Origin of the sequence: Sphingomonas sanxanigenens DSM 19645 = NX02 (assembly GCF_000512205.2) — a bacterium.
Classification (GTDB): domain Bacteria; phylum Pseudomonadota; class Alphaproteobacteria; order Sphingomonadales; family Sphingomonadaceae; genus Sphingomonas_D; species Sphingomonas_D sanxanigenens.
On the sequence record NZ_CP006644.1, the window covers coordinates 3,794,342 to 3,852,012 of the forward strand.

48 protein-coding genes (2 of these 48 running past the window's edge) are annotated in these 57,671 nt (G+C 66.7%); 22 read left to right on the forward strand and 26 right to left on the reverse strand.

The features are described from left to right. From NX02_RS17290 to NX02_RS17300, 3 genes are all read right to left on the reverse strand, one after another. Positions 1-1,095: the 5' portion of a CehA/McbA family metallohydrolase gene (locus tag NX02_RS17290; protein ID WP_025293460.1), read on the reverse strand. It extends 369 nt beyond the left edge of the window; 1,095 of the gene's 1,464 nt are visible here — the first part of the coding sequence; its start codon is at positions 1,093-1,095; its stop codon lies off the left edge, out of view. Between the two features lie 5 nt (positions 1,096-1,100). After that, positions 1,101-3,596 (reverse strand): TonB-dependent receptor, encoded by a 2,496-nt coding sequence (locus tag NX02_RS17295; RefSeq protein WP_084717867.1) that lies wholly within the window; start codon positions 3,594-3,596, stop codon positions 1,101-1,103. Positions 3,597-3,712: 116 nt separating this feature from the next. Continuing rightward, positions 3,713-4,885: a TetR family transcriptional regulator gene (locus NX02_RS17300; RefSeq protein WP_047099808.1), complete on the reverse strand. Its 1,173-nt coding sequence runs from the start codon at positions 4,883-4,885 to the stop codon at positions 3,713-3,715. A 556-nt stretch (positions 4,886-5,441) separates the two neighbouring features. Here NX02_RS17300 and NX02_RS17305 point away from each other — a divergent pair. Beyond that, the gene (locus NX02_RS17305) at positions 5,442-7,562 is read left to right on the forward strand and encodes a beta-galactosidase (protein WP_084718299.1); all 2,121 of its coding nucleotides are present in this window, start codon (positions 5,442-5,444) and stop codon (positions 7,560-7,562) included. 246 nt (positions 7,563-7,808) lie between these two features. On the opposite strand, the gene NX02_RS17310 is transcribed toward NX02_RS17305, so the two are convergent. After that, positions 7,809-8,567 (reverse strand): SDR family NAD(P)-dependent oxidoreductase, encoded by a 759-nt coding sequence (locus NX02_RS17310; protein ID WP_025293464.1) that lies wholly within the window; start codon positions 8,565-8,567, stop codon positions 7,809-7,811. A 97-nt stretch (positions 8,568-8,664) separates the two neighbouring features. On the opposite strand from NX02_RS17310, the gene NX02_RS17315 reads away from it, so the two are divergent. The 3 genes from NX02_RS17315 to NX02_RS17325 all read left to right on the forward strand — a co-directional run bounded on the left by NX02_RS17315 (position 8,665) and on the right by NX02_RS17325 (position 11,059). Then, positions 8,665-9,612 carry a helix-turn-helix transcriptional regulator gene (locus NX02_RS17315; protein WP_025293465.1) on the forward strand — a complete coding sequence of 316 codons (948 nt, stop codon included), beginning with the start codon at positions 8,665-8,667 and terminating at the stop codon, positions 9,610-9,612. A gap of 146 nt (positions 9,613-9,758) precedes the next feature. Next, entirely contained in the window at positions 9,759-10,169 is a 411-nt protein-coding gene (locus NX02_RS17320) for a helix-turn-helix domain-containing protein (RefSeq protein ID WP_025291248.1), read from the forward strand. Then, on the forward strand, positions 10,166-11,059 hold the full coding sequence (locus tag NX02_RS17325) for an IS3 family transposase (protein WP_025293466.1): 894 nt from the start codon (positions 10,166-10,168) through the stop codon (positions 11,057-11,059). Before NX02_RS17320 ends, NX02_RS17325 begins: the two co-directional genes overlap by 4 nt. Positions 11,060-11,171: 112 nt before the next feature. On the opposite strand, the gene NX02_RS17330 is transcribed toward NX02_RS17325, so the two are convergent. Then, positions 11,172-12,290 carry a 2OG-Fe(II) oxygenase family protein gene (locus tag NX02_RS17330; RefSeq protein WP_025293467.1) on the reverse strand — a complete coding sequence of 373 codons (1,119 nt, stop codon included), beginning with the start codon at positions 12,288-12,290 and terminating at the stop codon, positions 11,172-11,174. 87 nt (positions 12,291-12,377) lie between these two features. Between NX02_RS17330 and NX02_RS17335 the strand changes: the two genes are divergently transcribed. Further along, the gene (locus NX02_RS17335; protein ID WP_025293468.1) at positions 12,378-14,255 is read left to right on the forward strand and encodes an ABC-F family ATP-binding cassette domain-containing protein; all 1,878 of its coding nucleotides are present in this window, start codon (positions 12,378-12,380) and stop codon (positions 14,253-14,255) included. A gap of 336 nt (positions 14,256-14,591) precedes the next feature. On the opposite strand, the gene glnA is transcribed toward NX02_RS17335, so the two are convergent. The 3 genes from glnA to map form a co-directional block, all read right to left on the reverse strand. After that, the gene (gene glnA, locus NX02_RS17340) at positions 14,592-16,004 is read right to left on the reverse strand and encodes a type I glutamate--ammonia ligase (RefSeq protein ID WP_025293469.1); all 1,413 of its coding nucleotides are present in this window, start codon (positions 16,002-16,004) and stop codon (positions 14,592-14,594) included. A gap of 75 nt (positions 16,005-16,079) precedes the next feature. Then, entirely contained in the window at positions 16,080-16,418 is a 339-nt protein-coding gene (locus tag NX02_RS17345; RefSeq protein ID WP_025293470.1) for a P-II family nitrogen regulator, read from the reverse strand. Between the two features lie 292 nt (positions 16,419-16,710). Next, positions 16,711-17,538, reverse strand: a complete 828-nt coding sequence (gene map / locus NX02_RS17350) for a type I methionyl aminopeptidase (RefSeq protein ID WP_025293471.1) — start codon at positions 17,536-17,538, stop codon at positions 16,711-16,713. Positions 17,539-17,673: 135 nt separating this feature from the next. On the opposite strand from map, the gene NX02_RS17355 reads away from it, so the two are divergent. Both NX02_RS17355 and NX02_RS17360 read left to right on the forward strand, forming a co-directional pair. Next, positions 17,674-18,435, forward strand: a complete 762-nt coding sequence (locus tag NX02_RS17355) for a competence/damage-inducible protein A (protein WP_425424046.1) — start codon at positions 17,674-17,676, stop codon at positions 18,433-18,435. A 9-nt stretch (positions 18,436-18,444) separates the two neighbouring features. Beyond that, on the forward strand, positions 18,445-19,623 hold the full coding sequence (locus tag NX02_RS17360; RefSeq protein WP_025293473.1) for a hypothetical protein: 1,179 nt from the start codon (positions 18,445-18,447) through the stop codon (positions 19,621-19,623). Between the two features lie 33 nt (positions 19,624-19,656). On the opposite strand, the gene NX02_RS17365 is transcribed toward NX02_RS17360, so the two are convergent. Then, positions 19,657-20,856: an MBL fold metallo-hydrolase gene (locus tag NX02_RS17365; protein WP_047100091.1), complete on the reverse strand. Its 1,200-nt coding sequence runs from the start codon at positions 20,854-20,856 to the stop codon at positions 19,657-19,659. A 93-nt stretch (positions 20,857-20,949) separates the two neighbouring features. Here NX02_RS17365 and NX02_RS17370 point away from each other — a divergent pair, with 93 nt between their 5' ends. From NX02_RS17370 to NX02_RS17385, 4 genes are all read left to right on the forward strand, one after another. Continuing rightward, positions 20,950-22,281, forward strand: coding sequence for a PQQ-dependent sugar dehydrogenase (locus NX02_RS17370; protein ID WP_211258225.1), 1,332 nt, complete (start codon positions 20,950-20,952; stop codon positions 22,279-22,281). Between the two features lie 96 nt (positions 22,282-22,377). Continuing rightward, positions 22,378-22,704 (forward strand): STAS domain-containing protein, encoded by a 327-nt coding sequence (locus NX02_RS17375; RefSeq protein WP_025293476.1) that lies wholly within the window; start codon positions 22,378-22,380, stop codon positions 22,702-22,704. 10 nt (positions 22,705-22,714) lie between these two features. Next, positions 22,715-23,677 (forward strand): MBL fold metallo-hydrolase, encoded by a 963-nt coding sequence (locus NX02_RS17380; protein ID WP_025293477.1) that lies wholly within the window; start codon positions 22,715-22,717, stop codon positions 23,675-23,677. Beyond that, entirely contained in the window at positions 23,652-25,748 is a 2,097-nt protein-coding gene (locus NX02_RS17385) for a CHASE2 domain-containing protein (protein ID WP_025293478.1), read from the forward strand. The genes NX02_RS17380 and NX02_RS17385 overlap by 26 nt, the downstream gene beginning before the upstream one ends. Before the next feature lie 17 nt (positions 25,749-25,765). Here NX02_RS17385 and NX02_RS17390 read toward each other — a convergent pair whose 3' ends face one another. Both NX02_RS17390 and NX02_RS17395 read right to left on the reverse strand, forming a co-directional pair. Then, positions 25,766-26,368: an OmpA family protein gene (locus NX02_RS17390; RefSeq protein ID WP_025293479.1), complete on the reverse strand. Its 603-nt coding sequence runs from the start codon at positions 26,366-26,368 to the stop codon at positions 25,766-25,768. Further along, positions 26,365-26,799 (reverse strand): FecR family protein, encoded by a 435-nt coding sequence (locus tag NX02_RS17395; protein WP_025293480.1) that lies wholly within the window; start codon positions 26,797-26,799, stop codon positions 26,365-26,367. Before NX02_RS17395 ends, NX02_RS17390 begins: the two co-directional genes overlap by 4 nt. Positions 26,800-26,942: 143 nt before the next feature. Between NX02_RS17395 and NX02_RS17400 the strand changes: the two genes are divergently transcribed. Further along, complete coding sequence (locus NX02_RS17400) at positions 26,943-27,395, forward strand: ATP-binding protein (RefSeq protein ID WP_025293481.1); 453 nt, start codon at positions 26,943-26,945, stop codon at positions 27,393-27,395. Here the strand turns inward: NX02_RS17400 and NX02_RS17405 are convergent. After that, positions 27,373-28,725, reverse strand: a complete 1,353-nt coding sequence (locus NX02_RS17405; protein WP_047100093.1) for an alginate export family protein — start codon at positions 28,723-28,725, stop codon at positions 27,373-27,375. The two genes, NX02_RS17400 and NX02_RS17405, sit on opposite strands and share 23 nt — an antisense overlap. A 47-nt stretch (positions 28,726-28,772) precedes the next feature. Here NX02_RS17405 and NX02_RS17410 point away from each other — a divergent pair, with 47 nt between their 5' ends. The 7 genes from NX02_RS17410 to NX02_RS17440 all read left to right on the forward strand — a co-directional run bounded on the left by NX02_RS17410 (position 28,773) and on the right by NX02_RS17440 (position 39,491). After that, the gene (locus NX02_RS17410) at positions 28,773-29,726 is read left to right on the forward strand and encodes a chromate resistance protein ChrB domain-containing protein (protein ID WP_025293483.1); all 954 of its coding nucleotides are present in this window, start codon (positions 28,773-28,775) and stop codon (positions 29,724-29,726) included. Beyond that, positions 29,723-31,099, forward strand: coding sequence for a chromate efflux transporter (gene chrA / locus NX02_RS17415; protein ID WP_025293484.1), 1,377 nt, complete (start codon positions 29,723-29,725; stop codon positions 31,097-31,099). Before NX02_RS17410 ends, chrA begins: the two co-directional genes overlap by 4 nt. Positions 31,100-31,200: 101 nt before the next feature. Then, the gene (locus NX02_RS17420) at positions 31,201-31,773 is read left to right on the forward strand and encodes an RNA polymerase sigma factor (RefSeq protein WP_025293485.1); all 573 of its coding nucleotides are present in this window, start codon (positions 31,201-31,203) and stop codon (positions 31,771-31,773) included. Then, entirely contained in the window at positions 31,764-32,687 is a 924-nt protein-coding gene (locus NX02_RS17425) for a FecR family protein (protein WP_025293486.1), read from the forward strand. The genes NX02_RS17420 and NX02_RS17425 overlap by 10 nt, the downstream gene beginning before the upstream one ends. Positions 32,688-33,304: 617 nt before the next feature. Continuing rightward, positions 33,305-35,671 (forward strand): TonB-dependent receptor, encoded by a 2,367-nt coding sequence (locus tag NX02_RS17430; RefSeq protein ID WP_025293487.1) that lies wholly within the window; start codon positions 33,305-33,307, stop codon positions 35,669-35,671. Between the two features lie 108 nt (positions 35,672-35,779). After that, positions 35,780-37,096 (forward strand): MBL fold metallo-hydrolase, encoded by a 1,317-nt coding sequence (locus NX02_RS17435; RefSeq protein WP_084717876.1) that lies wholly within the window; start codon positions 35,780-35,782, stop codon positions 37,094-37,096. A 115-nt stretch (positions 37,097-37,211) separates the two neighbouring features. Then, positions 37,212-39,491, forward strand: a complete 2,280-nt coding sequence (locus NX02_RS17440) for a TonB-dependent receptor (RefSeq protein WP_025293488.1) — start codon at positions 37,212-37,214, stop codon at positions 39,489-39,491. Positions 39,492-39,714: 223 nt separating this feature from the next. Here the strand turns inward: NX02_RS17440 and NX02_RS17445 are convergent, their stop codons facing one another. The 12 genes from NX02_RS17445 to NX02_RS17500 form a co-directional block, all read right to left on the reverse strand. Continuing rightward, positions 39,715-40,119 (reverse strand): RidA family protein, encoded by a 405-nt coding sequence (locus NX02_RS17445; protein ID WP_025293489.1) that lies wholly within the window; start codon positions 40,117-40,119, stop codon positions 39,715-39,717. A gap of 34 nt (positions 40,120-40,153) precedes the next feature. Further along, entirely contained in the window at positions 40,154-40,645 is a 492-nt protein-coding gene (locus tag NX02_RS17450; RefSeq protein WP_025293490.1) for a VOC family protein, read from the reverse strand. Between the two features lie 126 nt (positions 40,646-40,771). Next, positions 40,772-42,181 (reverse strand): FAD/NAD(P)-dependent oxidoreductase, encoded by a 1,410-nt coding sequence (locus NX02_RS17455; protein ID WP_025293491.1) that lies wholly within the window; start codon positions 42,179-42,181, stop codon positions 40,772-40,774. Continuing rightward, positions 42,178-42,477, reverse strand: a complete 300-nt coding sequence (locus NX02_RS17460) for a (2Fe-2S)-binding protein (RefSeq protein ID WP_025293492.1) — start codon at positions 42,475-42,477, stop codon at positions 42,178-42,180. Before NX02_RS17460 ends, NX02_RS17455 begins: the two co-directional genes overlap by 4 nt. Continuing rightward, on the reverse strand, positions 42,474-43,688 hold the full coding sequence (locus tag NX02_RS17465) for an NAD(P)/FAD-dependent oxidoreductase (protein ID WP_025293493.1): 1,215 nt from the start codon (positions 43,686-43,688) through the stop codon (positions 42,474-42,476). The genes NX02_RS17460 and NX02_RS17465 overlap by 4 nt, the downstream gene beginning before the upstream one ends. Next, a complete protein-coding gene (locus tag NX02_RS17470; RefSeq protein ID WP_039996655.1) occupies positions 43,688-44,614 on the reverse strand; it encodes a dihydrodipicolinate synthase family protein in 927 nt (308 codons plus the stop codon). The genes NX02_RS17465 and NX02_RS17470 overlap by 1 nt, the downstream gene beginning before the upstream one ends. A gap of 336 nt (positions 44,615-44,950) precedes the next feature. Then, positions 44,951-46,396, reverse strand: a complete 1,446-nt coding sequence (locus NX02_RS17475; RefSeq protein ID WP_245648627.1) for a sodium:solute symporter family protein — start codon at positions 46,394-46,396, stop codon at positions 44,951-44,953. 8 nt (positions 46,397-46,404) lie between these two features. After that, on the reverse strand, positions 46,405-46,635 hold the full coding sequence (locus NX02_RS17480; RefSeq protein ID WP_025293496.1) for a DUF3311 domain-containing protein: 231 nt from the start codon (positions 46,633-46,635) through the stop codon (positions 46,405-46,407). Between the two features lie 156 nt (positions 46,636-46,791). Beyond that, entirely contained in the window at positions 46,792-47,688 is an 897-nt protein-coding gene (locus NX02_RS17485; RefSeq protein WP_039996656.1) for a LysR family transcriptional regulator, read from the reverse strand. A 63-nt stretch (positions 47,689-47,751) separates the two neighbouring features. Continuing rightward, positions 47,752-50,331 (reverse strand): beta-glucosidase family protein, encoded by a 2,580-nt coding sequence (locus NX02_RS17490; protein ID WP_162232697.1) that lies wholly within the window; start codon positions 50,329-50,331, stop codon positions 47,752-47,754. Between the two features lie 44 nt (positions 50,332-50,375). After that, positions 50,376-52,604 (reverse strand): TonB-dependent receptor, encoded by a 2,229-nt coding sequence (locus NX02_RS17495; protein WP_025293499.1) that lies wholly within the window; start codon positions 52,602-52,604, stop codon positions 50,376-50,378. 943 nt (positions 52,605-53,547) lie between these two features. Beyond that, on the reverse strand, positions 53,548-53,850 hold the full coding sequence (locus NX02_RS17500; RefSeq protein WP_025293500.1) for a hypothetical protein: 303 nt from the start codon (positions 53,848-53,850) through the stop codon (positions 53,548-53,550). 100 nt (positions 53,851-53,950) lie between these two features. Here NX02_RS17500 and NX02_RS33010 point away from each other — a divergent pair, with 100 nt between their 5' ends. Continuing rightward, the gene (locus NX02_RS33010) at positions 53,951-54,226 is read left to right on the forward strand and encodes a hypothetical protein (RefSeq protein WP_162232698.1); all 276 of its coding nucleotides are present in this window, start codon (positions 53,951-53,953) and stop codon (positions 54,224-54,226) included. A gap of 30 nt (positions 54,227-54,256) precedes the next feature. After that, on the forward strand, positions 54,257-55,576 hold the full coding sequence (locus tag NX02_RS17505) for a cation:proton antiporter (protein WP_025293501.1): 1,320 nt from the start codon (positions 54,257-54,259) through the stop codon (positions 55,574-55,576). A gap of 76 nt (positions 55,577-55,652) precedes the next feature. Here the strand turns inward: NX02_RS17505 and NX02_RS17510 are convergent, their stop codons facing one another. Then, positions 55,653-56,309, reverse strand: a complete 657-nt coding sequence (locus NX02_RS17510) for a TetR/AcrR family transcriptional regulator (protein WP_025293502.1) — start codon at positions 56,307-56,309, stop codon at positions 55,653-55,655. Positions 56,310-56,395: 86 nt separating this feature from the next. Between NX02_RS17510 and NX02_RS17515 the strand changes: the two genes are divergently transcribed. Then, a complete protein-coding gene (locus tag NX02_RS17515; RefSeq protein ID WP_025293503.1) occupies positions 56,396-57,061 on the forward strand; it encodes an O-methyltransferase in 666 nt (221 codons plus the stop codon). Between the two features lie 237 nt (positions 57,062-57,298). Here NX02_RS17515 and NX02_RS30805 read toward each other — a convergent pair whose 3' ends face one another. After that, positions 57,299-57,671: the end of a BLUF domain-containing protein gene (locus NX02_RS30805; protein ID WP_158014060.1), read on the reverse strand. The gene runs 677 nt beyond the window's last position; 373 of the gene's 1,050 nt are visible here — the last part of the coding sequence; the start codon falls outside the window, past its right edge; it ends in the stop codon at positions 57,299-57,301.

The following is a 57,671-nucleotide window of genomic DNA, read 5'->3' on the forward strand; positions in this document are numbered from 1 at the left end:
GGCATGGACCACCGTCACCGGATAGCCCAGCGCCAGCGGCGTGCCCGGCGCGGCGGTGCCGTCATGGCTGTCGCTGCCGCCCACCGCGACCAGCGCGTCGCCGGCGGCGAGACGATCGAGCCAGAAGGGCAGGTTGCTCAGCTTGCCCTCGGGGTCGCCGCCATCCACCGTGGCGATGATGCCGCCGTTGATCGCCTCCACCGCATCGACGCGCGCATAATCGACATCGGGCATCGACCAGCCACAGCCCAGGCAGGTCACCCCGGTCGGGGCGGCGGGATGGTTGATCGATAGCAGCCCGCCGAGCGCATGGACGCGATCGGCGATCTCGTTGAACGTCCGCAGCCCCGGCGCGATGCGATAGTCGATCGGCTCCTCCACCCCCCACACATTGATGTGGCCGTGCAAGGTGGTCACCTCCTGCCCCGCGATCAGCAATGTGCGGTCGAAGAAGGGCTGCAGTTCGCGCATCACCTGCAACTGGCTGACGGTGTTGTGTTCGGTCAGCATCAGGAAATCGAGCGCGCGCGCCGCCGCGCCGGCGATCGTCGCATAGAGCGGACAGGGCACCGTCACCCCCGCAGGGTTGGCGCAGGATCCGTCGCTGTGCCCGCTATGGACGTGAAGGTCGCCGCGATACCAGCCCGGCCCGCGCGAGGGCACCCGCGCCGACAGCCGCTCGCCCGGCTTCATGAACCAGAGTTTCACCGTCCAGCCGAGCGGCTTGCCCGCCGGCAGGAAGCCGACCGAGAAGCGCAGTTGCCACGCGCCCGCGCCGATACGGCCGGGCAGATAGCCCGGCGTCGCATCGGCCGGCGCGAGGGTCACTTCGCTGCGCCGGCTGCTGGCGCCGCGAAAGCCTTGCGCGTCGGCGAGCCCCAGTTCGATCAGGCTTGCCTTCGGATCGCCGTCATGCGCGAGCGCGATGACCAGCCGGCCCGTTCCTTCCGGCACGGTGAAATCGAGGTTGCGATAGGTGGCGCCGTCCGCGGCGGTGAGTTGCCCCTCCAGCACCCGGTCCGCCGCGCGGTCGGGCAGTTGCGCCATCGCCGGCACGGCGAGCGCCAGCAGCATGGCGCCCAGCACGCGCCGCATCAGCCTCACCATGAGCGCGTCACGACGAACCGCACGTTGCGGCCGAAGATCGGGCGGCCATAGACCGCCTCCGCGGTGCCCTGGCCGTTGAGCAGATCGCCGCGGATATTGCCCTCGGTCACGCCATGCGCGTTGGTGATGTTGTCGCCCACCACCTGGAACGCCCAGTCGCGCCACGAAACGGTCACGCCGGCGCCCAGCGTGTCATAGGCGGCGAGCGCGGTCTGGTTGAACAGGTCGACATATTGGCGGCCGCGATAATTCCAGCGCAGGTAGGTCGCGACCTTCGCCTCGCCGAGATCGAAGCGCACCGTCGGGCGGATATTGCCGTAGACCTTGGGCTGGCGGCTGATCTGGTTGCCCTCCACCGCCGCCGCATCCGCGCCGAACTCGTTGACGAGGTTGGAGATGGTGGGATCGCTGATCGTGAAGCTGCCCGCCAGCGAGAACCAGTCGAACGGCCGCACGGTGGCGTCGATCTCCACGCCCTTGGTCTCGGCGGAGCCGATGAAGGTCAAGGTCTGGTCGTTGCGGCCGGTCGCGGGATTATAGGCGATGAACGACGCGTTGTAGGGATCGAACTTGGTGTAGAAGCCGGTGAGGTAGAGCGAGAAGCGCGGCAGATCCACCTTCACCCCCGCCTCATACTGGTTGGCCCGGTTCACCACCGGCTTGCTGCCGAGGATCACCGTCAGCTCGCTCGGCATCTGCGACGCGCGCGAGACGCGGCCATAGAAGCCCAGCCGGCGGGTGAGGTCGAAATTGGCGCCCACCGTCCAGTTGGTGGCGTCGAGATCGAAGTCGACGCGGGTGGCATTGGCGGCGAAGGTGCGCGTCGCATCGTCCGCAAGTGTCTTCGCATTGCCGAGATTGACCGCCACCGAACCGCGGCTGAACCCGCCGAAGCTGTAGCGTTCGTGCCGGATGCCGGCATCGATGCGCAGCCGGTCGCTCAGTTGCCAATTGTCATTGGCATAGAGCGCGTACATCGTGATCTCCGACTTGCCGCCGATCGCGGTGGTGCCATAGCGCAGCACGCCATTGTCGGTGACCGAGCCGAGCGCGGTGCCGGCGGCGGAATAGGCGATCAGATCGAGGGTGCGCGGCTGGCCCGCCACCTCGAGCAGATAATCCTGGTAGCGGGTGGCGAAATCGGTGCCGTAGGCGGAGCCATAGAGGCCGACCGCCACGTCGTGCGTACCGAAGCCGGTGCGGATGCTGCGGGTGACGCGCAGATCGCCCTGGGTGGAGGCGAAATCGCCCGTCGCCGCGCGATACTGGCCGGTGATGACGAGGCCCGATGCCGCATCGGGATCATAGGGCGTGGCACCGTTGGTGCCGCCCACCGCATAGCGCAGCGACGCGACCGGCCCGAACGCCGCCTGCGCGGCGGTGAGATAGCCTGCGGCGAACACATCCGCATCCGCCGGGTTGGTGGTGGAATAGAGCGCGTCGAGATCGACCTTGCCCTTGGTGTGGCTGAGTTTGGCCGCGATCAGCCAGTCGCCGAATTCGCCTTCATAATCGAGGCCGATGTTGAAGAAGCGGGTGCGGCGCTGGTCGCCGAGATCGCGATCGTCGACGCCCACCCCGCCGGCGCCGTCCCCGAACAGCATCCGCGCGTTGCGCAGGCTGGGGGTGTTCAGCGTGCCCTTGAAATAATCGATGAAGGGATCGAGCGAGACCGAGGGGTTGCGCGGATCGGCGAGCGGGATCGGCAGGTAGAAGACGTTCTGGTCGTTGAGATAGGTGCCGTGCAGGCGGATCTCGCCATTGTCGAATTCATGGACGATGTTGGCGCGGAACTGGCCGCCCTTGTCGCCGGGGAAGCCGTTGTCGCGATAGCCTTCGTGATAGCGGATGAAGCCGCCCGCCGCGAAATAGGTGCGCGCGCCGAGCGGACCGGAGGCATAGGCATCCAGCCGGTAGAGATCGGTATCGCCCACCGTCACCTGCACCGCGCCGTGCGGCGTATCGGTGCCGCGCCTGGTGATCTGGTTGAACACCGCGGCGGCGTTGCTCGCGAAGATCGGCGCCGGGCCGCCGCGCACGACCTCCACCGTCTCGGTCATCAGGTCGAGCCGGTTGAGCACGTCGCCCTTGAAGAAGATGCCGTCATTGTCGTGGTAGAGCGTCAGCCCGTCCTGCTGGAAGGTCGAGAAGCCGCTATCGCTGGGGATGCCGCGCACGCGATAATTGTTCTGCACCTCGCCGCCGGTGGATTCGGCCTGGAGGCCGGGGATCTGGTTGAACAGGTCGGCGAAGCTCAGCGGCGCCAGCGTCTTGATATCGTCCTGCGAGAGGCTGGTGACCGCGTAGGAAACATCGAACTTGCGCTGCGCGCGCGCGGTGCCGGTGACGATGATGTCGCCGCCCTCGTCGGCCGAGGCGGCCGCGTCCTCCGGCGCGGGCGCGGTCTGCGCGAACGCCGGCGTGGCGGCAAGGATCAGCCCCAGCGCCGTCAGGCACGGGACCAGCGAAACTGTCTGCGAACGAAACATGGAATACGGCTCCCCCATCGAGATGAGGGCCACCTACGGCCGGCCTGTTACAGGATTAAGACGATTGTTCGATATCTTCCCCGTTATAAAGGCCGAAATTAGATCACTTGTTCAAATCACCGCTGGCGCAACGCGATGCGCTGCTGGAACGCGGCGGAGCGCGCCCAGCCGTCGCGGCCCAGCGCATCGTCATCGAGCACGACGCCCAGCGCGGCGATCACCGCAGCCTGGATCGCGGCGCGGTCGAGATCGGGGCCGCCCGAGATCGCCCTGCTGATCATCGCGCGGACATTCTCCGAACGCCGCCGGCGCATATCGATGGCATAGGGGATGAAGGTGGGGTCGCGCACCGCCTCCAGCGCGACGATGTGCGTCAGCCACAGCACGACGCGGCCGCTCCGCGCGGCATCGACATCGCGATGATGGTCGGCGGCGGCGGCGAAGGCGCCGGTCATGCGGCGATACTGCGCCTCCAGCCCGGCGCGCAGCAGCTCATCCTTCGGGCCGAAATGATGGACGATGGTGGAGGCGGAAACCTTGCCCACCGCCGCCACCGCGCGGTGGGTGAGCGCCGCGACGCCCTGCGCCTCGATCACGTCCGCCGCCCAGCCGGCGATCGCCGCGCGCTTCTCGGTGGCCAGTTCGGGCGCTGCGGACACGCCCGCCGCCGGCCCCGCCGCCGCTGCGACGAGCCGGTCGAACAGCGCATCGTCGCGAAACGGGCCGGTGGGCGCGAACCCCGCCGCCAGCCGCGCGACCGTGGCGTCGCGCAGCAGCCGATATTCGGGCAGGTGGCGCAGCGCGAGCGTGAAGACGATCTCGTCGCGGCAATAGCCGCCGATCGCCGCCGCCAGCCGCGCACCATCGGGATGATCGCCGAGCGCCGCCGTCCAGAACCGGTCATGCTCGGCGACGACCGGCGCGAACCCGGCCACCCCGCCCGGCTGTTGCCCCGCCCAGACGAGCAGTTCGGCGAGGCTGATGGCGAGGTGCGGCTGCTGCGCGGCGGCATCCTCCAAATAGGCGAGGATGATGCTGGCGAGCACCGCCGGTTCGTCGAGCGCCACGCCCGCCAGCCGCGCCAGCCAGCCATCATGCCAAGCGGCCAGCGTCTCGCACCCATCCGCGATCACCGCCTCGACCAGCGCCGCGCGATCGCCGATCTGATAGTTGAGCGAACCCAGCGAAATCCCCGCCCGCTCCGCCACCGCCCGCAAACTGAGCCCGCGCATCCCCTGCGCGGCGATCACCGCCCCCGCATTGCTGATGAGAGTGGAACGAGACGACATTGGCATCCTGACGAGGGTGGGCAACGGCGCCTGCTTTCGGGCATCGCCGGGCCGGGAGCAAGCGAGCAGGCGGTGCTCCGTCCCCTCGCCTGGGGGATGGCGCGTACGCCCCACTGGCGGACGTCATGATCAAACTTGGTGTTACCGTCAGCGACCCCCGGGTCAAAAAATGCAGCAGGAACTCCGTTAGGAATGGCAGACAGGGGCGGCGCGAACGGCCGAGTGCGAGCAGCCTTCCTGGCATTGCGCAGGATTTCGTCCGTCGCCTTTCATTCCTTAAGCCATTGTTCTCCCCCAGCGTCCGCCGGTCGGCACAGCCCTGGGCAGCGTCATTTTCGGGACTCGATTCCACAGGAGAGATCGAGGTTGCATAAATGAAAACGAGCGGTCACGTTCGCGCTGCACCGTCCCCGGATGCATCGCACGGCAGGTCGCGTGAGCGGAAACAAGCGCCGCCGCGCTTGGCCATCAGCCGGCGGACGCTGCTGGAAGACGGTGCGGGCGCGGTGATCGTGTCGAACGATGTAATGCAAGCCTCGACTAGGGAATGCAGGAAATGCGGAAAAACTGGAATCGGATAACCAAGTTAAAGCTGTCGAGGCTTGTCGCCATCTCCGCTTTCGCTGCGACCTGGTATTGCCCGTCCTTCGTACAAGCCCAAACGCAACATCCCGATCGCACACCGCAGTCGATTCTTTACGGGGTGGCGTATTATGATGAATACACGCCCGCCGATCGCATCGATGAAGACTTCCGGCTGATGAAAGAGGCGAACATCACGGTCGTTCGGATCGCCGAATCGACGTGGGGAACGCTTGAACCGCAGCCGGGCATCTTCAATTTCAGCCATGTCGATCGCATGCTTTCAGCGGCCCAGAGATATGGCATCAAAGTCATCGTCGGCACGCCGACATATGCAATCCCAACTTGGCTCGCCCGTCAGCATCCGGATGTGTTGGTGACGAGACCGGAGGGGCAGGCCAGGTTCGGCGTTCGTCAGAACATGGACATTACGAACCCGCACTATCGCGCAGCGGCTAAGCGGGTCATCGAGAATCTGATCGCCCATGTTGCTCAACATCCGGCGGTGATCGGCTATCAGGTCGATAACGAAACGAAGCCATACGACACGGCGGGATCGAACGTGCAGGCTGCATTCGTGAAGGCGCTGCAGGAAAAATGGGGCAGCCTCGATAAATTGAACAAAGCCTGGGGTCTCGATTACTGGAGCAATCGGGTTAACCGGTGGGAAGATTTTCCTTCGACAACCGGAACAATGAACGCGAGCGTCAAAAACGCCTTCGCCGAATTTCAAAGAGATCTCGTAACGGATTTTCTGGCGTGGCAAACGGAACTCGTTCGCAAGCATGCACGCCAGGATCAGTTCATCACTCAGAACTTTGACCTGGGCTGGCTGAAAACCTCTTACGGTATTCAGCCCGAGGTCAACCATTGGAAAGCAGCCCGACCGCTCGACGTTGCCGGCATGGACATCTACCACCCGACTCAAGATGACCTGACAGGCGTGGAGATTGCCTTCGGCGGCGACCTCGCTCGCTCGCTCAAAGGCGGCGCGAACTACTACGTTATGGAGACCGAGGCGCAAGGATGGGTACAATGGACACCCTATCCCGGCCAACTGCGGCTGCAAGCCTTTAGCCATCTCGCGTCAGGCGCGAACATGGTCGCCTATTGGCACTGGGCTACAACGTCAAACGCGGTCGAGACCTACTGGCGCGGATTGCTGGCCCAAGACTATCAACCGAATGAAGTCTATCATGCCGCGAAGGACATTGGAGCTGACATAAAGCGCCTTGGGCCGAAGCTCGCAGATCTGAAGAAGAGCAATGACGTTGCCATCTATGTCAGCAATCGGGCGCAAAGCGCGTTCGACTCATTCAAGCTACCTGGCAACATCGAATACAACCAGGTGATGCGGCCTTTTTATGATGCGCTATACAGGAGAAATATAGAGGCGGATATCATATCGCCTGATGGAGATTTCGATTTATCGAAATACAAGATGATCGTTGTGCCGGCGCTATATTCCGCAAGCGATGAGGAAATTGCTCGGCTGAATGCTTTTGCCGAATCTGGCGGCCACCTGGTCTATACGTTCAAAAGCGGGTTCTCCAATGAGGACACCAAGGTGCGATACACCAGTCAGCCGGGTGAAATCGCGAAAGCAGCGGGAGTGACCTATCAGCTATTCACCGAACCCAAAGGGGTCAAGATCGGGTCAGAGCCATACGGTCTCAGCGGAAAGGACCTCGAGGCGCGCTGGTGGATGGAATTTCTAACCCCGACGACCGCCAAGGTGATTGCCCGCTTCGAACATCATTCGTGGCCCGACTATGCTGCGATCACCCGCAACTCATACGGCAAAGGGGAGGTAACCTACATTGGCTTCATGCCATCGGACGCGCTGATCGAGGGTGTCCTGACAGACACGGCCAAACGAGCTGGCGTCGTTTGGCCAGATGCAGCCCGGTTCCCTCTTATTGTGCGTAGCGGCACTCTGACGGATGGCAGTCGTGTCCGCTATCTGCTGAACTACTCACGAGAGAAGCAAAATATACCCAGGGAGCTTGCTGACGGAGCAGATCTTCTGACTGGCAAGCAAGCGGCTTCTACAATTGACCCCTGGGGCGTGGTGATCCTAGACGACAGACGTTAAGATGGAGCGAGGGCCTGCTTGTTTGTATCGGTTGGCCTTTGGGGGCCCACCCAGTCCCAGCCGTCCGCAAACAAGCTGAACGAAGGACCGTTTCCGGCATCGGCGTTCAATCGGGCGGACGGTCGCAATCTGGGCGCGTTGCCGGCTGGCTCCTTGCGATCCAGCGGCGCGCCCCCGGGTCGCGAACTCGAAGTCGGGCAGTTCGGCGTCGGTCCGCCGGCGGGGCGCCGGCGGACCTTGGCCCGATCACCAGGGGCAGGTTTCGTTGATCGACGCCGTGAAGGTGCCGGTCGGGCCGTCGCTGCCGAGGAGCGCGACGCGGACGGCTTCGGCGGCACCCTGCTGGACGGTCTCGGTGCCCTCGTAATTGTTGAGCGCAGTCGCCGTAAAGCCGGGCGTCACCGCGTTGACCTTGATGCCTTCGGCTTCAAGATCGATGGCAAAGGCCAGCGTGATGGCGTTGAGCGCGGTCTTGGAGGCGCCATAGCCGGGGTTGAAGGTCGCCCGGTGGGGGTGTGGCGCGGCGTTGACGGTGAGCGAGCCGAGGCCGCTCGAGACGTTGACGATGCGGGCACCCGTCGACCTGCGCAGCAGGGGCACGAAGGCCTGGGTGACGGCGAGAACGCCGAAGACATTGGTTTCCCAGATGGTGCGCACTTCGTCGACGGAGATCAGCGTCGCCCGCGAGCGCTGGACATAGTCCTGCATGGTCTCGCTTTCCTCGCCATTGGCGCGGGAAATGGCGGCATTGTTGACGAGAATGTCGAGGCGGCCGAACTGCCGTTCGACGTGCGCGACAGCGGCCCGGATCGACGCTTCGTCGGTGACGTCGAGTTGGATGGGATGAACGTCGCCGTCGACGGTTTGCGCTGCCGCCTTGCCGCGGTCGAGGTTGCGCGAGGCGAGCAAAACCGTGAGGCCGGCGGCGGCGAGGTCGGTCACGATCTGAAGCCCGATGCCCTGATTGGCGCCGGTGACGAGTGCGATGCGTGGATGTTCAGTCATGGCATGATCCTGTTCCTGATTGGCCGAACAGGAGATGGTTATCGGCGACTGGACGTTCTATATTTAATCGTCCAACTTTATTTCGAATGAGTCCAAAATGGCTGATCCCCTCGCGCAGATCGTCGGCTTGCTGCAGCCGGGCGCGCCATTTTCCAAATGCGTCACCGGCTCCGGACCATGGCGGGTCAGGCGGACGCAATCGCCCAATCCCTATTATGTCGCCGTGCTGAAGGGGAGCGTGCGCTACCGGGATCAGCGGAGCGGCGAGGTCATCGTCAATGCGGGCGATTTCATCCTGATCCCGTCCGCGCAGGACTTCATGATGTGGAGTGACGTGCCCAGCGCCGACAATGACATGATGATCGATCCGGTCATCCTGCCCGGAGGCGCGTATCGGGTCGGCAGCATCGATGGCCCGATCGATATGCGGGCATTGGTCGGCTACTGCATTTTCCAGTCGGACGACGCGACCTTGCTGTCGTCGCTGCTGCCCGAACTGGTCGTGGTGCGGGGCGAGCATCGCCTCGCCATGCTGATGCAGTTGCTCGGCGACGAGGCGGTGGGCAGCAAGCCGGGGCGGGAGATGGTGTTGCAGCATTTGCTGGAGGTCCTCTTGATCGAGGCGTTACGATCGACCGCCGAGCTGGGAGATTCCCCCGGGCTGCTGCGCGGCCTGTCGGACGAGCGGCTGGCCACGGCGATCAGGGGCATGCATGCCAGGCCCGAACATGGCTGGACGGTGGCCGAACTGGCACGCGAGGCGGCGTTGTCGCGATCGGGTTTCCATGAGCGGTTCCAGAGCGCGGTGGGCATGGCGCCGATGGAATATCTGAAGGCCTGGCGATTGGCTCTGGCCAAGGACCTGCTTCGCAAGCGGGAGGCGAGCGTGGGCGAAATCGCCCTGCAAGTGGGCTATCGCTCGGCGAGCGCCTTCAGCGTGGCGTTCATGCGTGACGTCGGCGTGTCGCCCGCCCGCTATGCACGCGAGGCCGCCGGCGCATCGCCCGGCATGGCAGCAGGCGAATTCGAAGGCGCCATCGCCTGATCGGCGAGCGGGGGTCGTGACCATCGGCTTTGGCGGTCTAGTCTAATTTCGGAGACACAATACGAAACTTTGGTCGGGCAAACGCACTGGAGTGCCCCCCTAGATTGAGACAGTGAAATAAGGGACGGCCCTATGGGGAGGGCAGCATGTCCAAGGTTGTTCGACGAAGATTTGGCCGGGCGTTCAAGCTTGAGGTTGTCCGGCGGATGGTGGCCGGCGAGAGCGGGACGGCGTTGTCGCGAGAGTTGGGCGTCAAGCGCACGATATTGTACCGCTGGCGCGACGCGTTTCGCGATGGCGGGGAGGAGGCACTTCGGGACGGCCCCGGCCGGCCGAAGCGGGCAGAGAAAGCGGCGATGGCGCTGGCGCGTGGGCCGGCGGCACGGGCACGCGATCTTGCCGAGGCTCGCCGCCAGATCGCCGAGTTGGAGCGCAAGGTCGGCGAGCAGCAGGTGGCGCTGGATTTTTTCAAGGGTGCCTTGCAGCGCATCGAGGCGTCACCCCCGCCGAGCGACGGCGGTGGCGTGACGGGGTCATCGCCCAGATCCAGGCGATGACCGGTCTGCAGGGCTCGGGATCGAAATTGTCGGTGGAGCAGCTGTGCCGTTTGGCCGAAGTGCCCCGCGCAGCCTTCTATCGACGATGGCAGGATTATGCTCCGAAGCAGGAAGAGACGGCGCTGCGCGACAAGCTTCAGCAGTTGTGTCTGGCGAACCGGCATTATGGCTATCGGCGGATCACGGCACTGATGAAGCGCGACGGCTGGCACATCAACCACAAGCGGGTGCAGCAGCTGATGCGGGAGGATAATCTGCTGTGCGTGAGAAAGCCGATCTTCCGGCCGGCGACGACGGACTCGCGCCATGGCTGGCGGATATGGCCCAATCTGGCGCGCCACCTCGATCCGAGCGAGGTCAACCAGTTGTGGGTTGCGGACATCACCTATGTCCGCCTGGCCGAGGCGTTCGTCTATCTGGCGGTCATCCTCGACGCGTTCAGCCGCAAGGTGGTCGGTTGGGCGATGGCGGATCATCTGCGCGCCGAACTGGCGCTCGATGCGCTGACGATGGCGTTGGAACGGCGCCCCGTTGTGGCGGGTGGCCTCGTCCACCATTCGGATCGCGGCATCCAATATGCCTGCGGCGATTACATCGCCCGGCTGGAGGCGGCCGGCATCCTGCCGAGCATGAGCCGGGTTGGATGCCCCTATGACAATGCCATGGCCGAGAGCTTCATGAAGACGCTCAAGCAGGAGGAGGTGAACGGCGCCGACTATCGCGACCTCGCCGATGCCGCGAAACACATCGGCTCATTCCTCGAGGAGATTTACAATCGCCAGCGGCTCCACTCCGCCTTGGCCTACAGATCTCCCGATGAGTATGAACATATCTCGCCAAGGGCTGCTGCGCAGCAGCCCTTGGCCGTGACGGCAAATCGCTGTCCCTAATTGTCGTGTCTCATCGATCGGGGGCACTCCACGAAACTTAACTCGCTGTCCCCGGAACCCGACCTCAGCCTTTGGTCGGAGGGTGCGGCGCTGGCCCCTCATCGCAGGCGAGCTACTCCGCCGCTTCGCTCTCCTCGCGCGGCTTGTCCGCGTAGGCGGCGACATCCTCGCTCAGATATTTGCTGTTCTCCGCGCGGATCCGCGCCGCGGCATCGTCGTAGAAGAAGGGCAGGAAGGCGTAGCGCCGGCCGGTCCTCACCGGCGTGGCCTCGTGCAGCAGCGAGCAGGAGAAGACGACCGCCCCGCCCGTCTCCGCGCGATAGGATGCGCGGCCGAATTCGGGGAATCGCAGCTCGCCGCCCTCATACTCCTCGGCGTTGAGGTTGATCGTGCAGGCAAAGCGGCGGTGCGCGGTGCCCTTGGTGGTGTTGTCGCGGTGCGGGCGGAAATAGCCGCCGACCGACGAATCATAGCAGGCCACCGTCCAGCGCTCGATGCGGGTGACGTGGAACTGGAAGGCGCGCTGGATCGCCGGCACCAGCGTGCGGATGATGCGGCGGTTGATCGTCTTGCGCAGATCCTCATCCACGATCTCGAAGTCGGACCGCCGCTTGTGGGTATAATCGCGGCGCAGCACGGTCATCCCGTCCTCCTCGCGCATGAAGCCCGATTCGGTGCCGCCGCCAGCGTCGTAAAGCTGGATCAGGTGGCGGCAGAGTTCGGGTTCGAGCACGCGCGGGATCACGAGCACCGGCGCGTGGCCCTGCGGCATCGGCTGCGCCGCCAGCTGCCGGAGCTGCGCGAAGATCTTCTCGCCGTCCGCCACCGGCATCACCGCCAATGTCCGCAGCGCGGGATCGAGCAGCACCCAGTGCGGCAGATAGGCGTCGGGCTTCTCGGGATCGGGCAGCGCGCCATACATCGCGCTGATCTTGCGGTCATAATCGAGGAAATGGCGGATGCCCGGCACTGCGGCGGCAATGCGGCCGTCGGCCTCGTCGCTCCGATCGATGGTGACGCCGAAGAAGCAGGCGCGATCATCGTCGAACAGCGCCCGGTTCGCCTGCACCTGCGCCAGCGCCTGCTGCGCTGCAGGATGCGCGGCGCTGCCATAAAACAGCATCAGCACATAATGCCCGCCCGCGGTGTTGAACGCGAAGTTGGGGTTGCCCGCGAGCGCGGGGGCGTGGAACCAGGGGGCCGGCTGGCCGAAGTTGAGCAGCGTTGCCATGGGCCGAGGTTCTATGGCGGCCAAAACGCCTCGGCAAGCATCCGCGGAGATGCTGACTTCGGGCCAAGTCGCTGCTATCGGCGCGCAATGCTTTCACTCAACGGCATCACCGTGCGCCTTGGCGGCCGCACGATCCTCGACAGCGCCACTGCCGCGCTGCCCCCCCGCTCGCGCGTCGGCCTGATCGGTCGCAACGGCGCGGGCAAGTCCACCCTGATGAAGGTCATCGCCCGGCAGAGCGAGCCCGACGGCGGCAGCTGCGACATGCCCAGGGGCGCGCGCATCGGCTATATCGCGCAGGAGGCACCCTCCGGCGACGCGACCCCGTTCGAAACGGTACTCGCCGCCGATACCGAGCGCGCCGCGCTGCTGGAGGAGGCCGAGCACAGCCATGATCCCGACCGGCTCGGCGAGATCCACGAGCGGCTGAACGCGATCGACGCGCACACCGCGCCGGCGCGCGCGGCGCGCATCCTCGTCGGCCTCGGCTTCGACGAGGAGATGCAGCAGCGCCCGCTCGACAGCTATTCGGGCGGCTGGAAGATGCGCGTCGCGCTCGCCTCGCTGCTGTTCTCCGCGCCGGACCTGCTGTTGCTCGACGAGCCTTCCAACCACCTCGACCTCGAAGCGACATTGTGGCTGGAGAATTTCCTCAAAAGCTATCGCGCGACGATGGTGATCGTCAGCCATGAGCGCGACCTGCTCAACAATGTCGTCGACCACATCCTCCACCTCGAACAGGGCAAGGTGACGCTCTATCCGGGAGGCTACGACGCGTTCGAGACGCAGCGCGCCGAGCGGCTCGCACAGCTCGAATCGGCGCGCGAGAAGCAGGCGACCGAGCGCGCCAAGCTGCAGGATTATATCGCCCGCAACAGCGCGCGCGCGAGCACGGCAAAGCAGGCGCAGTCGCGCGTGAAGGCGCTGGCGAGGATGAAGCCGATCGCCGCGGTCGCCGAGGATCCCAGCCTGTCGTTCGACTTCCCCAGCCCGCAGCAGGCATTGCGCCCGCCATTGGTGACCCTGGACATGGCCGCGGTGGGCTACACCGCGGGCAAGCCGATCCTGCGGCGCCTGAACCTGCGGCTCGACCCGGAGGAGCGAATCGCGCTGCTCGGCCGCAACGGCAATGGCAAGACCACGCTCGCGCGGCTGCTCGCCGCGCAGCTCGCGCCGATGGAAGGGGAGATGAACGCCAGCGGCAAGATGCGCGTCGGCTATTTCACCCAATACCAGGTCGAGGAGCTCGACGGCGCCGATACGCCGCTGGAGCATATGACGCGCCAGATGAAGGGCGCGACGCCGGCCGCGGTACGCGCGCAGCTCGGCCGCTTCGGCTTTTCCGGTGCCAAGGCGACCACCGAGGTGCGCAAGCTTTCGGGCGGCGAGCGCGCGCGGCTGGCGCTGGCGCTGATCACCCGCGAGGCGCCGCACATGCTGATCCTCGACGAGCCGACCAACCACCTCGACGTCGACGCGCGCGAAGCGCTGGTGCAGGCGCTCAACGCCTATGAGGGCGCGGTCGTGGTGGTCAGCCACGATCGCCACATGATCGAGGCTGCGGCGGACCGGCTGGTGCTGGTCGATGACGGCACCGCCACCGATTTCGACGGCAGCATCGAAGATTATACCGACTTCATCCTCGGCAAGGGCCCGGCGGCGGGGGGCAAGCCCAAGGTCTCCGGCAAAGAGGCGCGCAAGGCCGCTGCCGAGGCGCGCGAGCGCAGCAAGGCGCTGCGCGACGCGGTGAAGGCCGCCGAAGCCGAGGTGAAAAAGCTCGGCGACCGCCGCTCGCAGATCGACCGCACGATGTTCGACCGGTCGACCGCCTCCCCCGCGGACGCGAAGCTGACGACGAGCCAGCTCATGCTGGAACGCGGCCGGGTGGAACGCGCGCTGGAGGAAGCCGAGGCCCGCTGGCTGGAGGCGAGCGAAGCGCTGGAGGCAGCCGCCGAGGCGGCTTGAGACCACGGGTTCGTCCGCCAGCAACGCTCGGACCGCGCAATCCTCCGGATAGCGCCCGCCGATCGCGTCGGCGTTCGCCACCACCGCGGCCCAGACCGATGCCGCCGCCGCTTGGCGGATGATGTCGAGTTCGGCCGGCGGCAGCCGCGTGTCGGCGCCACGGCGCCGCCGCGTGCCGCGTGCCGCGAGGGCGCCCTGACCGCCGAAGTCGGCAGGCCAGCAAGCGGTACATCCTGGCGAAGCGCCCTCTCGGGCCCTGTCGCGGGCGCGGGCTCAACAAAAAGGGGCCGGACGGTTTCCCGTCCGGCCCCTTTCCTTTCGTCCTGCCCGGCTGGATCAGCTCGAGAAGTACATGTCGAACTCGACCGGGCTCGGGGTCATCTCCCAGCGGTAGACTTCCGGCCACTTGAGCTCGAGATAGGCCTCGATCTGGTCATCGGTGAACACGCCGCCCTTGGTCAGGAAGCTGTGATCGGCCTTGAGGCTGTCGAGTGCCTCGCGCAGCGAGCCGCAGACGGTCGGGACGGTCGCCAGCTCTTCCGGCGGCAGGTCATAGAGATTCTTGTCCATCGCCTCGCCGGGATGGATCTTGTTCTCGATGCCATCGAGGCCGGCCATCAGCAGCGCGGCGTAGCAGAGATAGGGGTTCGCCATCGCGTCCGGGAAGCGGAACTCGACGCGCTTCGCCTTGGCGCCGGCGCCATAGGGGATGCGGCACGAGGCCGAGCGGTTGCGCGCCGAGTAGGCGAGCAGCACGGGGGCTTCGTAACCCGGCACCAGGCGCTTGTAGCTGTTGGTGGTCGGGTTGGTGAACGCGTTCAGCGCCTTGGCGTGCTTGATGACGCCGCCGATGAAGTACAGGCACATGTCGCTGAGGCCGGCATAGCCGTTGCCGGCGAACAGCGGGTTGCCCTTGTCCCAGATGGACATGTGGGTGTGCATGCCCGAGCCATTATCTTCCTTGATCGGCTTCGGCATGAAGGTCACGGTCTTGCCGTAGGCCTGGGCGACCTGCCAGCAGACATACTTGTAGATCTGCATGCGATCGGCGGTGGTCACCAGCGTGCCGAAGGTCAGGCCCAGCTCATGCTGCGCCGCCGCAACCTCGTGGTGATGCTTGTCGCAGGGCAGCCCCATCTCGAGCATGGTCGAGACCATCTCGGCGCGGATGTCGACGGCGCTGTCGACCGGGGCGACCGGGAAATAGCCGCCCTTGGCGCGCGGACGATGGCCGAGGTTGCCGCCTTCCAGCGCCTTGCCGGTGTTGGTCGGCAGCTCGATATCGTCCAGCTTGTAATAGCTGGTCGAATAGCTGGTCTCGAACTGCACGTCGTCGAACATGAAGAACTCGGCCTCGGGGCCGACATAGACGGTGTCGCCGAAACCGGCCGACTTCACATAGGCCTCGGCGCGCTTCGCGGTCGAGCGCGGATCGCGGCTGTAGAGCTCACCGGTCGAGGGCTCGACGATGTCGCACACCAGGATCAGCATCGGGGTGGCCGAGAACGGATCGACCCACACCGCGTCCAGATCCGGCTTGAGGATCATGTCGGACTCGTTGATCGCCTTCCAGCCCTCGATCGAGGAACCGTCGAACATGAAACCGTCGGTCAGTTCATCCTCGCCGACGACGCCCGCAACCATCGTCAGATGCTGCCACTTGCCCTTCGGGTCGGTGAAACGAAGATCGACCCACTCGATCTCCTTTTCCTTGATCAGCTTCAGAACAGCGCTGGCGTCATTGGCCATGTGTAAAACCTTCCTCGCTCTTTGTTGTATCCAGGGCCGGGCTGGAAGACCGGCCCCCTGATCGTCCGGACGCGATCAGATCGCGTCGGCGTCGCGTTCCCCGGTGCGGATGCGGAGAGCCGTCTCCACGGGAATCACGAAGATCTTGCCATCGCCGATCCGGCCGGTCTGCGCGGCGGCGGCGATCGCCTCCACCACACGCTCCGCCAGACCGTCCTCGACCACCACCTCAAGCTTCACCTTGGGGAGGAAATCGACGACATATTCGGCGCCGCGATAGAGTTCCGTGTGGCCCTTCTGACGGCCGAAACCCTTCGCCTCGGTGACGGTGATGCCGCTGACGCCCACTTCGTGCAACGCTTCCTTCACCTCATCCAGCTTGAACGGCTTGATGATCGCCTCGATCTTCTTCATTCGCGTCTTTCACCCCCCAGGCCCGAACGCATCGGAACCTGCTTTCAAGTCTTATGCCAACACGCGATTCGCGAGATGCCGCAGGATTGCGCCATTCTTCCGATGCTGCAATGCCGAAATAGATGGCAGATGCAACCGTATTGCCTAAAGAATGGGCAATAGGGTGCGCAGCAATTATGCGCCGCAGGACGGCCACGCCCCGTACAAGGGGCGGCGGGACGCGACGACGCGACAGATTATTGCAGGAAGCGTGCCGAATGGTCGGCGCACGGCAGCGGCAGCGGCGCCGCGATCAGTAAGGCGGGCGATCCTTGCCCGTCGGGCTGGTGGTGAAGATCTCGCAGCCATCCTCGGTGATGCCGATCGAATGCTCGAACTGCGCAGAGAGCGACTTGTCGCGGGTCACCGCCGTCCAGCCATCGTCCAGCACCTTCACGTCGGGGCGGCCGATGTTGATCATCGGCTCGATCGTGAAGAACATGCCCGGGCGCAGCTCCGGCCCGGTGCCGGGGCGGCCGGCGTGGATCACCTCCGGCGCGTCGTGGAACAGGCGGCCGAGGCCATGCCCGCAGAAATCGCGGACCACGCCATAGCGGTGCTTCTCGGCATAGGTCTGGATCGCGTGGGCGACGTCGCCCATGCGGTTGCCGGGCTTCGCCTGCTCGATGCCGAGCATCATCGCCTCATAGGTCACGTCCACCAGCCGCCTGGCCTTCACGCCGACATTGCCGACCAGGAACATGCGGCTGGTATCGCCGTGCCAGCCGTCGACCAGCGGCGTCACGTCGATATTGACGATATCGCCGTCCTTCAGCGTCTTGGCGCCGGGAATGCCGTGGCACACGACATGGTTGATCGAGATGCAGCAGCTGTGCGTGTAGCCGCGATAGCCGAGCGTCGCGGGCACGCCGCCGCCGGCCAGCATATGTTCGCGCGCGATATCGTCGAGCTCGCCGGTGGTGACGCCGGGCACGACGTGCGGCGCAAGCGCGTCGAGCACCTCGGCGGCGAGGCGGCCGGCGCGGCGCATACCTTCGAACCCGTCCGGCCCGTGGAGCTTGATCGCACCGGTGCGGGCGGCAACCGGGCTGTCGGCGGTGACGTTCACATAGCTGTCCATGCGCGCGATATAGCGCCGTCGGCGCAATTTTGCGAGGGGGCGGCGAACCGCCGGCCGATCCCCAAGCCCACTTCCCTTCCGCGCCGCAACGGCTAGAGACAGGCGCACATTTTACCGCGAACCGCGGATCGGAGGATCGTGAGCGAAGAGCGCATCTGGACCGCCGCCCTCGTGGTGATCGGCGACGAGATCCTGTCCGGACGAACGCAGGACAGGAACGTCGCGCAGATCGCATTGTGGCTGAACCTGCAGGGCATCCGCCTGGCCGAGGTCCGCGTCGTCGCGGACCGGACGGAGGCGATCGTCGAGGCGGTCAACGCGCTGAGGGCGCGAAACGACTATCTGTTCACCACCGGCGGCATCGGCCCCACGCATGACGACATCACGGTCGACGCGATCGCCGAGGCGCTGGGCGTACCGGTGATCGTCCATCCGCACGCGCGCGCGGTGCTGACCGAATATTATGCCACGCGCGGCGGGCTCACCGAGGCACGGCTGCGCATGGCGCGGGTGCCCGACGGCGCGGCGCTGATCGAGAACAAGCTGTCGGGCGCGCCCGGCATCCGCCACGGCAACATCTTCATCATGGCCGGCGTGCCGCACATCGCCGCGATGATGCTCGATGCGCTCAGCGGCACGCTGGAAGGCGGCAAGCCGCTGGCGTCGCGCACGATGGGCTGCTGGGTGGCGGAGAGCGAGGTGGCGGACATGCTGGGCGCCGCCGAGCGTGCGTTCGAAGGCGTGCAGATCGGCAGCTATCCGTTTTTCCGGGATGGGCGGACCGGCGCCAATTTCGTCATCCGCTCCACCGACCAGACGCTGATCGACGCCTGTTTCGCGCAGCTCGCGGCGCAGCTCGCCGCGGCCGGGCACGACGTGGTCGATGGCGGCATCTGAGCGCCGACGATGGCGCGGATCCTGATCGGCTGGGAACTCGGCGCCAATCGCGGCCATATCGAGCGCATCACCCGCATCGCCGAGGCGCTGGCGGCGACCGGGCATGAGGTCGCGCTGGCGCTGCAGCGGCTCGACGCGCCGGCGGGCACCCTGCATCCGCGCATCAGCCTGTGGCAGGCGCCGGTCTGGCCGCGACTGCTCGTCAACGCCGCGCGCCCCAATGGCCGGCCGGTGGCGACGATGGGCGACATTCTCGCACGCGTCGGGCTCGATCGCACCGAGACCACCGCCGGTATGATCGCCGGCTGGCAGGCGATCCTGGGCGCGGTGGCGCCTGCGGTGGTGATCGCCGACTATGCGCCGATGCTGCTCACCGCCGCGCGCGGGCGCGTGCCGACGATCGCGGTGGGGACCGGATTCGAACGCGTGCCCGCCGGCATGGATCGCTTTCCCAGCCTCAACGGGCGGGAGAGCGCGCATGACGAGGCGGCGCTGCTCGACGGCGTCAACCGCGCGCTCGCGCGGCTGGATCGGGCGACGCTGGCGGGACTGCCCGAGCTGTTCGAGGCCGACGTCTCGCTCTCCGGCTGTTTCGCCGAGCTCGACCCTTATGGCGCGTGGCGCAAGGAAGCGGTGGTGTCGCCGACGATCGCGCGCAGTCTGCCGGAAGAACCGGGCGGCCGCGGCGATGAGCTGTTCGTCTACGGCTTCGAGATCGCGATGGCCGAATCGCCCTTGTGGGAGGGGATCGCGCGCTCCGGCCTGCCGGTGCGCGTGCATGTGCCCAACGCCACCGCCGAATTGCAGGCGCGCTTCACCGAGGCCGGCTTCGCCTATGAGCCGCGCCCGCTGGGGTTCGACCGTATCGCCGAACGCTCGCGCATCCTGCTGAGCCATGGCGGCAACGGCTTCGTCTCCTCCGCGCTGGTCGCGGGCATCCCGCAGGCGGTGACGCATTACGACCTGGAAAAGCGCATCGCCGGCCATGGCGTGATGCGGCTGGGCGTGGGCGGACAGGTCGCGCTGCAGACGATCAAGCCGGAGATATTCGCCGCCTCGCTCCGCGGGCTCTACGACGACGAGACAATCCGCCGGCGCTGCCTGGACCTCGCCCCCTCCTTCCGGGCGCGCGCCGCGCGGCCGCTGGAGGTGGAGGCGGTGGCAGCGGCGATCCGGCTGGCGGCTTGAGCGGCGGCGCGAACCGCCGGCCTTTCCATGAGATCAGCGCATCGCGCGCACCGCATCCGTATCCAGGCAGCGAACCACGTCCGCGCGCGACACGGGCGGCGTTGGCGCAGCGTCCCGCCCCAGCGCCGGAACCGTTACCGGCTTGCCGATCGCCACCGCCGCGAAGCGCCCGGCGATGTCCGGGCGGCAGCGCATCACCGCGTCCAACAGGCGCGGCGGCGTGTCATATCCTTCGTAGCTCAGGCGAAAGGTGCCCCAGTGCACCGCCAGCCCGGTCGGCGCGCCAAGGCGGGCGAAGATTTCCGCGGAGTCTATCGGGCCGACGTGCGCGCCGGTTTCCATCTGGCCTTCGGAGAAGCGGAACGCGCCGATCGGCAGCAGCGCGAGGCGCACCCGCCCCCATTTGCGCGCCTCGGCCGGCCATTGCAGGTCGCCAGCGCCGGTATCGCCGGCGAAGAAGATGTTGCCGCCCGGCGCGGTGACGACGAAGCTGGACCACAGGGCGCGGTTGCGATCGGTGAACCAGCGACTGCCCCAATGATGGTTGCGCGTCACCGCCACGCCCACGCCGTTGCGCACCGCGACATGGCCGCCCCAGTCCAGCACCGTCACCCGATCGATGCCGGCATCGCGCAGAAGCGTGTCGTTGCCGGGGCTGGTGACGATGCGCGGATGGTCGCGATCCCACAGCGTCTTCAGCGTCGCCAGATCCATATGGTCATAATGATTGTGGCTGACGAGGATGAGGTCGATCGGCGGCAGGTCCGCGAGGCGGATGCCCGGCGGCGCGGTGCGCGGCGCGCCGAAGCCGAAAGGCCCGGCGGTTTCCGCCCAAATCGGGTCGGTCAGGATGTTCAGCCCGCGCGTCTGCACCAACACCGTCGCATGCCCCACCCAGGTCGCGACGAGTGCGTCGCCTTCGACGCGCACGGCCGGGCGCGACGGCGTGACGGGCACGGTCGCGGGCCAAAGCGGACGGCCGTCCGCGCCGGTGATCCAGCGGTAGAAGAAGCCGGCGCGGCCGCCGCGGTTCGATCCCGGCGGGCCCGCCAGGTCGTCGCCATCGGGGTTGAAGAAACGCTGCCCGTCGAAATGGCCGCTTTCGGGGCCGCGATAATAGATGCGATCGAGGAAGGGCGGGACGATCTGCACCGCGAGCAACGCAGCGACGACGGCGAAGAACAGCACGCGGCCGGCGAACGCAGCGGTACGGCGAAGGATCGAGATGGTCATGCTCCCGGACAGGCGGCGCGGATCCATCCGCAATCGTCGTTTGAAATCAAGCACCACCTGTTCGGCGGCGCCGCGACCGCCTAGATAGGGGCCATGCTGAAGCGCGCCCTGATCCTCGTCGCCGTCCTGGCCATCTTCCTGTTCGCCGGATGGTTCTTTTTCCTGCGCGGCCAGTCCGCCACGCTTTCGGTCGAGGCGGTGACCGGCGTCAAGCCCACCATCACCCGCCCCTCCAACGAATCGATCCCGACGGTGAACATCGCCGATCCGGTCGGCTGGAAGCCGGGCCAGATGCCGACGCCGGCGGCCGGGCTGAAGGTCCAGCCCTTCGCCACCGGGCTCGATCATCCGCGGTGGATGACCTTGCTGCCCAATGGCGACGTTCTGGTGGCCGAATCGAACAAGCCCAAGGGCGAGCCCGGCAGCTTCACCCAGCGGATCATGGGCTGGCTGATGGGCCGCGCCGGTGCCGGGGTGCCTTCCGCCAACCGCATCTCGCTGCTGCGCGACGCCAATGGCGACGGCATCGCCGAACAGAAGTTCGCGCTGCTCGAGGGGCTGAACTCGCCGTTCGGCATGGCGCTCGTCGGCGAGACGCTCTATGTCGGCAACACCGATGCGCTGATGGCCTTCCCGTTCAAGGTCGGCGAGACGAAGATCAGCGCCAAGGGCCGCAAGATCGTCGACCTGCCAGCGACCAAGCCGAACAACCACTGGACCCGCAACGTGATCGCCAATGCCGATGGCACGCGGCTCTACGTGACGGTCGGCTCGAACAGCAATATCGGCGAGAACGGGATGGAGACCGAGGTCAATCGCGCCGCGATCCTCGAGGTCGATCCCGCGACCGGCCGCCGCCGCGTGTTCGCCAGCGGGCTGCGCAACCCCAACGGCCTTGCGTGGGAACCGGTGAGCGGCACCTTGTGGACCACCGTCAACGAGCGCGACATGCTGGGCGGCGATCTGGCGCCGGACTATCTGACGCAGGTCAACGAGGGGGATTTCTTCGGCTGGCCCTGGGCCTATTGGAGCGGCTATCCCGACAAGCGCGTCCAGCCCGAGCGGCCCGACATGCTCGAATATACACGCCGCCCCGATTATGCGCTGGGGCCCCACACCGCCTCGCTCGGCCTCGCCTTCGCCGATCGCGCGACGCTCGGCGGCCGCTTCGCACGCGGCGCCTTCATCGGCCAGCATGGTTCGTGGAACCGCAAGCCGGCATCGGGCTACAAGGTGGTGTTCGTACCGTTCGGGCCGGACGGTTTTCCCGCGAAGGACGCCAAGCCGGTGGACGTGCTGACCGGCTTCCTCGTCGACGGCGACGCGCGCGGTCGCCCGGTCGGCACGATCATCGACAGCAAGGGCGCGCTGCTGGTGGCGGACGATGTCGGCAATGCGGTGTGGCGGGTGAGCGCAGGGCGGTAAGGCTTCACGCTCGCGACGGACGGAGGGGGAAAACACACAGCTTGACGCCGCATTCGCCCTGTGCGGCTATGCGCGCGTGACCGAGTGGGGGCGTGGATGGAGACGACGAGCAGCCGAACCGCCGAGGCCCTGGTCGTCCGCCCCGTCGGCCGGATCGACGAGACGCGGTGGGAAGCGTTTCGCGACGCACTGACCGCGGCGCTGGCGGAGGCGCGAGCGGCGGGGCTCGCGCTGATCATCGATCTCGGCGCGGTGCCCTACATGTCCTCCCGCGGGCTGCGCGTGCTGACGATCGCGCGGCGCGAGGCCGGGGAGAGCGGCACGCCGATCGCGCTCGCCTGCCCATCGGCGCCGATGCGGGAGATATTGGCAATCAGCCGCTACGACAGGATCTTCGACATTCGCGAGACCATCCAGCGATAGGAGCGACGCCGTGCGCCTGCGTTTCTGGGGAACCCGCGGATCGCTGCCCGTCTCGGCAGACGCCGCCGCCATCGCCGGCAAGATCGCCCGCGCGCTCGTGGCAGCGGACGGGCGGCGCTTCGCCGACGAACAGGCGGCGCTCGCCTTCGTCACCGGCGAACTGCCCTTCTCCGCCGGCGGCGGCTATGGCGGCGCCACGAGCTGCGTCGAGATCGACCGCGGCACCGGCGCTTTCCTGCTGTGCGACCTCGGATCGGGGCTGCGCGGCTTCGGCGGCAGCGCGATCGCGCGCTATGCCGAAGGGCGGCCGCGCGATTTCCGCATCTTCCTGTCGCACCTGCATTGGGACCATATCATGGGCTTCCCCTTCTTCGGGCCGGCCTATGATCCGCAGGCGCGCATCACGATCTATGCCGGCCACGCCGAGGCGCGGGAGGCGCTGGTCCGCCAGCAGGAGGCGATATCCTTCCCCGTGCCGTTCACGGCGCTGGGCGCCGCGATCGATTTCGTCACGCTGACGCCCGGCGAGCCGATCGACATCGACGGGCTCACCGTCTCAGTGATCCGCCAATTCCACGACCATGACAGCTATGGCTTCCGCATCGAGGGCGATGGCCGCACATTGATCTACAGCACCGATTCCGAGCATCCCGTCGACGACATGGAGGGCGAGACGCGGTTCGAGCGCTTCTTCGGCGGTGCCGACACGGTGATCTGCGACACGATGTATTCGCTGGCCGACGCGGTGACATTGCGCGAGGATTGGGGCCATTCGAGCAGCCTGACCGCGCTCGACCTGTGCCGCGCGGCGGGCGCGCGGCGGCTGGTGATGTTCCACCACGAACCCGCCGCCAGCGACGCGATGATCGAGACGGTGCATCGCGAGACCATCCGCTATGAGGAACTGGGCCGCGGCGACGGCCCGCCGATCGAGGTGGTGTGCGCCTATGACGGGCTCGAACTCGACGTCTGACCCCGGCATCCGCGCCGGCCGCGCGCGGCTGGCGGGGATCGTCGCGGGGCTGCTGGTGGTAGCGGCGAGCCTCGCCCCGCAGGCCGACGCGCTGCGCCGGCCGCTGTTCGACCTGTGGCAACGGCTGATGCCGCGCGACTTCGGCGACACGCGCGTGGCGGTGGTGATGATCGACGATGCCAGCATCGACCAGATCGGCCCCTGGCCCTGGTCGCGCTACGCCATCGCGCGGCTGGTCGAGACGATCCACAGCCGCGGTGCCGCCGTCATCGGGCTGGACATGCTGCTGTCGGAACCCGATCCGCGCGATCCGGCCGGTTTCGCCGATTTCTATCATGAACTGCCCGTGCCGGCGGCTGAGGAGGTGCGGGCGCTGACATCGATGGATCGCGTGCTGGCGCAGGTGATCGGCCGATCGCCGGTGGTGCTCGGCCGCGCCGGCATCGCCGCGGAAGAGGACAAGGCAGCGCCGCCGCTGGCGGTCGAGGCGCAGTTCACCGCTCCCCTCCCCGCCGGCGTGCGGGCATGGGACCGGGCGCTCGCCAACATCCAGACGATCGACGATGTCGCCGAGGGGCATGGCCTGCTCAACGGCGATGCCGATGCCGATGGCACCCAGCGCCGCGTGCCGCTGGTGGCGACGGTGGCGGGCACCCCCAATCCGGGGTTCGCGCTCGAACTGGCGCGGATCGCCAGCCGCACCCAGGCGGTGACGCCCGTCGTCCGCAACGGCCGGCTGCGCGCGGTCGAAATGGGCGGGCGGCGGCTTGCGGTCGATCCCGATGGCGCGATGCGGATGCGCTTCGGCACGCTGCCGGCGCATGCGCAGTTTTCCGCGGCGAGCGTAATGGGCGATCCGGCGCCCGCGGATCAGTTCCGCAACCGCATCGTGCTGGTCGGGCTCGGCGGCGCTGGCTCGGCAGACATGGTTTCGACGCCGCTGGCGCCGCAGGGCTATGGCGCGGCGGTGCAGGCGATGGCGGTGGACGCGATCCTCGCCGGGGACAGCCTGTCGCGCCCCGGCTGGGCGCTGTGGGCGGAGCGCGTGGGGGCATTGGCGCTGCTGCTGCTGTTCGGCGGGTTCTCGCCGCAGCGGCGGCCATGGCGCATGGCGCTGCTTGCGGTCGCGGCGGCGCTGGCGACGATCGCGATCAGCGCGGGGGCGTTCGCCGGCGGGCTGCTGCTCGATCCGGTGCTGCCCTTGCTGTCGGGCCTGGCCGCGGGCGCGGTTACCGTGCTGCTGCTCTATGCCGAGGGGCGGCGGCACCAGGCGGCGCTGCAGCGCGCGCTATGGGCCGAGCAGCTCGCCGCCGCGCACAGCGCCGGCGAACTCACCGCCGCGCGCGAGATGCAGCAGGCGATGCTGCCCGACGCCGCGACGCTCGCCGCGCTCGACCCGCGCATCGAGATTGCCGGGCTGATCGAGCCGGCGCGCGACACCGGCGGCGATTTCTACGATGCGATTCGCCTCGACGCCGATCGCCTCTGCCTGTTCGTAGGCGACGTAACCGGCAAGGGCATGTCGGCGGCATTGTTCATGGCGCTCTCCCGCGCGTTGACGCGCAGCGTGCTGTCACGCGGGGTGTCCGACCTCGCGCCGGCGTTGGAAACGCTCAACGCGGAAATCATGCGCGACAATGTCGAGGACATGTTCGTGACCATGGCGATCGCGCTGCTCGACTGCCGCACCGGCGACCTCGCTTATGCCGGGGTCGGCCATGAGGATCCCTGGCTGGTGCGCGCGGACGGCACCCCCACCCCGCTCCGCTCGGACGGCGGCCCGCCGTTCGGCGCGGCCGAGGGCATGGCCTATGGCACGTCAGTTGTGCGGCTGGCCCCAGGCGACACGGTGATCCTGCTCTCCGACGGCGTGACCGAGGCGCAGGACGGCACCGGCCGGACCTTCGGCACCGCGGGGGTTGCGGAGACGCTGCGGAACTGGAGCAATGCCGGCCCGGTCAACGACGCCTGCCGCCGCCTGCACGCCGCCGTGCGCGCGCTGGAAGGTGGCGGCGAGGCGACGGACGATCTGACGGTGCTGGCGTTCCGGTATCGTGGGGATGGGGGATAGGGGGTTGGCACGAGGCCCTAGCGAACGATCACCTCGACCCGCCGGTTGCGCCGTTCATGCCCATCGGGCGGATTGGGGACCAGCGGTTCGCGTTCGCCGCGGCCGACGACCTCGACGATCGTCACGTCCACGCCCGCCGCCTCGAGGATCCCCGCGACCTCCCGTGCGCGATCCTCGGAAAGACTGTCGTTATAAGCCTCCTCGCCGGCGGAATCGGTGTGGCCGACGATCGCGACGTCGGCACCCGGCCGCGCGCGGACCGCCTCGACGAGTTTCGGCACCAGCGCCTGCGAGGCGGCGTCCAGCGCGATGTCATTATTGTCGAAGGTCAGCGCAAAGGGTTCCGGCGCGCGCGGCATCGCCGAGAACAAGGCGGCATGGCGCGGTTCGAGCGATTTGTCGCTCGTGCGCACTTCGGCGCTGCCCGGCCTGAGCCTGGCGCGGCTGTCCGCACGGTCGACGAGGCGGATCTCCCGGCCCGTTTCGGGATCGAGCACCGCGACCGCGCCGGCATCGTCGGAGGCGGTGCCCTCATGCCGCAGCAGGGTGAGCGTTTCGCGGTGCGCGCAGCCTGTCAGCAGCACCAGCGCCGGCAGCAGCGCCGCCACCGCGCGCGTCATTCCACCGTGACCACGAACCGCGTGCCGCGCACGCCGAGCAGCGCCGTGGGCGTGCGGACGCGCATCGCATCGCGCCGACGCTTGGCGATCTGTCCGGAGATCACCGCGAGCGAACCGCGATCGACCTTGGTGAGGAATTCGCCGTCATGCGTGCGCGGATCGAATTCGAACCGCGCGAGGTCGATGCGGCTGTTCGGCCCGGCGGCGAAGCGGCTGTTGTCGACGAAGGTCACGCCGATGCGGCCGTCGCGACCGGTGTTGAGGATGTCCCCGCTCTTGAGCGTCGCGCCCGGCTTCGCCGGCATCGGCACGCCTGCGCGCAGGATGTTCGCCTGTCCGCTGGCGATCTTGACGCGCCCGATCACCCGATCCGCGGGCGCGGCGCCGGTCAGTAGCAGAAGCAATAAAGCGAAAACGGCGAGACGGCCCATCACACCTCTCCCGATCTGGTCGAATTGACGATAGGCTTGCCCGCGATGCGATGCAATCCGCCATCCTTGTACCGTCCCGCCCGGTCTGCGACCGATCGGCAGCCGGTCCCGCGCGGGCGCCGCGCGGGCTTGACCGGCGTCGGATGAGCCAGGCTCGTCACAATCCACTATCATCGGCGGACACGGCAGAACTGCCGCCCGATGACCACGCGATCGCGGCCGCGATCGACGCCGCCGAACACTTCGCCGCCGCGGCCGGCTGCGACGGCGAATGGGCCATGCGCCTGCTGATCCTCGTCGAGGAACTGGTCGCTAACCTCGTCGATCATGGCGACCTGCCCGCGGACAGCCTCATCGCGCTGGCGCTGGCGCGGGTGGAGGATAGGATCCGGCTGGAGATCGTCGACCGCGGCCGCCCCTTCGATCCGCGTACGGCGCCGCCCGACGATGATGACTTTCCGCCCGATGCGGGCGGCGGCGCCGGACTGCGGCTGCTGGCGACGTGGGCGGTGGTGACCAGCTATGACAGCGCGGGGGGCGCGAACCGGCTGACGATCGAGATCGCCCGGCCGCCTAGAACGACGCCGTCAGGTTGAACGAGCCATAGCGCGTCCAGCGCCCCGGCGGCGCGTTGGGGGCGTCGCGGAGGAAGCGGCCCTTGGCGAGCAGCAGGCCGTCGAATTCGAAGCGCAGCCGTTGGCGCATGATCCAGTAGCGCAGCCGCGCCTCGATCTGGTGGCCGGCGAAGGTGCCGGACCGCCCGGTGGCGTCGCGCACGCCGGTGGTAGAGAAGCCATCCTCGTCCGCCGCCGGCCACATTGCGCGATAGACCGCGAACGCGTCCAGCCGCGCGCCGGGTGTCGCCTCCAGCCGCACGCCGGGGGTGACGATGTTGGTGCGGCCGATCGCAGCATAGAGGCCCGAGGGTGCGAAGTCGGCGCGGCGCATGCCGTAAAGCGTGTCGAAGCGGCCATAACGCCCGCCGCGACGATCGCCGCTGGCGCGGTCGAACTCGATCGACAGCCGCGGCTTCCACGCGCCCGGAAAACTGTAACCGAGATCGGCGTGGACGAAGCTAGCGCCGACCGACTGACGCGGCGCGCCCGCAGCAAGGCCGATGCTGGCGTGCCCGGTCTGATAGATCAGTTCGACCTCGCAATCGAACGCACCGGCATGCGGTTCGACGGCGATGCGGCCACCCATCGTATCGAGCGAACGGTCGCGGGTCGGGCGGCCGGGTGCGTCGCGCTCGCCGAGGTGGAAATAGGTCAGTTCCACCATCGCCGGCCCGATCGCGCGCGCCTTCGCTACCTGCCCACCCCACAGCACGGTCTCGAAACTCTCGCGATCCAGCCGCACCGCCGCGCGGCGGATGCCTGCATCATCGTCCGGCCGTCGCTGCTGCGGCAGCATGTAGATCAAGGTCGCCGCCCAGCCGCCGCCGAGCGCCGCATCCGCGCGCAGCCCGGTATAGCCGCTGGTGGTGTTGCGATAGTCGTCGGCAGCGATGAGGCGACGCGAGCCGAGGTTGAGCATCATCCGCCCCGCGGTCAGCGCCAGCCGGCTGCCGGGGCCAAGCGCACCATCGAAATCGGCGCCGACATAAGCCTGCACCGGCTCCATCGCGTTGACCTCGCCGGTCGACACCGGGGTACCCGGATCGTCACCCCACACGCGGCTGTCGTAAAGCTCGACGCCGACGCGCACCTGGTCCGCGCGCCATGTCGCCAGGATGTTCGTACGCAGGTTGACCAGCGCATCCTTGCTGTCGAAGCCGGCGCGCGGCTGGCCGGCGATCGCCTCATAGCGCAGCCGCACCGCGCCCGAGAGCGACACACCCTCCTCCTGCGCCGCCGCCGGCGCGTTCCACAGCGCCGCACCGGCGCCGGTCGCGCAAAGCCAGAAACGGATCACCGCAGGCTTCATGATATAGCTGTTCCCTATCCCATGGTGGATGATATACATATATCATCATGCCGACAACCCGCCCTGCCCGCTGGCTCGCGCTGCTGCACCAGCTGCCGACGAAGCCGCCCTATCTTCGCGTGAAGATCTGGCGGCGGCTGCAGGCGATCGGCGCGGTGCCGCTGAAGAATGCTGTGCATGTACTGCCGCGGACGAGCGCCAACGAGGCCGTGTTCCGCGCGCTGCTCGACGAGATCGTCGCCGGCGGCGGCGATGCGACACTGGTCGATGGCGTTCTGCTCGCCGGGCAGAGCGACAAGGATATCCGCGCGCTGTTCGATGCCGCGCGCGATGCCGATTATGCCGAGATCGCCGATACCGCGCGCCGGCTGATCGAGACCGGCCCCGCGAGCGAGGCCGAGATCGCCCGGCTGCAGAAGCGCTTGGCCGAGGTCGGCGCGCTCGACCCGTTCGGCGCGCATGGCCGCCAGCAGGCGGAAGCCGCACTTGCCGAGCTCGATCGGCGGCGCGGCGAGCACCCCGATATCGCGCGCACCGACGCCGCACCCGACCTGCCGGGCGACCTCACGGGTCGGATCTGGGTGACGCGCAGCGGCGTCCATGTCGATCGCATCGCCTGCGCCTGGCTGATCCGCCGCTTCATCGATCGCGACGCGCGCTTCCGCTTCGTTGCCGGGCGGAGCCATGCGCCCACGCCAGGCGAACTGCGCTTCGACATGGCCGATGCCGAATTCACCCATGAGGGCGAGCGGTGCAGCTTCGAAACGCTGCTGCTGCGCGCCGGCCCCGCCGACGATGCCGCACTCGTCGCGATCGGCGAGATCATCCACGATCTCGACATCGGCGACGGCCGGTTCGGCCGCCCGGAAACAGCCGGACTGGGGGCGATGCTGCAGGCGATCTGCGCGACCAGCGACGCGGATGAAGAGCGCATCGCGCGCGCCAGCGACATATTCGACCAGTTCCACGCCTTCTTCGGCACGCGGGGGACGGCCCGATGAGCCGCGCCGCCGCCGATCATGGCATCGCCTTCGCCGATGCCGTGGCCGTCTGGGCGCGCATCGCGGCGCTCAGCTTCGGCGGGCCCGCGGGGCAGATCGCGGTGATGCACCGCATCCTCGTCGACGAGAAACGCTGGATCGGCGAGGGGCGTTTCCTCCACGCGCTCAACTATTGCATGCTGCTGCCGGGGCCCGAGGCACAGCAGCTGGCGATCTATATCGGCTGGCTGCTGCATCGCACGAAGGGTGGGCTCGTCGCCGGCGCGCTGTTCGTGCTGCCGGGGCTGATCGCGATCCTGGCGCTGAGCTACGCCTATGTGCTGCTCGGCCATCTGCCGCTGATCGAGGGGCTGTTCTTCGGGCTGAAGGCGGCGGTGCTCGCGATCGTCGCGCAGGCGGTGATCCGGGTCGGGTCACGCGCGATGGGCAATGGCGCGATGCGCGCCATCGCCGCGCTCGCCTTCGCGGCGATCTTCCTGTTCGGCCTCCCCTTCCCGCTCGTGGTGCTGGTCGCCGGGCTCGTCGGCTTTCTCGGCGGCCGCGCCGGGCTGACGGCGTTCCGCGGCGGCGGTGGGCACCGGCGCGCAGGCGGCGCGGTGCTCGAGGATCGCGAGTCCGCGCTGGGCGAAGGGCTGCCGTCGCATGCCCGCCCCGATGCACGCTGGTCATTCTCGATCTGCGGCGTGCTGCTGCTGCTCTGGCTCGCGCCCGTCGCCGCGCTGGCGCTGCTGCTCGGCCCCGATCATGTCTTTTCGCGGATCGCGATCTTCTTCAGCCAGATGGCGGTCGTCACCTTCGGCGGCGCCTATGCGGTGCTCGCCTATGTCGCGCAGCAGGCGGTCGATGGCTATGGCTGGCTGAAGCCCGGCGAGATGCTCGACGGGCTCGGCATGGCGGAGACCACGCCGGGGCCGCTGATCATGGTGACGCAGTTCGTCGGCTTCCTCGCCGCCTTTCGCAACGCCGGATCGCTGCCGCCGCTGCTCGCCGCCACGCTGGGCGGGCTGCTGACGACATGGGTCACCTTCCTGCCCTGCTTCCTGTGGATCTTCGCGGGCGCGCCGTTCGTGGAGCGGTTGCGCAGCAACCAGGCGCTGTCCGCGGCGCTGGCGGCGATCGCCGCGGCGGTGGTGGGGGTGATCCTCAACCTCGCGCTGTGGTTCGCGATCCACACATTGTTCGGTCGCGTCGAGAGCATCGCCTTCGCCGGCGGCCGCCTCGACGTGCCGGTGCTTGCCACTTTCGACGCGCCGGCGGCGATCCTCGCCTTGGCCGCGGCGGCGGCGCTGTTCCGCTTCCGCCTCGGCGTGCCGATCGTACTGCTGCTGGCGGCGGCGCTCGGCGCGATCGTGGTGCTCGCCGACGGCGCCTGACGATCCCGCCGCCGGCGGATCGCTGCCGGCACCGTCGTCGCGAGATCGTCATGCATCGAGGTTAATCGACCGGGCGCATGCATCTGCAGGAATCACCCGCTATGGCAAACAACATCGCATGGATCAGGGCAAATCTGCTGCGGTTCGAAGGCGATGTGCGCAAATGGGTGCGCCGCTCCTGCCCCCGCGGCACCGAGGAGGATGATGTCATCCAGGAGGCCTATGCCCGCATCGCGGCAGCGCCCGACCTCGGCCATGTCAGCAATCCGCGCGCCTATTTCCTCACCGTCGTGCGCCATATCGCGTTCGAACAATTGCGCCGCGCAAGGATCGCGCCGATCATGCTGGTGGAGGATTTCGGCGCGTCGGACATCATTGATGAGAGCGCCGGCCCCGATCGTATCGTAGCGGGCCAGCAGGAACTGCGCCGAATCGCCGCGATCGTCGAGGCCTTTCCGGAGAAGATAAGGGAGATATTCCAGTTGCGTCGCATCCAGGGCCTGCCTCAGAAAGAGATCGCCCGCAGGCTCGGCGTGCCGGAAAGCACGGTGGAAAAGCGGGCGGCCAAGGGACTGGCGATGCTGCTCGCAGCGCTCAGGACCGATGACGAGGATGCTGCAGCGGATGATGCGGACGCGCCTGCACGACGGCCGGGGAGCGGTGCTTGGCGCTGAAGCCTGAGAACCCGATCGAAAAAGCCGCGACCGCCTGGGTGATTGCGACCGATCGCGGCCTTTCCACCGAAGAGAGCGAGACGCTCGACCGTTGGCTGGCGCAGGATGTTCGCCACCGCGGCGCCTTCGTGCGGGCGCAGGCGATCTGGTCCGAAGCGATCGGCGATGCCCCGCCTGCCGCACAGCCCCCGCTCCCCCGTGCGCCGTGGGTGACACGCCGGCGCATCCTGATCGGTGGCGGCCTCGCGGCGGCGGCGGCCGGCACCGGCCTCATTCTCGCACGCCCACCGAGCTACGAGACCGAACGCGGCGAAACGCGGCGGCTGGCGCTGGCAGACGGCACCAGCGCGCTCCTCAACACCGCCAGCCGAATGGTCGTCCGCTTCTCCGCGCAGCGCCGCGCGGTCGAGCTCGCTTACGGCGAGGCGTGGTTCCAGGTCGCGCGCGACCCTGCGCGGCCTTTCATCGTCGACGCCGGCGGCCTGCGCATCGGCGCGGTGGGCACCGCCTTTTCGGTGAAGATGGTCGCCATGGCGATAGAGGTGATCGTAACCGAAGGCGTCGTCGCACTGGCGGCCGCGGGCGGGCGCAGCCGCCGCGTCAGCGAGGGTCAGCGTGCCGCCGTGTCGGCATCCGGCGAGATTGAACTCGGCGATCCGGGCGCCGAAGCACTGGCACGGCACCTCGCCTGGCGCGAGGGACTGGTGATGTTCGACGGCGAGACCCTGGCGCAGGCGATCGCCGAGATCAACCGCTACAATCGGCGCCAGATCGTCATCGCCCCTCGCCTTCGCGACATCCGCATGGTCGGCGTATTCCGAACCGGCGATGTCGAGGGCTTCGCCGACGCCGTCACGCGGATCGCGGCGGCGCCGATGCGGCTTGACGGCGATCGGATCCTGCTCGGATTGTAGAGATTGTCGACCGCGCTGGCGGGCATCGAAGCGGCCGTCCGCTTTGGACGGTCGCCGAGCTCGCCGGAATTTCGCGAACCGCAACGAAGCGGCGCTTCGCTACCAATGCGCGAATTCCGCGCGATCCAGGGACGACAGGCCCGAAGCGAACCGCCATTTGAGGTCAATCCCGAATATTTTTCAGCATCGTTGGAGGAAGTCACCGCGCCATCACTCATTCGGGCGGGGGCAGCGCGTGCCTCCGGACAGGGGGCGCGGTGATCGGTCGGCGACACAATCGGAGGTGGTGGGGGGCAGGTTCCCTGGTCCTGGCATTCGCCGCTGCCGAAACTGCGGGTGCCGCACCGCGCCGCATCGACATACCGGCCCAGCCTGCGCGCAGCGGCATCCCGGCGCTGGCGCTGCAGACCGGCCTCCAGATCCTCGCGCGGCAGGATGTTCTGACCGGTCGCCGTATCCGGGCCGTGCGCGGCGATTACGAGCCCCAGGCCGCCGTCCGACTGGCCCTGGAAGGTTCGGGACTCATCGTCAGTTGCCCAAACCAACGAACCTGCGTCATCGCGCGGGCGCCGCGACCGGCGCTGTCATCCCGACCTGCGGTTCGTCGTGCCGCCCCTGTGCGCCCGGCGCTTCGCCCGGCTGCGCCACCCCTGCCGGAAGGCGATGACGAGATCATCGTCACCGGTACGGCAGTACCGCAGCGCCGCTTCGATGCCGGCCTCGCGATCACCACGGTCACGCTCGACCGGATGCATGAGATCGCGCCGAACAACACCGCCGACCTTCTGAAGCTGGCGCCGGGAATCTGGGCGGAAACAACCGGCGGCGCGACCGGCGCCAACGTCTTCGTTCGCGGCTTCCCGACCACCGGTGATTCACCCTTTCTGTCGGTCCACATCGATGGCGCGCCGATCTTCCCGCCGACCGAACTGGTGTTCAGCGAGAACACCACATTGTTCCGCATCGACGACATGATCGAGCGCGCAGAGATCCTGCGTGGCGGCACCAGCCCGATCTTCGCCAACGGCCAGCCCGGCGCGGTGCTCAACTTCATCCAGCGTACCGGCACCGCTGCCCCCGCCGGCGGGCTGCGGCTGACCGAGACCGACTATGGTTCGGTGCGCATCGATCTCTATCATTCGGGCCCGCTTGGGCCGGACACGGTCTTCGCGCTGGGCGGCTTCCATCGCACTTCCCAAGGCCTTCGCAACACACAATTCATCGCCGATGTCGGCGGCCAGATCAGCGCCAACGTCACGCATCGCTTCGCGACCGGCAGCGTGATGGCCTATGCGCGCTACACCAGCGATCGCAACGCCTTCTATACGGGCGTGCCGCTGCTTGCGAAGGGCGGCGGCCGCTTCGCCGCACTGCCCGGCTTCGATCCGCTGGAAGACACGCTGATCGGTGCCGACACCCGCCGCCTCGGCATCGATACCGGCTTCGGCCGGCTGCTGCCGGTCGACCTGCAGCAGGGCCGCGGCCTCGATCTGATCGTCGCCGGCGCGACCTTCGACTGGACGCCCGCGCCCGCCCTCACCCTCACCAACCGATTCAATCTCACCGATGGCCATGCCGACACCGTCGGACTGTTCACCGGCCCGGTGCCGACGACGCTCGACCGCTATCTCGACGACCTTGTGGCGCGCGCCAATGCCGATCCGCGCGTCGTCGCCGCAGCGGGTCGGGCGACGGCAGCTACTGCGATCCTCGCGGCCAGCGGTCAGCCGCTCGACGGCGACCGCTATGTGCTCACGGCCGGGCTGTGGTCGGTCAGCAAGCGCATCACGGCGCTCACCGACGAACTGCGCCTGTCGGCGGCGCTGGGGCCGCACGCGCTGGCCGGCGGCATCTATCTCGCCCATTATCGTTCGGCCGACACCCGCTATGTCGGCAACAATCTGCTGCTGACCGCAACGGACAACGCCCGGCGCATCGACGTGCGCCTCGACAATGGCGTCGTCGCGACCCGCGACGGCTTCGTCAGCGCCACCACCGGCCAGACCGTCGGCAAGAGCGGCGGCACCAACATCGCGCTGTTCGTTCATGATCGCTGGACGCTGTCGCCGGCAACGACGGTCGATGCCGGTCTGCGCGTCGAGCATCAGCGCATCGGCGGGCGCGTGCGCGACGTGCTCGCCGGCCAGGATTTCGACGGCAATCCGCTGACGCTTTACGACAATAATGGCGCGCGGCTGCTCATGACCTCGAACTATGCCGGCAACAAGGCAGTCCGCGTCTCCTGGGCGGCGGGCATCGTCCACAAGACGATCGCCGACCGGCTGATCCTTCACGCGCGACTGAGCCATGGCTCGAACCTGCAGAGCTTCGACAAACTCAGGGTCGGGGGGCCACGCCACGAATCCGCCGATGCGTTCGAGGCCGGAATCAATGCCGCCACGGGGTCGCTCCGCGCTTCGGTCAACGCCTTCGTCAACCGCTTCACGGGGCTGCAATTCTCGCGCTTCGTCGCATCATCCGACGGCAGCGTCGACACGATCGTGCTGGTCGGCGGCGCGCATGCCGTGGGGGTGGAAGTCGACGCCGAGATTGCCGCCGCGCCGCGCGTGACGCTCGGGCTGCGTGGCACCTATGAGGATGGGCGCTATCATGGCTTCGGCGCCAATTCGGGCAATCGCGTCGTTCGCCAGCCCAACCTGCAATTCGCGGTGACGCCGGCTTATTCGGTCCGCGCCGGCGCGGCCGCGATCAAGCTGCGCGCGACTTACGCCTATGTCGGCAAGCGCTATTCAGACGTCGAGAACCTCCAGCCGCTGCCTGCCTATGCGACCGTCGACGCCGGCCTCCACGTCGATTTCGACGATGGGCTGTACGCGGACGTCGTCGTGCAGAACCTGTTCAACCAGTTCGGACTGACCGAGGGCAATACGCGTGCTCTCGGCGCGGTCCTGCAATTCGGAGCGATCATCGCGAGACCCCTGTTCGGCCGGAACCTGAGCGTTTCGATCGGTTACCGTTTTTGAACCCCCCGGCCGACGTGCCCGGCCAACCGACTGCTGATCCATGCGGACCCGCGCCAACGGGCGCCGCCCCAAGCCGATGGCGTGCGCCATCATGACGGGAGACCCTGAATGAGACGAACCTTCGCAATCCTGGCTTCGGCATGCGCCGCGGCGCTGGCGCTCATGCCCGCCGGCCCCGCGCGGCCCCAGGCCGGTGCGGAGCCGCTGCCGCCGCCCCGGGCGCCGCCCCTGTCGGAGGCGCTGCCGCGCTGGAGTCCGGGCGAGCTCGACATCCATCATATCAGCACCGGCCGCGGCAATGCCGCCTATCTGATCCTGCCTGACGGCACGACGCTGCTGATCGATGCCGGCGCCGGCAGCGATTTTTCCAGGCTTCGTCCGCTGATCCCGTTCGACGCGCGGCCCGATGCGAGCCGCACTCCCGCCACATGGATCGCCGATTATATCCGCCAGTTCGCGCCGCCGGGCCGCGCACCGGCGATCGACTATGCGCTGATCAGCCATTTCCATTCCGACCATTATGGTGCCGTCACTGCGGCGAGCCCGCTGTCGGCGAACGGCGCCTACCGCCTGTCGGGCATCACCGAGGTCGCCGAGCTGCTGCCGGTGCGCACGCTGCTCGATCGCGCCGCGCCCGACTATATGGCGCCGATCGACCTGAGAAGGTGCCGTGAGAGCAAGGACAACCCGACCTTCGCCAATTATCTGGCCTTCGTCGATCATCGCCGCGCGCGCGGCGAGGCCGTGGCGGGTCTCACGCCGGGCAAGCTCGACCAGATCGCGCTCGTCCATGCGCCCGCCCGATATCCCCGCTTTCATATCCGGAATATCGCCGCCAGCGGCCGGCTGTGGACCGGGCACGGCGATGGGGTGACCGACTATATCCCCTACGGCGACATCAAGGATTGCGGCTTCGACGAGAACCCGTTCAGCAACGTCATCAGGCTCAGCTACGGCAAGTTCGACTATTATAGCGGCGGCGACATCCCAGGCGTGCCCGCTTACGACCAGCCCTTCTGGCGCGACGTCGAGACGCCGGTCTCGGCGGTGGTCGGGCCGGTCGACGTGATGACGCTCGACCATCATGGCAATCGCGATGCGATCAATGGCAATCTGCTGCGCAACCTGCGCCCCCGTGTGATCGTCCAGCAGAACTGGCTCTCGCCGCAGCCTAGCGAGGAGGTGGTATGGCGGATGGCCTCGCAGGGTTATTATCCCGGCCCGCGCGACGTGTTTTCGACCGGCATGCGGCCGGAAACGCGCGCATCGATCGGCCAGCTGATGGACTCGATCTACAAGAGCTTCGAGGGTCATGTCGTGATCCGCGTCGCCCCGGGCGGCGACAGCTACATGGTCTTCATCCTTAACGACAAGGACGCCCGGCGGCCCCTGATCGCACGGTTCGGGCCCTATATGGCCGACTGATCCTGCCCGCCTGACCCACTGAACCGACCCGTCTTTTTCCAGGCGGAGGCGCAGCAGCGCTTCCGTCGCCGCCCGCGGCTTGCCCGCAAACCAAGCCTTAACACGGAGACCATCGATGAAGACCGTCCTGACTGCCATCCTCACCGCTTCCGCGCTCGCCGCATTTCCTGCCGCGGCGCAGACCCAGCCTGCGCCGCCGCCGCCCGCCGACGATGGCGGCGAGATCATCGTCACCGGTACGCCCGGCGGTGCCGAGCAACGCAAGGTCGATGCGAGCTTCGCGATCACGACGCTCGACGACGCAGCGGTCGCGCGCTTCGGCCCGCAGAGCACCGCCGACCTGCTGAAGGCGGTGCCCGGCGTCTGGGTGGAAAGCTCGGGCGGCGTCGCCGGGGCCAACATCAACCTGCGCGGCTTTCCCGGCACCGGCGACGCGCCGTTCGTGACCATCCAGCTCGAAGGCGTGCCGATCTACACCCCGCCGACCATCGGCTTCCTCGAGAACAGCTCGATCTTCCGCATCGACGAGACGATCGAGCGCGTCGAGGCGCTGCGCGGCGGCCCCAATCCGGTGCTGTCCAACGGTCAGCCCGCCCTCACCACCAATTTCCTGCTCAAGGAAGGCGGCGAGGAAACGCACGGCAGCATCCGCGCCTCGACCTCGACCTACGATCTGCTGCGCGTCGATGGCGTGCTGAGCGGCAAGCTGGCGGACGATTTCTACTACATGATCGGCGGTTATGTGCAGCAGTCGGAGGGCGTCCGCGAGGCCGGCTTCAATTCGGAGAAAGGCCATCAGGTCACGATCAACCTCACCAAACGGCTGAGCAACGGCAAGATCAACCTCTATTTCCGCCATACCGACGATCATGGCGCCTGGTATCTGCCGGTGCCGTTGAACGTCGACGGCATCGATTCCAGCTATGTCCAGGTCGGCCCGGCCAATCGCAACATCGTCGTCGAGGGCCCTTATGGCGAGCGTTTCGCCGCCGATTATGGCGACGGCCGCGGCTTCAAGGGGATCATCGCGGGCGGCAGCCTTGCGCTCGACTTCGACGGCGGCTGGTCGGTTGCCGAGCGCTTCAGCTACCTTGAGGGCGACGCAGACACCTATGGCCTCAGCCCGCGTGGCGGCGCACGCACGATCGGCCAGCTCGGCCTGGCGTCCGCGGCCACGACCAGCACCGGCCGCACGCTGGGGCCCGACGCGGTCGTTCAGCATATTGGCTTCTGGGCGGTGCAGAAGGATATCGACAGCGTCTCCAACGACCTGTCGGTGACGAAAGACGTCGGCCGCGGATCGGTGACGCTCGGCTATTTCGCCTCGCGCTACGGCGCCGAGGATCTGTGGAACCTCAACAACAATGCCCGCTATTTCGAGGTGGGCGGCGGTCGCGAGCAGGTCACCATCGATTGTGCGACGGTCACCAACGCACCGGCGCCCTGCCTCAACGGCACCCGCCTCAACGCGCGCGGCGACGGCCGGATGAACGCGCTCTACGCCGTCGCCGACTATGAGATCGTCGACCGGCTGCGCCTCGACGGCGGCGTGCGCTGGGTCGACCATCGCATCGACTATGTCGCCAACACCGCCGCCGATCCCGTCAAGGGGCTGACCGGCGTCGACAATATCGTCAACGATTATGCCGAACAGGGCATCGCCTGGACGGCCGGCGCCAACTATGCGTTCACCGACGATTTCGGCGCCTTCCTGCGCATCAACGATGGCTTCCGCCTGCCCTATTTCGATGACCTGCGCGGCGGGCAGACGCAGATCGCCGCGGGCGACGACCTGTTCTACGACGTTCGCCAATATGAGGGCGGGCTGAAGTTCCAGCAACGCGGCATCGGTCTCTATCTGACCGCCTTCCGCGTCGAAACGCAGGCAACGCGGTCCACCGCACCGGTGGTCGATGCGCCGATCTCGCGCTTCGAGACCGAGAGTCAGGGGCTGGAGTTCGATGCCGACGTCAATCTGGGCAGCGGCTTCGCGGTCGTCGCCGCGGCGACCTATCTCGATGCCAGCATAAGCGCCGACGCCGACCCGACCGTGGTCGGCAACCGCGCGCCGCGCCAGCCACGCTGGCAACTGCGCGTGGCGCCGAGCTATACGTTCAGCCTCGGCGGCGTCGATGGGTCGCTCTACGGCGCGTTCAGCCATGTCGGCGAACGCCAGAGCAACATCCAGAACACACAGCCCCTGCCGGCCTATCAAAAGGTCGATCTCGGCATCGAGCTGGCGCTGGCGAACGGCCTCAACCTTCGCGTGTTCGGCGATAACATCTTCGACGAACAGGGGCTGACCGAAGGCGATCCAAACACATTCGGCCTCAACGCCAACGGCCGCTATATCCTGCCGCGTTCGGTGCGATTCAGCCTGGGCTACGCGTTCTAAGGGAGACGCCGGCTTCCCCCGGGGACAGCTCCGGGGGAAGTTCGATGTGCTTCGGGAGGGCCGATCGCTCTTTCTTGAGGAAAATACCCGGCAGCAACAATGACACCGCCATGGCGCGATCCTCGATGGCGATCAGCAAGACCGCGCCAGCGCCCGTATCGCCGGCCGCACAAATATGGGCCCGTGCTGAAGATGGTGTCGCACCACCAAGCGCCGGCAGTGTCTACTTGACGGTTGCAATGGCCTCGATCTCGATCAGGAAATCGGGCATCGCCAGCGCCTGTACGCCCACCACGGTGTTCGATGCGGGCATCGCATCGCCGTAGAACGCAGCCAACTCCGGGCCGATTGCCCCGAGCATCGACACGTCATAGTCGACGATGAAGGTGCGCAGGCGAAGCACCGCCTCGGGGCCGACCCCCACCGCGTGAAGCACTGCCTTGATATTCGCGAGCGCTTGCCGCGCTTGAAGCCCGACGTCGGAGCCGCCGACGACGTTATACTCCTTGTCCCAGGCGACCTGCCCCGAAAGATGGACGGTGCCGGTCGCTTCGTCGAGAGTTGCGTGCGAGAAGCCGTACTGAACGCTCGGATAGAGCGTCTCGGGATTGATGCGCGTGCTGGTCATGGCAGGCTCCGGTCGGGTTCGGTGGCGAAACGGATCAGTCGACGATCTCGAGCTGATGGCCCCACGGATCGAGGATGTAGAGGTTCTTCTTTCCGGCCAACGGCCCCTCGGTGATGTCGATGACGTCCATCGGGGTGCAGCCGTGCGCGGTGAGATAACGGGCCGCCTTGCTGACGTCATCGACCTTGATGCCGAGATGATGGCCGCCGCGGTCGCAGTTGCGCGGCAGGGTTTCATTGCGATCAGCGGGTTTGTCGTACTGGACGAGCTGAAAATTGAGATTGGCGGTCAGCTTGAGCATGATCAGCGTCAGACGCGCGCCGGGCACGTTGACATGGCTGGCCATCCAGTCGCGGCCATCCTCTCCCAGCGGGATATCGTCCGCATCGAGCGGCCCCATGCGAAACAGTTCGGCGGCGCCGAACACCTCGCAATACCATCGTGCGACGACGTCGGCGTCCGCCACGGTCCAGGAGACGTGATCGGCCTCGATGAAGACTGGGCGGTCGTTGGCTGCATCGGTCATACGAAAAGCTCCGGCTAGACGTACATCAGCCTACGCTGGAGCCTTGGCTGGGCAATGGCGTCCATCGAACGTAGATGTTGCGATGGACGCAACATAGGCTGAACCGCATTCCCCCGCCGGCTGGAATCAGTCACGCGCAGCCAAGAGGTCGCCGACCGATACCGCGCGGGCCGGGAAGCGAACTCGAAAACCTTCCACTGCGCTTTCCGGGCATCGTCGAGCGCTCGCGATCCGGCGCACAAGCGCATGTTCGCAGCTGCGCCCCTGGCAAAGGCCCATTCCCGCCCGGCAGCGCAGCTTGACGGCACTCGCGCCAAACGATTCGCCGACTGCGATGGCATCCGCAATTGCCCGATCCACTTCTGCTGCCGAAATATCCTCACAGCGGCACACCACCGTGCCGTCCGCCGGTTGCGGGAGCCACGGCCGTGGATCGGCGACGGCACGCAACAACTCAACGAACCCAGTCATCGCTCTTCGTTGCCGGTGCGGCTTGCGCATCGCTGCTGCTGCCTCCTGCCTTGCCAAGGCGCCGGCATCCTGCGCCACGGCAAGCCCGGCGATGGCACCTTCGGCCATCGCCACGTCGCTGCCGGCCACGCCCGTCGTCTCGCCCGCGACATAGACGTTCGGGACGGTGGTGCGCATCGCCCCATCATGAACAGCCTCCCAGCCACCCGCCGGATCGCTCCAGCGGACGGCGGCGCCTGCCTGGCGGATCAGATCCGATTGCGGCAGGAAGCCGAAGCACATCGCCGCCAGATCGCAGGCGACGGCCTCGCCGTGCGCCAGTATCGCACGCTCGAGGACATCGCGTCCCGCGCAGCGCTGCACCGTCGTACCGAAGCGCACCGTCACGCCCGCCCGGCGCAACGCGGCCACACCGGCCAGTGCCTCGATCAAGGGGGCGGGTGCCGACAGAGCGCGCGGCAGATGGCGCAGCGCCGTCCTCACCATCGCCGCGAAGGACTGTGCGAAACAGACCGCCACCACCGCGCCACCCGCCTCGGCAATCTGCCGCGCCAGCACGATCATGAGCGGATGGGTACCGAACAGCAGGATGCGCTGGCCCGGCAGAACCTGCTGCGCCTTGACCAACGTCTGCACGGCGCCCGCGCTCATCACGCCCGGGAGCGTCCAGCCCGGAAAGGCGGCGGGCATGTCGTAACAGCCTCCGGCGATGACCACCCGCGCCGCATCGATCCGTTCGACACCGCCCGCCGTGCCCGCAAGCGTCAGCGCGATGCCGCCGGCCGGTCCGGAACCGGGCGCAAGGCCGAGGACGGAGCGGCCGCCCAGCCAGTGCAGACGCGTGTCGCTGCTCACGCGGGCGAGCAACGCGCGCGCCTTGCGATAGGGCCTGCCGTTCAACCAGCCCGGCACCGAAAAGCTTGCGGGCGGCTGACGCAGGATCTGCCCGCCGGGGCGCTGCTGTTCGTCGACGATGCAGGTCGAGAGGCCCGCCGCCAGGGTGCGCTCGGCCGCTGCCAGGCCAGCAGGGCCGCCGCCCACGATGGCCACATCGAACGCGCTCATGCCGTGCGATCCGGATCGTCGGTGCGGATCCGCATGCCGTCCGCTACGGGGACGAGGCAGCTCCGCTGGCGCCGCCAGCCGAGATCCTGGCCGCCGATCCAGACCGTGCATTCGCTGCACGTTCCCATGTTGCAGAACATCCCCCGCGCGCGGCCGGAACGATCGCTGCGAAAGCGGAGCGAGCCCATGAGAAGCGCTACGGCGACCATCTCGCCGGGATGCGCGGTCACGCACTGGCCGTCCACCTCGACCGTGACCGGCCGGGGGCGGGCCACCCCGTTCTCGATCCGCTTCATGGGAGCACCGCAAACGCGTCGAGGTGAGCGAACCGCCGCGGCGTGAACATCTCGAGTTCCTCCGGCACGGAGCCTTCGGCGATGGTGGGTCCGAGCAGCCGCGCCAGCACTGGGCCCAAAGTGAAAAGCGACCCGCCGGCCGCGACGAACAACCCCGGTGCCGCGGCCACCTCGCCGACGATGGGAAGCTGGTCGGCGGAGATGCAGGTCGTGCCCGTCCATGTTCGCAGGAGCGCACGCCGGGCAAGCGCCGGCATCACCCGCGTCGCCACCTCGAGATTGGCACGCAGGTTGGCGGGTTCGACGATCGGCGGCGCGTCATGGTCCGGCCTGCCATCCTGCCTCCGCGCGAGGCGGGCGGGCCAACCGCCGCCGATCAGGATGTTTCCGTCCTCGGTCTGCTTCATCGAGAGGCGGCGGCCGACGTGCTGGATCAGGAAGGGCAGCACGGGTTCGGTGCGATCGGTGACGCTCATCATGAGCGGCGCCGCATAAAGCGGAACATTGAGACCGAGCAGTGCGGCGAGATGCGGCACCCAATGTCCCGCGGCCAGCAGGATGCGGGGTGTCTGCACGCGGCATTCTCCGGCCGGCATCTGCAGCGTCGCCCGGTACGTGCCGTCGCGCGCCATGGAGAGGGCAGTGAGCGTCGTACCCGTACGGATCGTTGCGCCCCGTTCGTGCGCGCCTTGGGCAAAGGCGTCGACGAGAATGCGCGGGTTGGCATGCCCTTCATCGGCCAACCAGGCGGCACCCGCCAGTCCGCCGGCGAGGCAGGGGGCGCGATGGCGCAGGTCCGCGCCGTCCAAAACCTGCGTCGACAGGCCAAGTTCATTCTCGCGCGCCACCTTGAAGGCGAGCAGTTCCAGTTCGGCTTCCGTTTCAGCCACCATCAGGCCGCCGTGCATTACGACATCGAGCGGACGGCCGAGCATCTCCTCCAGGCCACGCCATTCGTCGATCGCGACGCGATTGAGCGACACGATCCGCGCCCCGTCCGCCGCGGCCTTCTCACCCTGTTCGAGGAATCGGCGCTCGATCTGGAAGTGCAGCGAACCGGCATTCTGGCCCGAAGCGCCGGCATTCAGATGACCGCGCTCGGCCAGCAGCACGCGCAATCCCATGCGCGTGAGATGCCAGGCCGTAGCGCAGCCGACGAGACCGCCACCGACAATCAGGATGTCGCAATTGGTGGTCCCATCGCCCATCATCAAAGCATATCGAGCTTCCGCAGCGTCGCGGCAATGCTTTCGCGATCGGCTTCGGTAACGGCCCTCAGCGGCTTGCGCACCGGGCCGCCGGGCAGACCCATCGCGTCGAACCCAGCCTTGAGGATCGCGGGGCCGGAACCGAATTTGCCGACCAGATCGGGAGTATACCACTCCTCCATCAACACGCGGTCCTTGCGGCCGCACGCGCGGGCGCCGTCAATGTCGCCGGCCCAGAACTTGTCGTAGAAGCCGGACTGGTTGCGCCCCAGCACGCCGCCCGCACCCATCGTACCGTCGCCGCCATGGACGCGCAGCATCGTCAATCCCAGTTCGTCCATCGGATAGCCGAAGACGCGGACCTGCTCGCCCAGCGCGAAGACGGTTTCGGCAAAGGTCGTGAATCGCGGAGTGGACTGCTTGATGGCAACGATCGCATCGATGTCGGCGAGGCGGCGCAGGACGTCCAGCGGCATGTCGATGCCGGTACCGGGCGGCCAGTTATAGACGCAGATCGGCAGATCGATGGCAGCACCGACTTCTTCGTAGAACGCGACGATCTCATCCGCCAGCGGGCGCACATAGGGGGGCGGCGTGACGAGCACGCCTTCGAAGCCAGCGCCCGAGGCAGCTTGTGCATAAGCGATGGTTTCGCGTGCCGTAAAGCTGGAGCAACCCGCGATCAGCGGCAGCCTCCTCGCGGCCTGTGCGCCGGCCAGTTCGAAGAGGCGCTTGCGCTCTTCGGGTCGCATGCTCGTCCACTCACCGGTGGTGCCGGCCAGAACCAGGCCGTGCATGCCCTGATCGATCAGCCACTCAAGCAGCAGGCCGAGCCCCTTCTCGTCCAGCGTGTCCTCATCGACGAATGGCGTCGTGATGGCGGGAATATAGCCCCGCCAGTTCACCCGCGAACGCTTGCTCACTGCCATGATTTATCCCTGTTCCTGACCTGCGGATGTCCTGCTGCGGCAGCGCACTCTGCGTTGCGCTTTCCGTCACCTGAAGGTCGATGCCAGTGCGGCAAGTCAGCAGCAATGGCGTGGAGAGGGTCAAAACGTTGCGCCCGCCGCAACGTACGCGGCAAAGTAGAATCCATCTTCAAATTGGTTGTTGTTGCCGCGGCGGAGGATTGCAGCCAGCAAACCGTTCCGCGGGCACGCTTCACTACGCTTGCAGCACGCAGCGCTTTGCTGAAGCATCGCACATCCGGCAGAATAGCCAAGCCGGAATGCCGAGGTGTGTCGCCAAGATGACAGCAACATCGCTCAGGCGGGCTGCGCGAAGGCGAATGCCCTTCGCGGGAGCAGCAGCGAAAGGCCGACCGTGACGACCGCGTTGACGATGAGTGCCACCAGCCCGCGCTCCCAATGCGGAAGCCAGGTCGAGGCGAGCAGCGAAAATGCCGGCAGCCAAAGCACGGCGTAGCCGGCAAGCAGCCCCGCCAGCACCGCCGCCGCGCTCGTCCGGCGCAGCAGGAACGCGCAGTAGACGCCTGGCGCGAGCATGCCGATCGCGGCATAGGCGGACAGGCCGATCTCCACCAGCGATCCGCTCGCCCCGAGCGTCAGGTAGAGGGCGATCGCGGCGAAGCCGACCATGGCGATGCGCGAGACCAGCAGTTCGGTCCTGTCATCGATCGACGGGATCAGTGGACGCAGGATATTGCGGCTGAAGATCGAGCCGCAGGTGAGCAGCAGCACCGATCCCGGCACGAGCGCCAGCAAGGATGCGGTGCCGGCCAGCAGACCCAGCATCCAGGCCGGATACCGTTCCCCGACGAACGCCAGCAACAGCGCGTTGGGATCCCCGCCGGGTGCCTGCGTGCCGGCAAGGAGCGCTGCGAAGCCGAGCAGGATGATGAAGAAATAGGACAGCGAGTAGATCGGCTGGAAGACTGCGTTTCGCCGGATCGTTTCCGTGCTGTCGGCCGAATAGCAGAGCTGGAACATGTGCGGGAAGATGTAGGTGCCAAGCGCCACGTTGATCGCGGAGGTTATCAGCCAGGTCGTGTCCAGACCGAGTTCCGGCTTGAGACCGGGGAAGCGCATCGCTTCCGGGAAGCGCTCGCTCACGCTGCGAAACACGTCGAGCACGGATGCTTCGCCGACCACCCCTGCGATACTCCAGGCCAGCGCCAAAACGACGACCAGCATGAGGATGTCCTTCACCCCGGCGGCAAAGGCTGCGGCGCGCAGCCCGGCCAGGAAGACGAAGAGCACCATCAGCGCAACGGCGACGCAGGCCGCAACACCGGCGCTTATGCCCGGCCCCGCGGCCAACCGCACCACCAGCGTGAGCGCCGTCACCTGAATCTGCACGTAGACCACGAGCGCGACGAGGCCCGCGGCCGCGACGCACACGCCCAACCAGGGTGCGCGATAGCGATGGGCAAAGAAGTCGGCTTGCGTCACCAGCGCATGCCTGCGGCCGTATGACTGGATCAAAGGGGTGAGCCAGTAGCCGACCGATGCCGACAGCGAGACCGAACAAAATGCGAGATAAGCCGGCGCACCATAGGCCCAGGCGAAGCCCGAAATGCCGAGTACGGCGAAGGTGGTGTAGATCTCGCCCGCGTTGAGGAACCAGAACACCAGCGTTCCGAGCTTGCGGCCGCCGAGCGCCCACTCTTCCATGCTCTGGGCACGCTTCTGTTTCCGACGACCGTAGAGGATCGATCCGGCGGTGGTGCCGCCAACGATCAGCAGGATCAATCCAAGGATCATTTCGCAGGACCCGACGTGTCGAGGGCGAAGCGAAAGCCCAGCACGACGGTGGCAAAGAGAATTCCTGCCATCTGCCATACCATCCCGAAGGGCAGGCCCAGCGGCGACCAGCTTACGCCATTCGCCCAGGGGGCGAGGCCAAGTTGCCAGGCGAATGGAAGCAGCAGCAACAGATCGGCACGCCTGAGGCGCTGCACCACATCGGCGTCGTCGGTGGGTTCGGTCATGGATCGCTCTCTGGCTTGGGACACCGGAGCGTGGCCGGACGGCCCGTTGCGTTCAATGACCAAAAGCGTCGCAAATGTTGCGTCAAAGAGAACGGGCGCGCGATCATGCGCGCTGAAGATCCTATGCCGCCGTCGATCGGCGGCGGGGCATCGGCGCTAATGCCGGATCGGCTTGTTCCACTGCCGCAACTGCGCTTCGATCCGCTTGAGCAAGCGCAGCGGCGCCCCTTCCAGCTGACGGCCGGAACGCAGCACCAGGCTGGTCGTCGTCTCCTCGATCGCGTCGTCGGCGATCGGCACGCTCACCATCGTGCCCTCGCTCAGCTCCGACCAGACCGATATCTGCGGCAGGATCGCGACAGCGATCCCGGCACGCACGGCATCCTGCAGGATATGGATCGAATTCGAGGTGATTGCGGGCTGGAAGAACGTTTTCGAGTTCGCCTCGGCCACGCTCAAGATCTGCCGGATGCGGAAGTGCGCGGGGGGGAGGACGAGCGCCTCCCCGGCGAGTTCGGCAATGCTCACGCTGGCCTTGGCGGCAAGCGGGTGGTTTGGCAGCATGATCGCCATGAGGGGCTGCGCGATGACCGAGCGGACGTGGATCTTCATGTCGTTGGGCGTCGAGAAGACGAGCCCGAAATGCGCTTCGTCGTCGGCGATCATGCGCAGGATTTCCTGGGTCGAACCGGTCAGGATCTCCAGCCGGATCTGCGGATTGGCCTCCGCGAATTTGCTGACGAGCGATGTGAAGCTCTTGCCGGCAAATCCCTCGCCGATCGCGGCCGTAACCTGGCCGGTGCGAACGGAACGCAATTCCTCCAGTTTCGCATGGAGCGCTTCGCGGTCGGCGATCTGGTTGCGATAATGGGCGATGACGATCTCGCCCGCGTGCGTCAGGCGTACGCCGCGTCGCCCCTTCTCGATCAGCGCCAGCCCGTACTGGCTTTCCAATTGTCCGATCTGCCGACTGATCGAAGATGGTGCGACGTTGAGCCGATCGCCAGCCGCACGCATCGAACCGGCATTGAGCGCTTCCAGCAGGTATCGCATTCCGGCTTCGGACAAGGCGTGATCCTCAAGGCTCTTACGGAGCTATCGCGCCTTCCTAGCAGGTCAGCGTGAGGGATCGAAGTCCTCGGCAAGCGGCAGGTTGCGCGAACTAGTGCCGACATGGAGGCGATAGGTGCCTCGCGCCATGCGCCAGTCGCGGGTGCTTTCGTCCCAGTAGGACAGCGACCGCGCATCGAGCGGGAACTCGACAGTCTGCGATTTGCCCGGCTGCAGCGAGATCCGGGCAAATCCCTTCAACTGGCGCGGCGGCTCGGCCGCAGCCGCCGGCATGGAAACATAGAGTTGAGCGACCTCGTCACCCGGCACGCTGCCGATGTTGCGCACGGTGGCGCGCACGGTCCATCCGCGACCGCGCTTCGCGACCTCGAGGCCGCTGTACGCGAAGCGCGTATAGGAGAGCCCATGGCCGAACGGATAGAGCGGCGCGATGCCCTTTGCGTCATACCAGCGGTAACCCACCAATATGCCCTCGTCGTAGCGGGCGGTGGTACCGATGCCGGGATAGCGGATTTGCTGATCGGCGGGGCCGTTGACCTCGTCGGCCGGAAAGGTCACCGGCAACTTGCCCGACGGGTTCGCTTTGCCGGTCAGCAAGGCTGCAATCGAGTCGGCGGCCTGCTCCCCAGGATACCAGGCTGCGAGAATGCCTGCGACCTTGTCACGCCACGGCATCAGGACGGGGCCGACGGTGTGAAGCACGACCACGGTGTTGGGGTTTGCCGCCGCAACCGCCTCGATCAGCGCATCCTGGTCGCCGGGCAGCCTCAGGTCGGTACGATCAGCACCTTCCGAAACATGATCGGCGACGAAAACCACCGCGACGTCGGCCTTTCTGGCGGCCGCTACGGCCTCGTCAAGCAGCCTGTCGTCTGGTGCTTGCCAACCGAGCCGCAACTCGTTGGCCGACAGCGTCGGTGCATTGGAATAGGTCAGTTCGAGCGCGACTCGCTTTCCCGCCTCGAGGCGGACCATGCCGTGCGTGGCGAGACGAAAGCTCTGCTTCGGGACATAGGCCACGCGCCGGCCGTCGATGTTCAGTGCGATTTCGCCGCCACCGTTGAGCGAGAAACGATAATTGCCCGTTTTCGGAGGAACGAAGCCGGCCGTCCAGCGCGCGGACCAGAGCGCGGGCAGGCCCTGAACGCCTGCCTTGGGTCCGGCTTCGGCATAGTCGATCTGCGCCTCGCCGCGCGTCACAACGGGTTCACCCGACCAGTCGGGCGAAGCATAGTAGCGGGCGGTCAGGCGGTCGAACGCGGATGCCGGCATGGCCGGCAGCGGCGCGATGCCGAGCGTACCGCGTGCGTAGGTCACCGCAACCCCATCCCCCAGCGCGGCCCTGATTGCGTCGACGGGCGCCTTCAGCGTGCCGACATCCTCGGTCTTGACGAAGCCGCCATACCGCTCGGACGTCTGGACGTTCGGGCCCGCATCATCGCCGATCACGGCGATGGACCTTGCCCTGAGCGGCAGCACGCCACGCTCGTTGCGCAAGAGCACGGTGCCTTGCTCGGCGATCTTCCGGGACAGGACGAGGTGCGCGGGATTGCGCACATTGGCAGCGGCGTCGGCGGCAGCGATCGGCCGATCGACGAGGCCGAGGCGGAACATCGGCGTGACGATCCGCTTCACCATCCCGTCGATATCGGCCTGGGTGATCGCGCCCTTGGCGCGCGCCGCCTTGAGTTCGTTCGGCCCGTAGAATTCGGCAAAGCCGAACGGGCTTGCTCCCCCGGGCATCGAAATGTCGAGCCCTGCTTTCACCGACGGCGCCGTCGACCGGTGCGCGAAATACCAGTCCGCGACGACGAATCCATCGAAACCCCAGCGCTTCAACGCGCCCAGCGTTTGGGGATTTTCGCAGGCATAGAGGCCGTTGATGCGGTTATAGGCGCACATGATGGAGCCTGCCTTCGCCTCCTTCACCACCGCCTCGAAACCCGGATAATAGATTTCGCGCAAGGTGCGCTCGGCAACGATCGCATCGGTCGCTTCATAGGCGGGGCCATCGCCCAGGCGCAGCCATTCCTGATTGTTCGCCGCGAAATGCTTCGGCGTCGCGATCAGGCCGAGCGACTGGATGCCGCTGGTGATAGACGCTCCCAGTTGCGCGGTGAGATAGGGATCCTCGCTCAGCGTTTCCGCAAGGCGGCCCCACTTGGGCGTGCGGATGATATTGATGGTCGGGGCGAGCACCACGTTGCGCCCCTTGCCCGCGTGCTCGGCGCCCAGCGCCTTTCCATAGGCCGTCATCAGGTCGCGATCGAACGTCGCCGCACCCATGACGGGGGCGGGGAACTGCGTCACACCCTTCATGCCGTTGCCGACACCTGCCGGCCCATCGCCCATGCACAGTCGTGGCAGGCCCAGACGGACGATCCCGCTGATATGCCCGACGCACGCGTTCACGCCGGTGCCGTTGGCATCGAGTTCGGTATCGCCCTGGAGCAGCTTCAGCTTCTCCTCGTCGGTCATCGCCGCAACGACCAGATCGGCGCGCTGTTCGGGTGGCCGGCTGGTATCGAGCCAGGGTCGCTCGCCATCGTCCGCCAAGGCGGCGCCGGTCCACAGGCCGCAAAGCGCGATCCCGGAGAGCACGGCTCTCCGGGAGGCGGATGCCATTCGGCGTGCCGTGAGGGCGGACGTCGAGGAAGCAGCCATGACGATCAGAACTTGACCACGCCCGACAGGCTGACCGTCCGTGGACGGTTCATGTAATAGCCCAGCGGGTAAACGCCCGGCACGATCTCGTTATAGTTGATCGTCGTACGGTCGTTGAACAGGTTGGATACGTTGAGGTTGATGGCCCAGGGCCCCTTGCTTACGCCCGCACGCAGTCCGACGAGCCAATATGAGTCGAGCGTCTGGTAGTTGGCGATGGTTGGGTTGAATTTGGTTGCCATGCCACCCTGATAGCTTGCGTCGGCGCCGAATGATGCTTCGGCATCCAAAGCATCGACGAAGGTCGAGTAATTGATACTTGCCGAGCCGGTGAATTCGGGCACGTAGGGAACGCGATTGCCCTTGCGGCCGGTGGCGGGCACCGGGTTGTCCTCGGCGAGCTTGGCGGTGTTGTAATTGCCCGAGAGGTTGATGTTGAGGCCGGCGACCGGGCGGGCTTCGAGCGTCATCTCGACGCCCTTGACCTCGGCCTTGCCGCCATTGCCGGTGTAGCCGAAGGAAACGGTGCCGTTGCTTGCCTGCTGGGACACCTGAATATCCGACCAGTCGATGTAGTAGAGCGCGCCGTTCAGGAACAGCTTGCGGTCCATCAATGTGGTCTTCACGCCCCACTCGTAGCTCCACAGCGAGTCCGAGCCATAGCCGTCGGGAATGACGACGCCAGCGATCGCGGCTGCGGTCTGGTCGTTGGTGCCGCCCGAGCGATAGCCTTGCGCCACCTGGACGTAGGTATTGACCTGGTCGTTGACCTTCCACGCCAGGTTGAAGCGACCGATCAGGCCGTCGTCCTTCGTTTCCAGCGTCGGCCCAGCGCCGGCGCCGGGGGCACCGCCCGCCGCGACCAGCGCTACCGACTGCTGCTCCAGCTTGAAATCGAACAGGCGGCCGCCTGCGGTGAAGGTCACGCTGGGAAGGAATTCGTAGCTGATCTCGCCGAACAACGCCCTTTCCTTGATCTTGGTCGTCACGTCGCGGTTCAGCAGGAGGTCGGCATCGGGAGCGAAGTTGCCGGTTGCGTCCGCAAGCGGCCACGCACTGTTGAAGAAGCGGTTCTCGTTCTGGAAGAAACCGCCGACCAGCACCTGGATCGGGCCGTCGAAATCCGAGGCGAAGCGAAGCTCACCGCTATCGACGCGACGATGCTTGGTCTGCACAAGCGCGCTGCGCCCCTCGCCGTCATAGTCGAGGCCGAAGAAGGCCTGCGCCGCGAGGCTCGCGTCGCGAACGAACTTGGTGTCCCGTACGAACCGCGAAAGCGTACCGGTGAAGGTGCCGAAAGGCTGCTTATAGTTGACGGTAGCGTTGTAAAGTTCACTCTCGTCATCATAAGGCGAACGAACTTCGTCCGCCTGAAAGTTCTTCGGAAGCGGGTTGCCGGCGAAGTCCAGCCGGTTATAGTAATTCTTCGCGTCCTGGTGCACGTCCTGGTACATTGCCGTGACGTCAAGCGTGAGGTCCGGCGTAGCCTGGAGGCGGGCGGTGATGCGGCCGGCTTTGCTCTTCTCCGCGTTGGCGCCGTTGTCGAAGCGGTTGTCGATCCAGCCGGGGAGGTCGGCGTAGAAGCCGGAGGCGCGCACAGCGAGAACGCCCGGAATGATCGGAAGGTTGACGGCGCCGTCGGTCTGCAGTCCGAGCGCGGCGTCCTTGGTGGCGCGCAGCGCGGACTGGACATAGCCCGTGACCCCGCCGTCGGGATCGGCCTTGTTCGTGATGTATCGGATCGTGCCGGCCATCGAACTGGCGCCGAAGGTGGTCCCCTGCGGTCCCTTGAGCACTTCGACGCGGTCAATGTCGAACAGCTTCACGTCGGGCGCCTGGCCGCCGCCATCCTGCGAATTCTCGCCGGTGATGACGATTTCATCAAGGTAGAGGCCAACCGTGCCTGCCCCGGATGCATTGATGCCACGGATGACGTAGCGCTTGTCGCCGGGGCCTTCGTCCTGCACCGAAAGCGCGGGAATCGAGCGGTAGAAGTCGGCGAAATCGAGTGCACCCTTTTCCTTCAGCGCGTCGCCGCCCAGCGCCTGCACTGCGATAGGCGTGTCCTGAATGGTCGATGCCGTGCGCTTGGAGGCGGTGACGACGATATCGGCGCCGGATCCATCGCTCGGACCCGCGGTGTCTTGCGCCTGCGCCGGTACTGCGCAGAATGCGGTGCCGGCCATGATGCCCGAGATGAAGAGCCTCAGCGACCCGTGCTGGCAAGTTTTCATGGAACCCCTTTCCCCTTATTGATTGTGGCCGGTGCAACAGCAAGTCCCCGCTCTCACCGGAAGATGGGAAGGTCACACGGGTACCCGACCGCTTCAATGCTGCCGAAACAGGAGAAACGTTGCGCTCAACGCAACGGCTGGGATTGATCATGATTGAAAATCAATATGATCGCATGGCTTGAGGATGCCCTGCGATTGGGCTCGATCCCGCGCCTATCGGGAAAGCGCCCTCCGCCGCAGCATGCGCTCCGCGACGTGCCAATCTCAGCATGAGGCTGAGGCGGATCTATGGATCCGGGCAAGTCGTGTGCGCGGCATTCACCTGATGCCATACCGGTGCTGGGCCTGTTCCATGGCTGTTGCCCGCGATACTCTGCCGATCGCCTCCGTGGGCGCGCTGCCCCCCCCGCATCTTCGATATTGCGTCTTACCGGGAAATCTATTTGCGACGGAGACTTCACACGTTCGGAAGCGACCGGACTTTTTGTACGGCCTGCCATGTTCTTCTCTCAACTGGTCACACGGCGCCGCTGCCAGATCGATGCGTACCGGCGTGAGGCATCGTCCATTTCGACCGCGGATACTGCATCGGCCGGCGCCATCGACAACCGCGCCATGGATGGTCGTGCGATCCGGACCTCCATAGATATGGAGCAATGCCCAACTGTCGCCGCGCTTCCATCGCTCGCGTGTGTGGAGCCTGTAGGCATCGGGTGCGTCGGCCTTCCCTGCCCGATCGAAGGTGGTCGCGGACATGCCGAGCGGATCGAGAAACGCCGCTGCGTCGCCGCGCGATCCTTTCTCTCCCGCCATTTGGCGTGCGGCTTTCGCTCATCCCAGCAATACGCCCCCTCCTGCGACAGGGCTTGCAATATCTCGGGATCGCGTTGTCGGTCTGCGCGATGCGGAAGACGGCGTTGAGCGGCCGGCGCGCGCACACGCCCTACTTGATGTTCGTGTGTATCGCCCCGGCGGCGGTCAGTGCGTTTTTCACGACCTCGGCATCCTCTTCGGCTATATCGATCGAGATGGCGAGTACGCCGCGCAGCGCGCTATCATCGCGTTCCTCGCTACCGGCCGGGCCGGTGGTCAGATCTGCGCCGTCCACCGCCTGTCCCGCGCTGTTGTCCTTGCCCTCGGGCGCGACGAAGATATCGGTGCGCTCGACCCCATATTCCTGAACCAGCCGCTCGATCGCCAGATCAGCCTCGCGCCGCGTATCGAATTCGCCCGTAACGGTTTTCATTGATCCTGCTCCATGCGACGTCTGTTAAGGCCGAAGGGGGAAACGCGGCGCGCCGTGTCTGGTGCCGTGGCATTGTCATATCATTGGCCGCTGAATGGCCATGGCTGAAGGCTTGCGGCTGCGGCCCATCCGATGTCACATTCGCATGCCCGCGGGTCCAACACCGCCGCGCAGGATCGACATCGGCACGGACCAGCAGCGCGGCGGCCGGCGGGTTGAACAGGGCATTGTCGATGCGCAATCCTGCGTTGCGTTCGAACGACTTTGGCCAATACGTCCACAAGCTCTGGATTCGCGCGCCAGAATGCATCACCCGCAACGCGTCGATCCAGCCCCGCTCAGCCGCGATGGGCGCTTCGCGATCGCGCCGATCTGAACGGAACGTCTGCTCCACCGTTATGCGATGATGCCTGCATTCAATTGGCCGCCGGATCCCTATATTCTCGCCCTGACCGGCATCGGCATGCTGATCGCGTTGGTGACGTGGCTGCCGCTCGCGCTGAAACGCCTGCCGCTGTCCCTGCCGATCGTCTGCGTCGCCCTTGGTGCAGCTCTGTTCGCACTGCCGCAGATCAAGCTCAGCCCGCTGCCGCAGGCCTATCCCGTCCTCACCGAGCGTTTCGCCGAATTCGTCGTCATCATCGCGCTGATGGGTGCCGGACTGAAGCTCGATCGCATTTTCAGCATCCGGCGCTGGGCCGTTGCCTGGCGGTTGCTCGTGATCACGATGCCGCTGGGCATCGCAGCGATCACCGCCATCGGCGTGTGGGTGGTGGGCCTGCCGTGGCCCGCGGCACTGCTCCTCGGCGCTGCGCTTGCACCGACCGACCCCGTCCTCGCTGCAGACGTCCAGGTGGGGCCGCCCCGCAGCGGCGAGGAGGATGAGGTCCGCTTCGGCCTCACCGCGGAAGCCGGGCTCAACGACGGCTTCGCCTTCCCGTTCGTGAACCTCGCGCTCGCACTCGCCGTGGCGACGACGACCGGCGAGCCCTGGGCCACGCAGTGGATCACCCATGCGGTGTTTTGGGAGGTCGGTGCCGGTATTGCCGGCGGCTGGCTGGTCGGCCGGATGTTCGGTTGGCTGACCTTTCATATCCCCGCCGAAAGCAAGCTGGCGCAGACCGGCGATGGGCTGATCGCGATCGCGGCGACACTCGTATCCTACGGGCTTACCGAGATTATCCAATGCTATGGCTTCCTTGCCGTGTTCGTGACCGCGGTGACGCTGCGCGCCTCGCACCGTGCGCATGACTTCCACCACGACATGCATGCGATCACCGAGCAGGTCGAACGGATCGCGATGATGGTGCTGCTCCTGCTGTTGGGCGGCGCGCTCGTGGCAGGTCTGCTCGCGCCGATCGGCTGGGTGGAGCTCGCCGCGGCCATTGCAATCCTGATCATCGTCCGTCCTGTGACCGGCCTGATCGGTCTGCTCGGTTTTCCGGCAGACCGGCGTGAGCGGATGATGCTCGCTTTCTTCGGCATTCGCGGTGTCGGTTCGATCTATTATCTTGCCTATGGACTCAACCACTTCCCTTTTGTGGGCGGCGATCGTCTCTGGGCAATCGTCGGTCTGGTGGTACTTCTCTCGATCCTGCTCCACGGCCTGACGGTGACGCCGCTGATGCGCACATTGGATCGTACCCACGGCCGCGATCCCGATGCGCCGATCCCGCCGCCAGGGCTGCAGGGACCGGGCGGCGCGGAAGCATCTCATGATGTTTAGCAAGCGACTGGCGGCAGCACGGCAAAGTGGACATCCGCGTCCCGCCACGTCCATCTCCCCGCCCGATCACGGCGCTTCAGACGGATGCGGGGCGATGCGCCTCCCGACCAGGGCCTGCCAGCTGTTCGAGATAGGAGCAGAGCATATCAGCGAGCGCATCAGCATAACCGTCGATCTCGTCCCGGGATCGCGGTAGCGTCGAGAAGCTGCTGCCGACAGCGCTCAACGTCGTCTTCATGAGGGTCCCAGCCAGCTCGCGTTGTGCCGGGCTGGCTTGCGGCGCGCTTTCGTCGAGAAAGTCGCGGACGATCTGCGCGCTTTCCGCATGCGCCGCAGTGGCCTCGGGTGCATCCCGGTAGAACGGAGCCGCATCGGCCAGTGCAATCCGGATTCCGGCCTCTTCGCACTCGGAGTTGATGAAGGCATGGACAAGCGCGCGCAGACGCACGCCCGGCGTCCGCGAACGATCTTCGAGAATATCACGCAACAGCGCCGACGTCCGCTGCCACTCGTCGCTTTGCAGCCTGAAGAGAATCGCGGTCTTGTTGGGAAAATATTGGTAGAGCGAACCGACGCTCACGCCGGCGCGCTCGGCCACCCGGGCAGTGGTGAAACGTTGCGCGCCCTCGGCTTCCAAAACCTGAACAGCTGCTTCGAGCACGGCCGCGACGAGGTCGTTGGAGCGCGCCTGGCGCGGCAGCCTTCGCGAGGAAATTCCAACGTTTCGCGGCATTCTGCGGCACCCCCGTCCCAAGGCGAATAGTCAAAGGTGACGAACTATTCGTATTTTTTGCGACAGGCAAACACGTGGAGATCCTCATGACCACCCTTACCACCGCACCTGTCGCGCCGCTGCTCGATCGCCTGTTCGCCGAGGCCGAGGCGCTACAGCCCATGGCCAACCCGGCCTTCGCGGCAATCTCCCCGGAAGAGCGCCAGCGGCTGATGCGCAGCAGGGCCGACTACCGCAACTTCTATGCCCGGCTGAAGGACTATGCGCTGCCGGTTTCGCGCGATACCGGCAAGCTCCTCTACATGCTGGCGCGCGCCAGCGGCGCGCGCGCGATGATCGAGTTCGGCACCTCGTTCGGCTTGTCGACGCTGCATCTCGCGGCGGCGCTGCGCGACAATGGCGGCGGCCGGCTGATCGCCAGCGAGTTCGAACCCTCGAAGGTCGCGCGCGCCGCGGATAATCTGACCCTTGGCGGTCTCGCCGATCTTGTCGAGATCCGGGAAGGCGACGCGCTGGAGACGCTGGCATCGGACCTGCCGGTTTCGATCGATCTCCTGCTGCTTGATGGCGCCAAATCGCTCTACCTCGACATCCTGCAGATCGTGGAAAATCACCTGCGGCCAGGGGCCGTCATCATTGCCGACAACGCCGATCATTCGCCTGAATATCTTGAATATGTCCGCGCGCCCCGAAACGGATATCTGTCGATGCCGTTCGCCGATGAGGTTGAGTTGACCGTTCGTACGGTCTGAGGATCCGGAAAATGCCGCTTGAAACGGGGTCGCCCAGGCGAGAGGCTGGCAGAGCGCCGCACCGGCCTCCGATCCTCATCGGCATCGGCATCGGCATCGCCGGCGACGTCCCCACCGCGGTGCAGATGGCCAAACAGGCATAGCGTGCAGGGGCTGATCATCGGTTCGGGAAGCCAACAGCGGGTCGTCGCCCCCGCAATCGGGGTGCCCGGCTTTCATCGCCGTCGCTAACCGGGCTCAGCTTCCCATTCTTCGCTGTTCGATCAGCTGTGCCAGGCGCACGCTCGTACCGGCGGCGCTGGTCCGCGCGTGATCCGCGCCGACCGTCAAGGCGGTTGCCGCCGCTTCGGCGAACAGACGCCCTCCGACCGATACCACCACGAGTTCGTCCGGGGCGCCGCGGCATTTCGTCACGGTTTCGCGAAGCCGGGCCAAGGCATGGTGGCGCGGCAATGCATCGGACAATGCAATATCCACCGCGTCGGGCCGCTGCGAACGCAATTGCCGCGCAAGCGCCTCGTCGCTGCCGGGGAAAGCGATATCGACGGTCCACCCGGCATTGTTGAACATGTCACCGAGGAGGCTCGGGCCAAGCAGGTGCGGCTCGCCC

Bases quoted from the DNA above. Each gene is read 5' to 3' on its own strand.
- NX02_RS17360 (WP_025293473.1), top strand. From the start codon at position 18,445: ATGGCGCGGATCCTGATCGGCTGGGAACTCGGCGCCAATCGCGGCCAT.
- NX02_RS17395 (WP_025293480.1), bottom strand. From the start codon at position 26,799: ATGGGCCGTCTCGCCGTTTTCGCTTTATTGCTTCTGCTACTGACCGGC.
- NX02_RS17460 (WP_025293492.1), bottom strand. From the start codon at position 42,477: ATGAAGCGGATCGAGAACGGGGTGGCCCGCCCCCGGCCGGTCACGGTC.
- NX02_RS17295 (WP_084717867.1), bottom strand. From the start codon at position 3,596: ATGTTTCGTTCGCAGACAGTTTCGCTGGTCCCGTGCCTGACGGCGCTG.
- NX02_RS17335 (WP_025293468.1), top strand. From the start codon at position 12,378: ATGCTTTCACTCAACGGCATCACCGTGCGCCTTGGCGGCCGCACGATC.
- glnA (WP_025293469.1), bottom strand. From the start codon at position 16,004: ATGGCCAATGACGCCAGCGCTGTTCTGAAGCTGATCAAGGAAAAGGAG.
- NX02_RS17325 (WP_025293466.1), top strand. From the start codon at position 10,166: ATGACCGGTCTGCAGGGCTCGGGATCGAAATTGTCGGTGGAGCAGCTG.
- NX02_RS17405 (WP_047100093.1), bottom strand. From the start codon at position 28,725: ATGAAGCCTGCGGTGATCCGTTTCTGGCTTTGCGCGACCGGCGCCGGT.
- NX02_RS17365 (WP_047100091.1), bottom strand. From the start codon at position 20,856: ATGACCATCTCGATCCTTCGCCGTACCGCTGCGTTCGCCGGCCGCGTG.
- NX02_RS17480 (WP_025293496.1), bottom strand. From the start codon at position 46,635: ATGACCGAACCCACCGACGACGCCGATGTGGTGCAGCGCCTCAGGCGT.
- NX02_RS17390 (WP_025293479.1), bottom strand. From the start codon at position 26,368: ATGACGCGCGCGGTGGCGGCGCTGCTGCCGGCGCTGGTGCTGCTGACA.
- NX02_RS17420 (WP_025293485.1), top strand. From the start codon at position 31,201: ATGGCAAACAACATCGCATGGATCAGGGCAAATCTGCTGCGGTTCGAA.
- NX02_RS17300 (WP_047099808.1), bottom strand. From the start codon at position 4,885: ATGTCGTCTCGTTCCACTCTCATCAGCAATGCGGGGGCGGTGATCGCC.
- chrA (WP_025293484.1), top strand. From the start codon at position 29,723: ATGAGCCGCGCCGCCGCCGATCATGGCATCGCCTTCGCCGATGCCGTG.
- NX02_RS17345 (WP_025293470.1), bottom strand. From the start codon at position 16,418: ATGAAGAAGATCGAGGCGATCATCAAGCCGTTCAAGCTGGATGAGGTG.
- NX02_RS17370 (WP_211258225.1), top strand. From the start codon at position 20,950: ATGCTGAAGCGCGCCCTGATCCTCGTCGCCGTCCTGGCCATCTTCCTG.
- NX02_RS17445 (WP_025293489.1), bottom strand. From the start codon at position 40,119: ATGACCAGCACGCGCATCAATCCCGAGACGCTCTATCCGAGCGTTCAG.
- NX02_RS17515 (WP_025293503.1), top strand. From the start codon at position 56,396: ATGACCACCCTTACCACCGCACCTGTCGCGCCGCTGCTCGATCGCCTG.
- NX02_RS17455 (WP_025293491.1), bottom strand. From the start codon at position 42,181: ATGAGCGCGTTCGATGTGGCCATCGTGGGCGGCGGCCCTGCTGGCCTG.
- NX02_RS17440 (WP_025293488.1), top strand. From the start codon at position 37,212: ATGAAGACCGTCCTGACTGCCATCCTCACCGCTTCCGCGCTCGCCGCA.
- NX02_RS17330 (WP_025293467.1), bottom strand. From the start codon at position 12,290: ATGGCAACGCTGCTCAACTTCGGCCAGCCGGCCCCCTGGTTCCACGCC.
- NX02_RS17310 (WP_025293464.1), bottom strand. From the start codon at position 8,567: ATGACTGAACATCCACGCATCGCACTCGTCACCGGCGCCAATCAGGGC.
- NX02_RS17495 (WP_025293499.1), bottom strand. From the start codon at position 52,604: ATGAAAACTTGCCAGCACGGGTCGCTGAGGCTCTTCATCTCGGGCATC.
- map (WP_025293471.1), bottom strand. From the start codon at position 17,538: ATGGACAGCTATGTGAACGTCACCGCCGACAGCCCGGTTGCCGCCCGC.
- NX02_RS17500 (WP_025293500.1), bottom strand. From the start codon at position 53,850: ATGAAAACCGTTACGGGCGAATTCGATACGCGGCGCGAGGCTGATCTG.
- NX02_RS17375 (WP_025293476.1), top strand. From the start codon at position 22,378: ATGGAGACGACGAGCAGCCGAACCGCCGAGGCCCTGGTCGTCCGCCCC.
- NX02_RS17320 (WP_025291248.1), top strand. From the start codon at position 9,759: ATGTCCAAGGTTGTTCGACGAAGATTTGGCCGGGCGTTCAAGCTTGAG.
- NX02_RS17470 (WP_039996655.1), bottom strand. From the start codon at position 44,614: ATGGCAGTGAGCAAGCGTTCGCGGGTGAACTGGCGGGGCTATATTCCC.
- NX02_RS17400 (WP_025293481.1), top strand. From the start codon at position 26,943: ATGAGCCAGGCTCGTCACAATCCACTATCATCGGCGGACACGGCAGAA.
- NX02_RS17410 (WP_025293483.1), top strand. From the start codon at position 28,773: ATGCCGACAACCCGCCCTGCCCGCTGGCTCGCGCTGCTGCACCAGCTG.
- NX02_RS17435 (WP_084717876.1), top strand. From the start codon at position 35,780: ATGAGACGAACCTTCGCAATCCTGGCTTCGGCATGCGCCGCGGCGCTG.
- NX02_RS17315 (WP_025293465.1), top strand. From the start codon at position 8,665: ATGGCTGATCCCCTCGCGCAGATCGTCGGCTTGCTGCAGCCGGGCGCG.
- NX02_RS17510 (WP_025293502.1), bottom strand. From the start codon at position 56,309: ATGCCGCGAAACGTTGGAATTTCCTCGCGAAGGCTGCCGCGCCAGGCG.
- NX02_RS17490 (WP_162232697.1), bottom strand. From the start codon at position 50,331: ATGGCATCCGCCTCCCGGAGAGCCGTGCTCTCCGGGATCGCGCTTTGC.
- NX02_RS33010 (WP_162232698.1), top strand. From the start codon at position 53,951: ATGGCTGAAGGCTTGCGGCTGCGGCCCATCCGATGTCACATTCGCATG.
- NX02_RS17505 (WP_025293501.1), top strand. From the start codon at position 54,257: ATGCCTGCATTCAATTGGCCGCCGGATCCCTATATTCTCGCCCTGACC.
- NX02_RS17450 (WP_025293490.1), bottom strand. From the start codon at position 40,645: ATGACCGATGCAGCCAACGACCGCCCAGTCTTCATCGAGGCCGATCAC.
- NX02_RS17465 (WP_025293493.1), bottom strand. From the start codon at position 43,688: ATGATGGGCGATGGGACCACCAATTGCGACATCCTGATTGTCGGTGGC.
- NX02_RS17385 (WP_025293478.1), top strand. From the start codon at position 23,652: ATGACGGGCTCGAACTCGACGTCTGACCCCGGCATCCGCGCCGGCCGC.
- NX02_RS17305 (WP_084718299.1), top strand. From the start codon at position 5,442: ATGCGGAAAAACTGGAATCGGATAACCAAGTTAAAGCTGTCGAGGCTT.
- NX02_RS17485 (WP_039996656.1), bottom strand. From the start codon at position 47,688: ATGCGATACCTGCTGGAAGCGCTCAATGCCGGTTCGATGCGTGCGGCT.